This is a genomic window from uncultured Capnocytophaga sp., from assembly GCF_938029845.1.
Classification (GTDB): Bacteria; Bacteroidota; Bacteroidia; order Flavobacteriales; family Flavobacteriaceae; genus Capnocytophaga.
Window position 1 is genome coordinate 1 of record NZ_CALHGG010000041.1, and the last position, 43580, is coordinate 43580.

Consider the following 43580-nt stretch of genomic DNA (forward strand, 5'->3'; position numbering starts at 1 on the left):
GTCCTCCATTGCTAGGTATAGTTACATCTACATTAGTAGTTGTTACTGGGTTACCATTCAAACGATCATTGGTAAGGATATCTACTGTTCCTCCCTTAGCTACTGTCGTATCTGGGTCATTATTCGCAACTATTGTTGAAGTTACTTTTACCTTTACAGTTGCTGTATTAGAGCAAGCTGCAGGAGTATTTCTGTCACAAATACGATAAGTAACTGTATAGGTACCTACAGGAGTATTGGCTTTCACCTTCACCTGACCTGTTGCGGTATCTATCTTCACATAAGTATTAGGGGTTACTTCCGCAATTGTCACATTACTTATAGTAGCTCCATTACCATAGAGTTTATCATTGGTCAATATATTATAAGGAGTACCACCATTATTTTTCACTACTTGCTCGCTACTGCTTGTCTTCACAGGAGTGGCTGTATAGTCATCATCTTTGGCTACAACAAAGCGAATCTTTGCTGTCTTTTGAGTTTGATTATTAAAGCCATCCTTAGCTGTAAAGATAACTGTGATCTCTCCTGTTCCACATAGGTCTGCAGGTTTTACATAATTATTAGTAATTACAGGTGTACCACAAGTATCTGTAGCCACTGCTGTTGCAAGCCAGTTGGTAACTAATGTATCAAAATTAGTAGCTGAACAATCAAGTACTATATCATTGATAGTAAGTGTCGGTACTTGGGTGTCATCTACCGTATAGGTTACCGCTACACGAGCACTTTGACAACCATCTTTTTCTTGGCTTACATACTTAGTAGTTATAGTCTTAGTTGTTACATGTCTATCTACCTTAGGAGAAGCTGCAAGAGCAGTGCCTCCAGTAGCTGCATCATACCACTTGAGAGTATATCCTGAAGCTGGAGTTACCAAAGTAGCCATATCAAATAGTGTGCTTACCGAAGTAGGACACTCTGTACGAGCTGGAGCTACTGTCGGAGCTGATGGATTAGTAAGTGCTATAGTAACCCCTACTTTATCCGTTTCACAAGAGGCGTTGGACTTACTTACAGTATAAGTATCTGTTGTTGTAAGTTGCTGATTATCATCACTTACCAACACGCCATTTTTATATACTTTTACAATAGTAGTATTGGTATCTACTCTTGCCTTGAGAGCAGCTACATTTGCTCCTTGGCAGAACGTATAGGTTTGTCCAGCAGTTGGTCTACTTAAAACAGTTATATTATAGTTAAAAGTAAGTACATTGGCTCCACAGGTAAGTCCTTCTGCCTTGACAGAGTAAGTACCTGAATGAGCAGCTTGTAGAGAGTTGATCTCTAACTTAGGCAATGTAGTCTCTTGGGTCGTACCATTAGGCAATGTCCAAACATACTTGGTCGCTCCTATAGATCTCAATTCTATAGTAAGAGCTGCCCCTTCACAATAAGCTGTATTCAGCGGATTCTTCAATAGAAGATTTGCTTGAGAAGCATCTGCTATAGGCAACTGACGCCATACAGGTTCTGAAGCACAAGCCGAATCAGTAATTCTCACCCAACGAGAGTTCTGTCCTGGTGCGAAAGTACCTAAGTTTGTAAAGGTTACTTCCACTCCCTTGGCAGCCGTTTGGGTAGCGATAAGTGTACCATTCTTTACATCATACAGATCATATTTATAAGTACCAGAACCACCTATACCATTGATGGCTTTTACCACAATTTTACCTGTATTGTTCTCACACTTATAGCCTATATAGCCATTTCTATCAAAGTTAAGAAGTACATCATCTACACTTATATCAAAAGTACGTGCACAACCTTCTGTACCACCAGTACTTATATACTTAATTAGATCTTGTTCTTCTCTACCTCCTACACCTATTCTTGCACCATATATAAAGGTATAACTACCTTCAGAATTTTGGTTTCTAGGTAAGGAGAAATACTGGTCAGCCGAAGCAGGATTAGCTGGGTCATATACCGCTTTGATATAGGTCTTACCTCCTACGACATCGGATAAGTTGCCACTTACTGTTACATCTCTATCAGTTATACCATTAGGACGTCTGAATAGGTATACATAAATTTTTCTATTTTGATTATTTACCTTAAGCCAATCAAAATTAGCATTTCCTCTGAAAGGATATACCTTTACTTTAGTACATTCAGTTTCTGTTGCAGGAGTCAATGCTTTCTCTTGATAAGGTGGCTGCACCAAATCAAATTCTTGCTTAGCGGAATTTCTACCACTATATACATAGGTTACATTTCCACAAGTATCTTCTACTTTAATCTTATAGGTACCCTCAGGCAAAGTAAACATTTGGGTCATATCATCTTGACGAGAAGTTGCCATAATGTTAGTTGCCCGCTTATTAGGATCTGTATATTGGATAGTAACAGGCACATTGAGTCTCAATTTACCTGGTTCATCTGTATATCCAGGAGGCGCTTGCAACAAGGTAACTTTGAAACCATTCATAGAATACATAGTTCCTGACTGGTTCACCCTATGGTACACTTGTATATTTCCCTTAGGTGCTTCATTACTTCCAAAGCATCTTGTTTGAGGAATATATTCTCCTCCAGGACGTATTAAGCTATAAAAATCATCAAAACTATTAGTTTGTGTCTGTGTTTGTCCATCTCGAGAGGTGAAAATTACTTGGTAACGGCGATCTCTCTTGAAAGGTTGTCCATTACTCAATGTAGTAACATTCTTTCTCTCAGTAGCATAGGTGATTTGTCCCTCACCTACCTTTTGCCCTGTAGTTGTATCTTTTATTTCATAACTTACAGGATAACACACCATTTGGTTCTCGGCAGTTACTGACATCTCTGGCGACTGGCAAGTACCTCCAAAGACAATACCTGTATTCATAAAGCTCATTCTACCCACGAGCATCGGAGTTGCTTGGTTATTACAGCTGTTATGTCCTTTGATACGGAAATAGAACTTAGGATGTTTAGATGTGTCTCCTTTTAAGTCGTTATAGGTACGATTATGCACTCGCAAATCATAGTATATTACATTATTTATAGCAGAGGACGTACCTGCTGGCACAGTGAAAAGATCACGCCACACTATACGTGCATCATTAGGGTTACCTCCATAGTGCTCCTGTAAGTCTTTGTCAGAATAAGCCGTATATTCATATAGTCGTACTAACTCAGGCGTATTGAAATACTTATAGAATGGTGAGTTGGTATTGTTACTATAACGAATATCTAAATAATCACAACTGGCTTGTCCTCCATTTTGGATATCTCTGTATGCTTGATCATTACCAAAATCATTATTAGACCTATCAGGTGCTGGGAAATCACGCTGCATACGAGCAATCGTTGCAGGTACAGGTTGCCCATTAGCTACATTACAAGTAATAAGGCGCGCCTTATAATTACCCGCCGGCATATTATAGTCTGTAGGCTTCACAAAAAGAGTTGTTCCTTCTTTGTCACTCTCTGTGATTGTGAATTCAGTAGCTCCAGTATAGCCTGTTGGGTACTCGGTAAGCTGTACTCTGTAAGACTTACCTGTTTGAGCATTCTGTATTTGGAAACGCAACTGCCCTGTAGAGATACAATTAAGCGAATTGTTCGTAGATTGGAAGTTCAGCGTTTCATTACCTCCTGTACCTTGTTGTACAGTCACTTTCACCCTTGTACTTTCACAGGTTCCTCCAGCATTAGTTTGTGCCACATAGTAGTCTCCAACAGTAAGAATAGTATTAGCTGCCAAAGATGTCCCTCCTGTAGCTGATTGATACCAACGAATATTAGGTCCTTGTGGTTGTAAATTAGCCACAGTAGCAGTAGCACCACAAACTATTTGTGTAGTTTGTGCTACAGTAGGTGCATTAGGTTTGGTTATATCTACAATGCGAATTGGAGAAGGACATCCTCCTGTTGGCGTATAGGTATAGCTATATTGGGTAGCTGTGATCGGAGTATTATCAGCCAAAGGTGCCGAAGTAGGTGGATCTACAGTTCCCTCATATATTTTAAGTTCATCTGAAACACGAGTTGATTCAGCCGCTCTTATGGCTGCACGGATCTGACCCACAGTAGTAGGACAGGTTTCTATTTTATTGAACCCTCCAGGTTGTGGTGCAGTTCCTATGCTATAGGCAATAAGTCCTTTCGGACTGATACACTTACCTGCTTGCTCAATAGTATAATAATAGGTAAGCGCTGTATTGATAAATGCTGTATCTGGTTGCTGGTCATAACGATTACCATTCTTAAGATAAATCTTAGCTGTACTATCCCCTATAGCTGTACGCAAATCAACAACTTTAGGTGTTGTTGAACAGAAAGATACTACTTTAGTTGGTGCAGGGGTTACATTAGTTGATTTAGTTAAGGTAATAATTGCTTGAAGGCTAGGACATTTTCCAGCATTTTCCAAAGTATATTGGTACTTATCCGCCATATCCCAATCAATAGGATCTGTAGCAGTTTGTAGCACTCCATCTTTATATACTTTCTTATTGTTTCCTGTTATTTTAGCCAATAAGTCAGCCACGGTAGTGTTTTCACAAAGAGAAACACTAATAGGAGCTGCTGGAGTAACATCAGTTGAAGCAGAAAAATTTAATTGCTTAGGAGCTGATTCACATTTTCCTGTTTCTGTTACAGTATAATATAAAGGTTGATAAACAAAAAATTCATTTGGCGTATATTCACTATATCGTTCTGAATAATCATCCTTTATATATAATTTTATACCATTGGCTTCTGCATTAGGATAAGATTCCCTTATCTTAGCTTTGACTTGTTCATGAGTTACATAGGCATTTCCTCGATTATCCAAACTTGTACAAAGAGAGAGTGTTTTAGCCTCTACTTGTGTAACAGCTTTAGCAGTGAAGGTAACATTTGCTTTAGCTGTTTGACAATTATCACTCACCTGCTTAGTATAGGTAATATTACTATCACTTGTAAGCTGATAGTTATCTGGTAACACAGTGTTATTTTGATAAATAAAAATTTTAGCAAAATCATTAGGATCTATCAGCTTTTTGAGCTGAAGTACATTTAGTGCACAAATAGTCCCTAAGCTCTTTGCTGGAAGAGCTGCAGTAGAAACTTTATTTACCTGAATAGCAAGGACTTTACCATTACAAAAACCTGATTTTGTATATCGTAAATATACTGTCTTAGGAGTTCCTTCTGTAAGTGTCCCCAAGGAACTTGTCTCTGACTTTTTATTATTTTCTGCATTAGCATCCGCTAGATTCTCATACCAATCAAAGCCTACATTAGCCGATCTTACACTTGAATTATTAGCTAAGATATATTCTTTTATATCTTTATATGTAGGTGCTACTTTACAGATATTTACTGTTGTATTTGTGTAATAAGACACAACAGGAGCTACTGTAAGAGTATTCTCTACTTCTAATATCCTATCACCACAAGCATTCAGTACACTATATACAAAAGTGATTGTTCTACTAAGGAAGTCTATCGAATTAATATTTACAATTCCATCATTAGGTACACTTACAACACCTGCTTTATCTCGTATTTTGGTTATAACAGAAGGATTAGCTGCTAGATAAGTTGTAAGAGCAGCTGGTTTGTTAAACAAGCTGTTCAAATCAAAAGTTTCATTAGCAATACTACCATCCACACACTTCCTTACAGGAGTATTAGCAGGCATAGTAAATTTAGGTATAGAAACTACCTTACGCTTGAACTTATAAGATTGCAGGTTAGCCCCAGCAATACATACATTTACATCACCAGAGAACTGTCCTATAAGCCTTACTCCATAAGTATATGTAAAATCATCCTCTGTTAAAGAATCTATGACATATTCATTATTTCTTCCTAATACATGTAAAGGATTATCAGAACGATACCACTCTATTTTGACCTTAGTTCCAAGTTGAGGAATAGAAAGCTTAGCTCTTTGTCCTGTACAATAAAACTCTTGTTCTGTCTCGAGTTTAGGAGGAATAAAGTTAGACACTTTATAGTCCACAGTTCTAGCTTCTCTACAAGAATCTTCTACCTGAAATACATAGCGAGCCTCACTATCAGAACCATCTATATTGAGGAAGAAGTTTTCGTCATCGGACGCTATATTAAGAGGGGTTGTCACTCCCGCTACTACTTTCGAAACAAGCTTGTAAGTGTATGGAGGAATTCCTCCACGTGGTCGTACTGCTACTTGATATTTATTATTGTTACAACCAAAACCATATACTTTTGGTTCAAGCATTGTTCCTCTAAATTCCTTCTCAGAAATCACCTGCTTACAATCATAGCTTACTCCTTGTCTCATAAAACCAGAAGTAGCTGAAACAAAATAAGCCAAACGGAATTTTCCTCTTGTATTACCTGTTATCTCATATTGATAAGGTGCATTATTACTAGGAGTGAACAGCTCTACTCTTTCCCATTGTCCGTTCTCATCATTATAACGTTCAATCAAGAAAGAAGTATAATCTTTCATTTGAGTAGTCGTATAGATAAAGTTTAGTTTAGGTGTACACCCTTCTACCCAACTGATGTTATAGGTTTCTCCTGCCAATTCATACTCCTGACTTGCAGTTACTCCACAAGCATTGGTATGTTCTATGGTATATTTACCTTTAGGTAAATCCCTTACCATCCAATATTTATCTGTTATACGCTCACTATCCTTTATTATATAAGGTAAGGTCATCCCTGCAGGAAGCTTTGACGTATCTGCAGTGGTAGCCTTAAGCACCATTTGAGTAATAGGACTACCTGTACGTTGCTCAATTACCAATGTTGCATAATCAGTACCAGAGGCACTTACTCCCTTACAAGTCCCTGCTGGATGAGGATATATCCCAGAAGGAATAGCACTACTTGCTGGAATTATCACGGTTTTTGTTTTTACCCTATCACAGTTTTCATAAACCATTTTGAAAGTAAATTGCTGTCCTGCAGTAAGGAATTGTGGATCTACAAGATTAGAATCATTACCATCTAACCTTTTAGCATATTTATTATTCAAAGAAGGATTAGCACTGGTAATTTTATAGAAACCAGCAGCTTCAGGAATGAAGCCTGAAGGATAATTCTCTAAAACAAAGTAGACAGGGATATTAGTATCTCTAGTGGAAGCAGTAGAATATACAGTATTCCTTACAATTGCTACTGAATTACAAGAATTTCCTACCGTTATATTATTTAATGTTACATTTATTGCATCAAAAGGATCATCTACTGTAGCCTGTTTTTCTGGAATATTTTTTGTGGTACCACAAGATATGAGTTGTGAATTTATCTTCCACACACCATATTCTACAGGATAGTTTTCTCGTATATAGTTACGAGTATAGAGAAACGTTTCTACTCCATTGCGTTGAGATATTGCAAAAATAGTCTCCAACTCTCTGCGATTATTAATAACATAAGTCTTAGCATAGGTACGATTTGTTGGAGATTGAAAAGTTACATTGATTGTAAATGGATAAGGAAATGCATCCGCATCCAATATTTCTTTAAGATTATCTATCTCAAAGAACAAACGATCAAAACTCACATAACGACAACCATACTCCCAAGCTGATAAATTTTCCATTCTATTAATGGTAAAATTGTAGTTCTTAACAGTAACAGGTTTAGGCTGCTGAGCATTCCCTCCTCCTATGGCACAATAGTCTTCTACTCTTACCTTATAGTTACCTACGGGAATATTGGTAAAAATATTAGATGTTTGACGAGTAGTAGCAGTACTATAGGCTGTATCATCAGCTTTGAGCAATGTAAAATAAAGAGGATACTTACCTTTGGTTACATTTACTTGTATATTTCCATTATGTCCAGGACATACTGAAGGTACATACAAGACTGTATACTCTGTATCCTCCAGAGCTAATTTCACTTCTATGTTTTGTACTTCTATTTTTTGAGTAGGATCAGTCTTATGTTCAGCTAGAATATCATACTTCCCTGCTGCAATGGCTTGTAATCCACTGGCAGGTGAGATGTGTTTAGAGCGATCATAATTTGCATCTGTACTTTTCTTGATAAAGAAATTATAATTTGCTTCATTAGCTCCTGTGCCTATAAGCTTGAAAAAGATTCCTCCTCCTCGTAAGCACCATTCTTGCTCTACTCTTATTGATAGTGCAAGTGTAGTTTGTGGAGTAATGGTATAGTCAAATCCTGTTTCATAGGAACAAGCTCCATTCTGTACCTTAAGAGAGAACCTACGAGTTGTATTTACTACTCCTATAGGGATACGAAGAGTAATTTCCACTGGAGTACCTGTATAAGTCTTACTATAGACAGCACCCGACTGATCGGTAAGGGTATAAGTAGTACCCGCTAAAGGATAGCGAACAACAAACTCACCCACCGTTCCCTGAGTAATTTTCTCAAAAGTAGTAATACGCGTTTGCTCCAGAGCCTTCTGTATATTTGAATCACAACTCTGTGCAAGCAATCTCCCTGAGGAAAAAAACAAAACAAGAATTAATAAATTAATAAATAGTGGTTTCTTAATTTTCTTTATCATCTTTTATTTTTTAATAGGATAAATTTGGGCGCAAAGATATTATATTTTTTGATTTTCGTGATAAAAAGTTATCAACAATTAAGATATTTTTTTTTCAATCTAAATAGAGTCGCAACCAAGCTAATTTCTTCTGATGATTCTTTGATATATTAGGTATCCTAACAAAATAATACTTCCCCTTTTATTTACAAGAATTCATCTCTTAGAAATTCCTACAAATTAAATAATTATTGTGGCACTATATTTTCTCAAACTATATACCATATTATATATAGGTAAGATTTCTTAGTACATTGTTTTAGGTTATCCTATTCTCACTATAACAAAACTATCATTAATTACCATCCTAAGTTAACGTAAGTTTGATATAACAAAAGCTCCCTATGATTTTCACAGATTCCACAGATTTTCTATATCTGTGGGATTGTGCTGTTGCAATTTACTTCCATTAATCTTCTATTTTTGAATTATGTATCTAAAAATACCCTACAAACCTTTAGAAAAAAATTTGGTAGTCTAAGAAAAAAAATATACTTTTGTGTCATCAAAAAGTGATACTTTTTTATCCTCTGAAAAAATCATTAAAACTATATACCAATGGAATATCGTATTGAAAAAGACACCATGGGTGAAGTAAAGGTCCCCGCTGACAAGCTTTGGGGAGCGCAAACAGAACGTTCTCGTAACAACTTCAAAATAGGGGCGCCTGCTTCTATGCCTAAGGAAGTTATCTATGGCTTTGCCTACCTTAAGAAAGCGGCCGCTTATGCCAATTGCGAATTGGGCGTACTTTCTCAAGAAAAACGAGACTTGATAGCAAAAGTATGTGATGAGATCTTAGAAGGCAAATTGGATGACCAATTTCCTTTGGTAATTTGGCAAACAGGATCTGGGACTCAATCCAATATGAACGTGAATGAGGTCATTGCCAATCGTGCTCAACTCTTAGCAGGAAGAAAAATAGGAGAAGGAGAAAAAGTCCTACAACCTAATGATGATGTGAATAAATCACAATCATCCAATGACACTTTCCCTACAGGAATGCATATTGCAGCCTATAAAGTGGTTGTGGAAACAACTATTCCTGGTCTTGAAAAACTTAAAAATACATTACAGAAAAAATCAGAAGCTTTCAAAGATGTGGTAAAAATAGGACGTACTCACCTTATGGATGCCACTCCCCTTACCTTAGGTCAAGAATTTTCTGGTTATGTGTCTCAGTTAGAACATGGTATTAAGGCGCTAAAAAACACCCTTGCGCATCTTAGCGAATTAGCCCTAGGAGGTACTGCAGTAGGAACAGGGATCAACACGCCTAAAGGATATGATGTATTGGTTGCCAAGTATATAGCTCAATTCACGGGTCTTCCTTTTGTAACTGCTCAAAATAAGTTTGAAGCCTTGGCTGCTCATGATGCTATGGTAGAATCCCACGGAGCGCTTAAGCAAATCGCAGTATCACTTAACAAAATCGCTAATGACATACGCCTTATGGCGTCTGGTCCTCGTAGTGGTATCGGGGAAATCTTGATTCCTGCCAATGAACCAGGTAGCTCTATCATGCCTGGAAAAGTGAACCCTACTCAGTGTGAAGCTGTTACCATGGTGGCAGCCCAAGTAATGGGTAATGATGTAGCCATCAGTGTAGGGGCTACTCAAGGACACTACGAACTAAATGTATTCAAGCCTGTGATCTGTGCTAACTTCCTACAATCTGCACGCCTTATCGGAGATGCAGCTGTAAGTTTTGAAGAGCACTGCGCTTCAGGTATTGAGCCTAACTATGCTCGTATCAAAGAATTGGTCAATAATAGTCTTATGCTCGTTACCGCTCTTAACACCAAAATAGGCTACTACAAGGCGGCCGAAATCGCTAATACGGCTCATAAGAATGGCACTACCCTTCGCGAAGAAGCTATCCGCTTGGGCTATGTAACCCCTGAGGAATTCGATGCTTGGGTACGTCCTGAGGATATGGTAGGAAGTCTCAAATAAATTATTAAACAATAAATATTAAATATATTCAATAAATATGGCAAGTACAGCTGATATTAAAAAAGGATTATGTATCCGTTTCAATCATGACATTTACAAAATCATTGAATTTCTCCATGTAAAGCCTGGTAAAGGGCCTGCTTTTGTGAGAACAAAACTCAAGAGTGTTACTACAGGGAAAACCATTGACAACACTTTTTCTGCAGGACATAAGATAGACGATGTGCGTGTAGAGACTCGTTCTTTCCAATATCTCTACCCAGAGGGCGAAGAGCTTGTGTTTATGAACGTAGAGGACTTTAACCAAGTACATATCCGCCGTGATATGTTGGACTATCCAGACTTACTCAAAGAAGGGGAAGTGGTGATGATTATTTTCAATGCCGAAGATGAAACACCTCTTTCAGTGGAAATGCCTGCCAATGTGATTCTTACAGTAACTCATGTAGAGCCAGGGGTAAAAGGAAACACGGCTACCAATGCCACTAAGCCTGCTACGGTAGAGACAGGTGCTATAGTGAATGTACCACTCTTTATCAACGAAGGTGACCGTATCAAAGTAGAAACTGAGAAAGGTACCTATGTGGAACGTATGAAGGACTAATTCCTCTCCCCAACAGAAGAAAAACCTTTGAGTCTCTTAAGACTCAAAGGTTTTTTCTATTTTAAGAAAAGAGTCATTTTCTCTTCTTCTTTCTCTCGCATTTTCTGGGATTCTTCCTCAGTTTTGTCCTTATAACCACATAAGTGCAATATACCATGTGCCATTACCCTAAGCAGTTCTGTAGAGAAGTCCACCCCATAGGACTGAGCATTCTCCCGCACACGATCTATAGAGATATAGATATCACTTGAGAGCAAATTATCCTTACCATAGTCAAAAGTAATGATGTCCGTAAGGGTATCATGCTGCAAATAATCTACATTGATCTTGTGCAAGTAGGTATCATCACAAAAGATATAGTTGATATCCCCTTCCTTTTTGCGTTCAGAAGCAATGATAAGTTGCACCCAACGACGGAAATCAGCTTCTTCCTGAGGTAATTCAAAAGGAAGCTCATAAAAAAAATGTATCATAATAGTATAAAAGCGTTTTTTATCGAGCAAAAGTATAAAAAAAGTTCGAAAAGATACTAATTTATTTTTCTAAAATAGTAGCTATCTTACGTAAAATATCTTGTAAAGAAATAGTTGTTATGGATTTTTCATAGCCTTCAGGATATTTATTTCCAAAAACCGAAGTAGGTACTAAGGGATATTGGTTCCTATCCGCCACCAAGCAATTTTCCTCGCTTTGTCCATAAGGAGCAAAACCTGCATAAGGGTGTGTTACTCCCCATAGAGTAAGGGTAGGCACCCCATAATTAGCAGCCAAATGAGCATTACCACTATCCATAGCAAGCATAAGATCTAAATGGCTTATCAGTGCCAACTCATGAGCAAAAGAAAGACGGCCTACCATAGGCTCTACATTGGAATAAGTGGGCAAAGTACTAACTAACTTCTTTTCTCTTTCTCCTCCACCAAAAACGAATAATTTCGCCTTAGGATAACGCTGAGAAAGTGCCGTTATAACCTCTTTCATCTGCTCAAAAGGATATTCTTTCCCTTTATGAGAAGCAAAAGGAGCGATACCTATATTTACATCTGTACTCATCAATACCTTGAGTGGTTCACTAAGCATAGGCTTAGGTGAAAAATAATCCTTATCCCACGAAATAGGATACCCCAAGCGTTCAAATACGGCAGCATATCTCTTATAAGAAGGTAACAGAGGCGCAAAAACCTTATTTTTAGCACGGGTAAGTGCCTTTTTCTCTTGTCTGCCCTTGTCTATCTGCTTAAAAGGTACGGAAGTAAAAGAGAAAAACAACTTTAAAATATTTGTTCTCAGCACATTATGCAAATCTGCTACTTGGGTAATTCCCTCCTTTCTCAAAGCCCTAAACAAACGATAAAGTCCCCTTATCCCTTTGTGTGCTCCCTTCACATCTATTGGAAACACATGGGTATGGGGAAGATGTGCAAAGAGGGGAGCAAATAGCGGTCGAGTAAGTACTGTAATCCTTAGCTCTGGGTATTGAGCTGTAAGAGCATTGAGCACTGGCAAACTGATAGCCACATCGCCCATAGCTGAAAGTCGGATCACCAAAAGGTGTGCAGAAGCTTTATTTTTCATCAGCTGATTTTATTTCAACTAAGATAGGACAATGATCACTGTGCTTAGCCTCTGGAAGAATAGCCGCTCTCACCAAGCGAGACTCCAAAGGTTGTGCCACCAAGCAGTAGTCAATACGCCATCCTTTATTATTGTTACGGGCATTAGCTCGGTAGCTCCACCATGAATAGTTATGCGGTTCCTTATTAAAGAAGCGAAAGCTATCAATAAAACCACTCTTAAGGAAATTGTCCAGCCATTTGCGTTCCACAGGAAGGAATCCTGATACATTAGCATTGCGCACAGGATCATGAATATCAATAGCCTCATGACAAATATTATAATCCCCACAGATGATGAGGTTTGGATAGGATTGTTTGAGCTTATTGATATACTCTTGAAAATCAGCCATAAACTGCAACTTATGATCAAGTCGGTCTATATTCGTCCCCGAAGGCAGGTAAAGACTCATCACTGAAAAATCCTCATAATCAGCACGTAGGATACGTCCTTCCTTATCCATATAGTCTATGCTGGCTCCCACTTCTACATGCTTAGGTTTTGTTTTGGAGAGAATCGCCACCCCGCTGTATCCTTTCTTTTCAGCTGAGTGAAAATAATGATAAGGATAGCCTGCCGCCTCTATGGCTGTCAGGTCTATTTGGCTTTCAAGAGCCTTAATTTCTTGTAGACAAATTACATCGGGGTTTGCTGCTGTAAGCCATTCTACAAAGCCTTTGGTCATAGCCGCACGAATCCCATTTACATTGTAAGAGAATATTTTCATCATAACGAAATAAAGTGCAAAAGTAATGAAAATTTGTTGATTTGCCAATTTGTCGATTTGCCGATTTTGCCGATTTGCCGATTAGCTCATTGACTCATCAGCTCATTGACTCATTGGCTCATCAGCTCATTGGCTCATTGGCTCATCGGCTCATCAGCTAATTAGTACGTTAATTTTCTTTTTCTTTTGATATGAATTTTGTATCTTTGCCACGCATAAACAACATATACTAGATTAAAAAGCATCATTTATGGCAAAAGTCAAATACTATTACGACTCTGAAACACTCTCTTTCAAACAGATTAATAACCGAAAGAGGCGTATTAAGTATATGTTTTTCTTCTTGTTTTCTTCTTTTCTCTTTGCCTTGATTATAGTGGTAATCTTTTATAACATCAACTTCATGCAGACGCCTAAAGAGCTTTCCCTTAGGCGAGAGTTAAAGGAAAATGAAATACAATTCGCTATTCTTGACGATAAGATGAAACGAATGGAAGAGGTACTTGACCGTATTGCCGATAGGGACAACACCCTCTACCGTACTTATTTTGAAATGACTCCTATCCCCGATGCTCAGCGAAAAAGTGGATTTGGTGGGGTCAACCGATACGAATACTTAGAGAAATACAGCAACTCGGAAATGCTTATTGAGATGACCAAGCACTTGGAATCCTTGGAAAAACAGCTGGCTATACAATCCAAATCTCTAGATGATATTGTAGCCTTGGCGAAAGAAAAAGAAAAACTCTTGCAATCCCTTCCTGCTATTCAACCGGTGCAAAATAAGGATCTCAAGCGCATGGCATCGGGCTATGGCTTCCGTACTGACCCCTTTACAAAAGTAAGAAAATTCCACTATGGCATGGACTTTTCAGCCCCTACAGGCACCTCTGTCTATGCTACAGGCGACGGAGTAGTAACCCGTGCTGACAACAATTCCTCTGGCTATGGCGAACATATCCGTATAGACCATGGTTATGGCTACGAAACGCTCTATGGTCACCTAAGCCAATATAACGTCCGTCCTGGTCAAAAAGTAAAACGTGGAGATGTGATAGGTTTTGTAGGTAGCACAGGCCGATCCGAGGCTCCTCACCTACATTACGAAGTAAAGAAAAACGGTGAACACCTCAACCCTATCAATTTCTACTATGGCAGCCTCTCAGCCGAAGAATATGCTGAAATGCTTAAGAAATCTACTCAAGGCAACCAATCCTTAGACTAATGGAAGTCCCTAACAAAAAACGCTACTACTCCATAGGCGAATTGGCAGAAGCTTTCCATGTGAACACCTCCAAAATTCGCTTTTGGGAAAAGGAATTCGACTTCCTTTCCCCTTCAAAAAGCATGGCAGGTAATCGCCAATATACCCAAAAAGATATAGAAAACTTTCGCCTAGTATATCACTTGGTAGAGGAAGAGGGCTATACCCTTGAGGGGGCAAAAGCTAAACTCAAAAACAAACCTAAACAACTACTCTCTACCTTGGAGATCATAGAAAGGCTCAAAGCTATCAAAGAAGAACTTCTCTCTATCAAGAATGAATTATAACCCTTCTTTCAACTCCAAAAGGGCTACATTTTCGATATGATACGTTTGAGGGAACATATCTACAGGACGTATTTTAACCACTCGATACATAGCCTCCATCAGAGCTAAGTCTCTAGCTTGGGTAGCACTATTGCAGCTGACATAAACAATTCTTCGGGGAGCAATCCTAAGAATCTGAGCCACTACATCCTTGTGCATACCGTCGCGAGGAGGGTCAGTGATAATTACATCAGGGATACCATGTGTGGCGATAAAGTCCTCATTGAAGATATTTTTCATATCCCCTACAAAGAATTCCACATTATCTATCTGGTTATTACGTGCATTCTCCTTAGCATCGGCTATGGCCTCAGGTACAGCCTCCACTCCTATAACCTTCTTCGCCTTTTTAGCCACAAATTGGGCTATGGTACCTGTACCCGTATAGAGGTCATACACTAGCTCCTCCCCTGTCAGTGCTGCAAAATCACGTGTAACCTTGTAAAGTTCGTAAGCCTGTGAGGAATTAGTCTGAAAAAATGACTTAGCATTAATCTTGAAATGAAGCCCTTCCATTTCCTCATAGATAAAGTCACGCCCATGATAACATATTACTTCTTGGTCATAAATAGTATCATTAGGCTTATTGTTGATGATATATTGCAGAGATGTAATTTGTCGAAATTGTTCCAGCAAATAGCCTAATAATTGCTCTCTATCTTCCTTTCGCTCCTCTAAGAACTGAATAACCAACATAAGCTCGCCCAATGAGGTGATACGTATCATAATGGTACGTAACCAACCTGTATGGTTTCTAGGATTGTAAAAAGTATATCCTTGAGAAAGTGCATAGGCCTTTAGCGTATTGCGAATAGCATTGGAGGGATCTTGTTGGAGGTGACACTTATGGATATCTAACACCTTATCCCAAGCTCCTGCAATATGGAAGCCCAAGCCATTACGACTATCAATAGTCTCTTTAGATGCAATCTCATCAGGGGTAAGCCATCGGGTCTCACTGAAAGAAAATTCTATTTTATTACGATAGAAATACGGCTTTTCACATCCCAAAATAGGCAAGGTCTCTTCTGGGATAATCCCTCCCAAGCGCTTGAGGTTATTGACCACCTCCTGCTGTTTATAGAAGAGTTGGCTTTGGTAGTTCATGTGCTGCCATTGGCAACCGCCACAATAAGTAAAGTGCTCACACACGGGCGTTTCCCTCTTTGATGAATACTGATGAAACTTCACAGCAATTCCCTCATAGAAGGCCTTTTTTTTCTTAGTAACCTGTATATCTACTACATCTTCAGGAACAGCATTTTCAACAAAGATAACACGTCCATCGGGAGCATGTGCAATGCTTTTCCCCTTGGCTCCTGCATCGGTAATGGTAATATTTTCTAATAAGAGAGGTTTCTTTTCTTTTTTCATTCTTTAGAAGATAGATTTTAGGGGTTAGACAACTGCTAACCCCTATTGGTATTATCCTAAATAAGTTTTAAGGATTTTACTTCTTGAAGTGTGCTTAAGTCGGCGAATCGCTTTCTCTTTAATCTGTCGTACGCGTTCACGGGTAAGCTCAAAGGTCTCCCCGATTTCCTCAAGCGTCATAGGATAATTTTCCCCAAGCCCGAAGTAGAGACGTATCACATCAGCCTCTCGTGGGGTGAGGGTCTCAAGAGCACGCTCTATCTCTGTTTTGAGTGATTCATGCATGAGTTCCTTATCAGGATTGGGTGACTCTCCACTGCGTAACACATCATATAGGTTGGAATCCTCCCCTTCTACTAGTGGCGCATCCATGGAGATATGCCTTCCTGAGTTCTTCATGGATTCTTTCACATCATTGACCGACATATCCAATTCCTTAGCGATTTCCTCTGCTGAAGGTACACGCTCATGAGTCTGCTCCAAATAGGCATAAGTCTTATTGATCTTATTGATAGAGCCTATTTTGTTAAGTGGCAAGCGCACAATACGTGATTGCTCCGCCAAAGCCTGCAAGATAGATTGGCGAATCCACCATACTGCATAGGAGATGAACTTAAAGCCACGTGTCTCATCAAAACGCTGGGCGGCCTTAATCAACCCCATATTACCCTCATTGATAAGGTCAGGCAAAGTAAGTCCTTGGTTTTGGTATTGCTTAGCTACAGAAACTACAAAACGCAAATTGGCCTTAGTGAGGCGTTCGAGGGCTATCTTATCTCCTGCCTTAATACGTTGGGCAAGCTCCACTTCCTCATCGGCAGAAATCAGATCTACCTTACCAATCTCTTGTAAGTACTTATCCAAAGAGGCAGTTTCCCTATTGGTAACCTGCTTGGTGATTTTAAGCTGTCTCATTTATAATGATCAATTGTTAATGGTTGATTATTAATTACTTAGTTATTAATTCTTCTATTATACTATAGAAATTTCTCTTCCTTCACTCGCCTGAGAAATTCTTTTGCCTCACGACTAATGCCTTTCATTCATTCCAACATGATCTTTACCTCAATTTGCCATATGTCGCTAAGAAAATACAATTAACAAAAATCATTCCAAATTATATCTTGTTAACTGTTTTTAAATCTAAAAACCAACAATATAACCACATTTAACTCATTCACTCTTTTAATAACATAATCTTTATGTTCTTATCTAGCAAACATGGCAGATTCACTAGCAGCTATCTTTAGAAAAATGTCAGAGTGGTTTGTCTGACATTTTTTCCGATTTTATTTTGATTGCTTAAAAAAAAACGTATCTTTGTAGCTTATAAACGCAAATATTATTTTTTTATATTCATTATGCTTATTGCTCCTTCTCTATTAGCGGCAGATTTTGCCAACTTACAGAAAGACATCGAAATGGTCAATCGCAGCAAAGCGGATTGGTTTCATATTGATATTATGGATGGGCTATTTGTGCCCAACATTTCCTATGGAATGCCTGTGGTCAAGGCTATTAAAGCGCACGCCGAAAAACCCTTGGACGTACACCTGATGATTGTAGATCCTGACAGATACATAGCAGAGTTTGCCCGCTTAGGTAGCCATACCCTATCGGTGCATTACGAAGCTTGTACTCACCTGCATCGCTCCCTTCAAGCCATAAAAAACGAAGGAATGCTGGCAGGAGTTGCCCTAAATCCACACACTCCTATTAGCGTGCTGGAGGATATCATCACTGAAGTGGATTTGCTCCTTATTATGAGTGTCAATCCTGGTTTCGGAGGTCAATCCTTTATAGAAAACACCTACAAAAAGGTGTCCCAAGCTAAAGAATTGATCCTCAAAACTCATGCCAAAACCTTAATAGAGGTAGATGGTGGAGTCAATGCCGAAAACGCTCCCAAATTAGTAGCTGCAGGTGCCGATGTCCTTGTGGCAGGAAATTTTGTTTTCTCTGCCTCTGATCCTGAAAAAACGATTGCAGACTTGAAAAAAGACTGCTAATTATATACAGAACTTGTGTTTCTACACTTAAGAGATTATACTAAAACATAAAAAACTAAAATATGGAAATAGAACAAGGGTATAAGATACAAGCTGCTCCGCAATGGGCAGATACCCTAACCAACGAACAGATTATCAAGCTGTGTGAAGATTCTCCTTTCTCTACTGAACAAATAGAGGAAGGAAGGGATTTCTGCTATTTACTCAACAAATACTACTATGTAGATGACCAACAAAATGCTGACTATGCCCTGATGGCTTATACCCTTACCCAACCTGAAAACTTGGAACGTGCCTCCATGAGTGATATGGTCTTGGAGGAAAATGAGTGCTATGAGATTCATCGTATTGCAGTAATACGCGAGGGAGAATATATTGACAAGCTCCCCGATACGAATATCAAAATCCTTGACAATGAAAACAATAGTAACGGAGGTGTACTAAGTAAGTCTAAGAAAATAAACGTCTCCATCCGTGACCTTCGCCTCTACGATATCTTGATCTTGGAAGATACTCGTACAAAAGTGTTTTCTGAAAAAGAGTTTGTACGTCGTGATTTTGTAAAACATATCTACGTAACCCCAGACACTTATTGGGCTTATGGAAAATATCACTACAAATTCATCAATAACCGAGAAAAAAAGGTAGCCTATAAGCGGTTTTTCTTCAGAGATACCGAGGGGAATGCTATGGAGCAACCCATCGAATATTTGGAAAAAGGACAAGTACTTGAAATCTCTCACACCAACTATATCAATCCTGTCGATCCCAATAGAGAAATATTCCCTTTTATTGATTTTGCAACTGAAAGCACTTGGAAAGACCTCTCAAACTATATCTATCCCTTGTATGAGGATGTACTAAAACAGTCTAACCTACAACAATTTGCCCCTGACTTAGTGGAAAAGTTAGACAAACTCCCTACACTAGACGAGCAAATACAATTCGCCATTGAGTATGTGCAGAATAATATCTATTATACTTACAATGCGGACGAGATGAACGGACATAAGCCTCAAGAACCTGCTATCACTTTCCAGAACAAGCAAGGCGATTGCAAGGCTAAGTGTGTGCTGCTTAAGACAATATTAGATTACTTGGAAGTAGATTCCTCTATCGTCCTTGTCAATTATAACGCTGATTTTTATCTGAAGTATTACCTACCCTCACTCCTATCATTCAATCACGTAATCGTAAAAATACGACACAACGCAGAGGATTATTTTGTAGATGCTACTTCTCGCAACGAGTTTGGTCGCTTGGAAAAGCGTACAGTACTTAGCTTCTGCCACTATATGGAAATCAAGGAAAACGCAAGCCTGCAGGTACGTAAGGCCTCTTTCTTTGAGCTACCTTGCATTGATGAACATGTAAAAGTAGTTGTAAATGGCGATAAGGGAAAGATCACTCTCAATACTACCTATCGCTACAATCGCGCTAATAATATGCGCAACTATTTCAAGCAGACTAACAAAAAAGAACTTATAGATGGCTGGAACCGCTTCCTATTCTATAACCTTAATTATATCAATGATAGAAGTGAACAGGATATCCGTGAGATTTTCAAAGATGCTAGCATTAGAATAGAAAACGATAATAAGGAGGAAAACGAACTAACCATAGCCTATGAGGCTACCATTATAAAACCTTATTTTACCAATAAGGAAGGGCGAGAGTTTCTCATGTACTTTGATCATTCGGTTCTTAAGAAAGATCTCATTGATTTCCGTCATAAGGATAGCAGCTATTGGCATAACTATGACAGCGAACACTATATCATAGAGCTATATGCCGATAAGCCTATTGATACCAAAGAAAAATACACCATTCAGGAATTGGATATGAGTAATGATTATTTTACTTATACAAGCAAAAAAACCATTGATAAAACTTCTGGAAAAGTGGAAATTTCCTATAATCCACTCTCTAACATAGAGATTACACTAGATAAGATCCAAGAGCTTAAGGACGATTACAACCGTATCGGAGATAGTAATTTTGGCTTAGGGATAGATATACTCCCTAAGGGTATCTTAAGTAAGATAAGGTCTTGGTTTAGTTAGACTTCTTCCTAATGCAAAAACAAAAAACTACCTCTTTCGAGGTAGTTTTTATTTTTGTATACATCTTAGAAGTGATACTTCAATCCAACATTCCAAGTACGTCCAAAGCCAAAGTAGACTCTATTTCTCACATCTATACCTTTATAGGTATCTGGAGTGTCATTTTCAACGGCTTGGTTAGTAGTGGATTCAGCTATATAAGTGGTATCCAAGATATTATTCACATTAGCTAAAACAGTAATAGACTGTTTCTTTCCAAAAGGATATTTGTAAGAAATTCCTCCCTCAAAAAGGCTATATTGTGGAAGCTCAAGGCTATCAAGATTAGGATTTTTCACCATAGCTGTAACATCCATTTTTGCATAAAGGCTATTAACATAGTGCCAACTCAAATCAATATTAAGATTTTCGATAGGAGTAACATCTACTCCAAGGTTGGCTGTCATATGGGCAGACTCCCCTACCTTAATATTATCCAATTTGAGATCAAACTCTGAGGAACGTTTGCCAGAGAGGATATATTCAGAGTTATCCGCTGAAAGGAATGTACGTACATTTGTTCTTCCCTTGTAGTACCAATCCCCTGCAGAGAACATACCTACAAACTTCAGATACCTATTCATACGATAAGAAGCATCTAGCTCTATCCCTTGGTGCACTTCCCCTACTCCGTGTAGTTCTACAAAATATTGTGTATTTCCGTCCCATTGACCATCTCGGCGTATATAGCGATCTCTCCAAGATGTATGATACAAATTCACATTAGCTACAATATTATCTTGTCTGAAACCATAGCCAAGTTCTATACCAAATATCTTCTCATTGGTAAGTCCTGTATTAAGGAAGTTTTTATAATTAGGATACACTGCATCAAAGAAAGGCTGACGAGAGTAATAACCTATATTTAGAAATACATTATAGTTCTCATCTATATTATAATTAGCCCCTCCTTTCACATTATAGCCAGGGATTGATTTATAGGAAGTAGTTTCAGGCATAGCCGTCTCTGGTTTACCTCTAAGAGCAAGAGTACCTGGTTTCATAAAGAGGTCTATACGCTGGAACGACTGCATAGAACCTGACCATTGTGCAAAAGCAGAAAAATCTTTGCTTGCGTATTCTATCTGTCCAAAGGTTCCTATCCAACGTACATTTCCGTCATTCCTATAAGTGATTTGAGCATCCAAGGGGTCTATACTGCCACCAAAAGGATTAAAACTTGGCCTATCAGAGATAGTATAAGCAATATTGCGTGGTTGAGAAAAATTTCTATTAGAAGCATCTGAATAGAACTCAGATCCTAAGAGGTTGCTAGGGATTTCATAGTGGTAACCCTTGTAATAACGACCATCAAGCCCTACACTGAATGAAATATGTTCTGTGAATTTATGATTGAAGTTGGTCAAAAAGCCAAACCAATTATGAGAATTTACCAAAGCTTTACGTGCAAATCCTTCTGTTACACCATAATCCCTATTATTGTTAGGGTTGGTAACGCTTCTTCTTGCATTAGCTACATAAGGAGTTCCATGAGTAGCTACCGGCTGACCTGGAACAGAAACATCTTCTCCTTGGTTATAATTGACAATACGTTCCAAATCTATCTGACCATCACTGGTTCTAAAATTATTGGCATACAAAGGAATAGGACGTCCATCTCTATAGAAACCTCCTGTCCAAGCTGCTCCTGCATCACGAGTACCTGAACCTCGTCCAAAGGAAGCATAAACTACTGTACTCAAAGAGGAACGATCATTAATCGCCCAATCCCAGTTGAGCATCATCACTGGCTTGTGATACACATTGCGACGGAAGTTGAACGCTTTTCCTTTATAGCTTCCCCAATCGGAGTTATAACGACGGTTAGGCTCTCCATTAGATCCATATTTTAAATAATCTTGAATAGAGATGTAATTACTGCGCTGGTTGTGCCACTGGGGCGCTCCGGTGAACATGAACTGAAGTGCATGCTTATCATTAGGCGAATATCCTAAAGCCAAGAAGTAATTATAACTTTCAAACTGCGAACTATCCACATAGGTAGCTCCTGCGGTACGACTAAGTAATACTGAAGCTGAGAAACCATTCTCTTGCTTTCCTGTATTATAAGCAGCCAACCCTTTGTAGAAACCATCATTTGCTAAAGTGGCCGATGCAACACCTCCCTCTGGCATATCTGCTGCACGAGTTACTATATTTATAGTACCTCCTACTGAAGCTATCGCAAGCTTAGAAGCACCTAATCCTCTCTGTACCTGCATGGCAGAAGTAACATCGGACACCCCAGCCCAGTTACTCCAATATACCCTACCATTTTCCATATCATTGATAGGCATACCATTGATCATCACAGCTATGTTCTCATTGCCAAAGCCACGAATGTTAATTTTGGAATCGCCATAGCCTCCACCTGACTTTGTTGCATATACTGAAGGCGTTTTCTTGAGCAACTCAGGAAACTCTTGGTTTCCTAATTTGTTAACAATCTCAGCGGCATGTATAGTAGAAACCGCCACAGGAGTCTTACGCTCCTTGGCTACATCCAAAAGCGTATTTCCCGTAATTGTTATCCCTGTAAGCTCTTCCGCATCTGCAGACAAGCTAATCTGGAGTACCACTTTGTCTTTGGTAATGGTAAAAGGTACCTCCTTAGTCTTAAAACCTATAAAAGAGACCTCCAATATACCCTTCTTTTGGGTTGTCTTAAGAGTAAACTTTCCTTTATCATCGGTAGAAGCTCCATGAGTAGTACCTTTTATAAGCACATTAGCCCCTAACAAAGGCTCCTTGAATTCCTCATCTATTACTGTACCTGTAATAGTCTGCGCTGAGAGAGTCATCATCATAAAAAAGACTAACAAACTCAGCCAATACTTGACTTTCTTCATTTTCTAATTAGTATTATATTGTTGCTTTCAATGTGGCAAATTTAGTGATTTTTCACCACTATACATATAATAATTTGTTAATCTTAAGAGGTGTTTATCAACATTAATTGTTGAAAACTTTCAACAACTGTTCATAAATTTCTTAATTCATAAGACCAACTTACAGAATATTGTTACAAATTCCATAAATAACTACCTCCTACCGATTTCACTAAGAAGATCAATAAGGAATAACACACCTTAAAATAAACTCAACATTATGATTTAGAGCCTATGATCTCAATAATGAAACATCAAAATTCTAACCTTCTAAGACGCAATAGAACTCATAATTTTTTCAAGTCTTGAATTACAGACAACAATCTACAGGATTTTTTCCTTTAAAAAAACATATATTCAGAAACAATATTATTGATATAAATTTACAGGAACCTTCCTTTCGAAAGTGAACACATAAATATATTATATATAACAAATTGATTTACAATAATTCACAAACAAAAACACTTCCTAAAAACAACCTATAAAATTTAAGTTTCCCTTATAAACAATCCCCTCAATCTCATTAGAATTTTTTTTTAAAAAAAATTTGGTTGTTAGAATTTTATATTATATCTTTGCACCCTGAAAGTAAAAAGAAATTATTTTAAGTCTCATAAGAAATAAATTAAGTGAATATGAAAACAAATGTGTTAGGCTATCCGCGTATCGGTGAGAAGCGCGAACTGAAAAAAGCCAACGAAGCCTTCTGGGAGGGAAACCTTAGTGAAGAAGAGTTGCTCGCTGTAGCGGAAAGAATCCGTGTACATAACTGGACTTTACAAAAAGAAGCGGGTATTGACCTTATCCCTTCTAATGATTTTTCGTTGTATGACCAAGTATTGGATTTCTCCTTTACTATCAATGCAATTCCTGAACGTTTTGCCCCTACACAGAACCTCTCTGAGCTAAAGCAATACTTTGCTATCGCTCGTGGTTACCAAAAAGATGGCATAGATGTTACTGCCTCTGAAATGACCAAATGGTTCGATACCAACTACCACTATATCGTCCCTGAATTTACTAAAAATCAAGCCTTTTCTATTAAGGTAAATAAACCTCTACAAGAATACAACTTAGCTAAAAAACACGGCTTCGAAACCAAGCCTGTACTCCTTGGAATTATCACTTACTTACTCTTAGGTAAAGAAAAAGAAGCTGGCTTCCACCGCTTGGAACTAGCTGACCGATTACTCCCTGTATATATTGAGATCGTACAAAGCCTTGTAGATGCAGGTGCCAAGACTATCCAGATAGATGAACCTTATTTGGTACTTGACCTGCCCAAGGGAGCTGCCGAAGCTTACAAAAAAGTATATAGTGCTCTTAAGACCAAATTCCCTCACACAGAATTTATCCTTACCACTTACTTCGGTGCCTTGGAAAACAATACAGAATTAGCTGTATCTCTTCCTTTCGATGTACTACACATTGATCTAGTACGTGCCGCAGCTCAACTTGATAGCGTACTAAAAGCGCTTCCTAAGGATAAAAAACTTTCTTTGGGTATCGTAGATGGACGTAACATTTGGAAAAACAACTTTGAACACTCTCTTGCCCTCATTGAGAAGGTAAAAGAAGTGATTAGCAGCGATCGCATATACATTGCCTCTTCTTCTTCCTTGTTGCACTCTCCTTGTAACTTGGAGCTTGAAAACAACGAGAAAGTACTTACCCCTGAGATCAAACAATGGCTTGCTTTTGCTAAACAAAAAGTAAAAGAAATCGCTACCCTTAAGGCGCTTGCTTTAGGTCATGATCTTAGCCCAGAGGTAAAGGCTATCTTCGAGGAAAACAAGAAGGCTGCCCAAAACCGCAAGACTTCTACTCTTATCCACAATCCTGAAGTAAAAGCCCGTGTAAAGGCTATCACTGAACAAGATAGCAAACGTAAGAGTGCTTTCGCTACTCGCCAAAAGCTACAAGAAGAAGCGCTACACTTACCGCTATTCCCTACCACTACCATTGGTTCTTTCCCTCAAACTCCTGAGGTTCGTTCTTGGAGAGCTTCCTTTAACAAAGGCACCCTATCTCAAGCAGAATATGACAAAAAATTGGAGAAAGAAATTGAAGAATCTATCCATTGGCAAGAACAAACAGGTATTGATGTACTCGTACATGGAGAGTTCGAACGTAATGACATGGTGGAATACTTCGGAGAGCTACTCAGTGGCTATACCTTCTCCAAATTTGGTTGGGTACAGAGCTACGGTTCTCGCTGCGTGAAACCTCCAATCATCTACGGAGATGTATCTCGCCCTAAACCTATGACTGTTCGTTGGAGCAAATATGCTCAGTCCCTTACCAAGCTTCCTGTAAAAGGTATGCTTACAGGGCCTGTAACTATCCTACAATGGTCTTTCGTTCGTGATGACCAACCTCGTTCTGAAACAGCTACTCAGATAGCTCTTGCTATTCGTGATGAAGTTGTGGATCTTGAAAAAGCAGGTATCAAAGTTATCCAAATTGACGAACCTGCTATCCGTGAGGGCTTACCGCTACGTAAAGCTGATTGGCAAGCTTATTTTAATTGGGCTATCAAGGCTTTCCGTATCTCCGCCTCTGGTGTGGAAGACCAAACCCAAATACATACACACATGTGTTACTCTGAGTTCAATGATATGATCGAGGCTATCGCAGATATGGATGCCGATGTAATCACCATAGAGTGCTCTCGCTCACAAATGGAACTCTTGGATGTATTTGCTGACTTCAAATATCCTAATGAAATAGGTCCTGGTGTATATGACATCCACTCCCCTCGTGTACCTTCTGAGGAAGAAATGTACCACCTTATGAAGAAAGCCATCGCAGTAGTACCTTTCCGTAACCTTTGGGTAAACCCTGACTGTGGTCTTAAAACACGCCACTGGGAGGAAACCAAATTGGCACTATCCGCTATGGTGGAAACAGCTAAAAAACTCCGTGAGGAATACAAAAAATAGTGACTAACGACTAGTGACAAATGAATAGTGAATAGCTAATAACAACTAATCCTAATAAGTCACATTCTTTAATAAATAAAGGAGGCTACCCTTTTCGGATAGCCTCCTCTCTTTTATTCATCACCTGTCACTTTTCATTAATCACTTTTCACTCTTCACTGTCTTTGTGATTACATCTTTGTCAAGATCCCAGCCACGGGCAGAGGAATATTCTCTAGCATAGTAGATGATTTGTAAGTGGAGTTTATTCCATTTACGCTTAGGAAAGGCCTTTTTTGCATCTTTCTCACTTTGAACAACCGAAGAACCATCGGAGAGTCCCCAGCGAAAAAGCATGCGATGTATATGTGTATCCACTGGAAAAGCAGGCACACCAAAGGCCGTACTCATCACTACACTGGCTGTCTTATGTCCTACCGATGGAAGTGCTTCCAAGGCTTCAAAGGATTGGGGCACCTGTCCCTCATACTTCTCTATAAGGGTATGAGACAGATGATAGATACCATGCGCCTTCATAGGAGAAAGTCCCACAGGCTTTATAATCTCTCGTATCTCCTCCTCGGTAAGCTTGATCATATCATAGGGATTATCTGCCTTGGCAAAGAGCAAAGGAGTAATCTGATTCACCCTCGCATCTGTACATTGGGCAGAGAGGATTACAGCAATAAGCAATGTATAGGGATCCTTGTGATGCAGTGGCACAGGAGGGTCAGGGTAAAGTTCCTCCAACTTCTCCAAAATAAAGCGTACTTTCTCTCTCTTAGTCATCTTAACAATCGGCCACACTTACATTTACAGCAAGTCCTGCTTCAGAAGTTTCTTTGTACTTGGTATTCATATCTAGAGCGGTCTGCCACATCGTCTGAATCACCTTATCCAAAGGTACTTTCGCATTCTTAGGATCGGTCTCAAGGGCTAGTTCTGCAGCATTGATAGCTTTCACTGCTCCCATGGCATTGCGTTCTATACAAGGAATTTGCACTAAGCCGCCTATTGGGTCACAGGTAAGCCCCAAGTGGTGCTCCATAGCAATCTCGGCAGCTATCATCACTTGTTCAGGGGTTCCTCCCCAAAGTTCGCATAAGCCTGCCGCAGCCATAGCGGAAGACACCCCTATTTCAGCCTGACAGCCTCCCATAGCAGCTGAGATAGTGGCTCCTTTCTTAAAGAGGCTGCCTATGACTCCTGCTGTGAGTAAGAACTGTTCTATCTCCTTGTCCCCCCCTTGGTGGTTATCTATGGCTAAGTAATAGAGCAATACGGCAGGAATCACTCCAGAACTACCATTGGTAGGAGCTGTTACCACACGACCTAAAGAGGCGTTCACTTCATTGACGGCCAAAGAAAAACAAGTTACCCACTTAAGAATCTCGCGGAACTCCACCTTCTTATTCCTAATAGCTGCAAGCCAAGCATCAAGCCCTTCATACTGAGGTGTTTCTCCCAAGAGCTTTTTATGAATATCATAAGCCCTACGCCTTACATTGAGCCCTCCAGGGAGAATTCCTTCGGTATGACAACCTATATAGGCACATTCTTCCATGGTGTGCCATACCCTTAGTAACTCTGAATGTATCTTAGCCTCGTCACGGAGAACTTTCTCGTCTTCAAAAATAATCTCGGATATCTTCTTCCCTTCTCGCTGGCAGTGAGCTAAAAGTTCCTTAGCTGATTCAAATTCATAAGGAAAATGAGTAGTTGTTACTGTGGTCTGCTCCTTATCATCTTCTGTTTTTTCCTTGACAATAAAGCCTCCCCCAATAGAATAAAAGGTAGAAACATAGGTCTCCATTCCCTCTCCCTCAGCTGTAAAAGTGATACCATTGGCATGGAAAGGCAAGAATTTTTTATTAAAAACTACCTGATTTTCAGGATCAAAATCTATGAAAAAAGAACCTGCAAGGTGCAATTTTTTATCTTTGTTGATAGCCTCAATAATTGTTGAGATACTATCTATCGGGATATACTCTGGATCGGTACCACTTAGCCCTAACATAGCGGCCAAGTCTGTAGCGTGTCCTTTTCCTGTAAGAGAAAGTGAGCCATAGAGGTCTACACACACCTTTTGTACTTTTTCTAAAACCTGTCTTTCTCTAAGTTCTTTTAGGAAGGCCTCTGCTGCACGCCATGGTCCCAAGGTGTGCGAGCTGGAAGGACCTACTCCTATCTTAAGCATTTCAAAAACACTTACGTAGTCCATAAAATAATTTTAATCGGGCAAAATTACGAATTTATAATCAATCTCTAAAGATTAATCTTTACTTTTTTGTCCCTCAAAAATAGTTATTTGTTATTTATTTTTTCAAGTTGTTTTCTTATCTCTTGTACGATACTAGTTCGGTCTATACCCAAACCTTCTTGTTGTGCCGCTAGCTCACCCTCAGCATTGAATACACTGATAATGTTGGAATGAGAGAAATCTACAGGGGAAATTTGCTTATAATTCACCGCTAGTACAGCTGCAAACTCGCGGGTTTTTTCCTCATCGGAACGTAGGAATACCCATTGGTCATCATCCATATTGCTTTCTTGAGCAAATTTCTTAAGGTGTTCAGGAGTATCCACCTTAGGGTCTATACTTACCAAGATATACTTCACCTTTTCCTTATGAGGCATATCGGAAGCATCTACCGTTTTGCGTATATCACGCATATCTGCGATAAGAATAGGACAAGCCGCCTTACAGGAGGTGTATATCATCACCACTACCAATACATTCCCTTTGAAGTCTTTCCATTGCACATCATTGCCATTTTGGGTTGTCCATGTCTCTGGCAGATTATAGATAGATATATCTGAAATTTCAGTGGGTTTAGCATTCTCCTGCTGCTGACCTTCAGCAGTAGTAGCCATTGCTGGCTGATTAAGCTCCTCTGCTTTTGTTGAGGACTCTGTTGTGTTGTTCTTGCAGCTTTGGAGCAATAATACCCCTAAAGCCATGATAAAAAACCTTTTCATAATTGCATTATTAGTTGTTAGTTTCTAGTTTTTAATTTTTAGTGGTTAGTAGTTAGTTTTTAGTGATTAGTGGTTAGTGGTTAGAACTGTCTACTGTCTACTGACCTCTGACCTCTGACCACTGTCTACTGACTACTGTCCTCTGACTACTGACCACTGCCCTCTGACTACTTATTCTTCGCGCATCTAAACCCTAAGTTTTTAGTGGTATAGCTTGCTTTAAGACTTCCACGAAGAGAATAGCGCATAAAAGCTCCATAGTTAGTAAGGTCAGAAGCATTTAGCGCACTACCTCCACAGAAAAGTCCGTCGTCTCCAAAATTGTCCTTACGGGCTTCTCCTGAGAAGAATACACTATTAAAATCACTTACCCATTCCCATACAAGCCCATACATATCATACACCCCCCAATAGTTCTTTTTGGTACTACCTATTTTGTTCTCATAGGTACGAGGAGTCTGTAGCCAGTTAGTAATATAGTCTGAATAGCTTTTCTTTTCTCGTGCATTGATGGAGGTCTCATCGGCTTGGGCTACATATTCCCATTCATCGGTGGTAGGGAGGCGCTTACCCTGACACTCACAATATTTCTTAGCCGCAAACCAAGATACATTGGTAACTGGTGCCTCTGAGTCCAAAGGAGAAAAATCTAAATCCCCTTTCCATGCCGAAAGGTAACTCTTCTGTGCATAGATACCCTTGATCTTAGAGCGCTGCCACTGAGGGTTTTTCTCCAAAAAATCTCTATACTGGGCATTGGTCACAGGATATACATCTAAGTAAAAAGAATTGACTTTCACAGGCTTGGTCTCCTTTTGTTTTTCCTTAACCCCGTACATAGGAATATAAGTTCCTCCTTTGATCTCCACCATAGGTGTTGGCGACTGTGCCATAGCTTGTAGAAAGAAAAGAAAAGAGGATACAAAGAATAGTTTTTTCATAATTATAAGATTAAAAATAAGGGCGCAAAAATGCGCCCCTATTATAGATTATTTTTTAATTTTCTGAACCATCTCAGGAGTAACTACCTTCTTGCTATTATCCCAAGTATTATATACATAGGTAAGCACATCGGCTACTTCTTGTACAGAAAGTGGCTGAGGAGTCATCACACTGTTGTATTTCTTACCATTTACAGTAACTTCTCCTTGTTTTCCATGTAGCACAATATCAATAGCTCTATCCACATCAGCATTGAGGAAGTCGGACTTAGCCAATGGAGGGAAAGCTCCTTCCATTCCTTGACCTTGTGCTTGGTGACAAGCCACACAAGTCTTGGTATATACCACCTTACCGTCAGCAATTTGTTGCTCTTTAGTTTTATTAACGATTGCATCATCCTTAGGAGTGGTAGAAATCTTTAGATCAGATACATAAGGAGTAGGTTCGTTCTTAGCATATATCTTGCGATTTTCTTCTCCTTTGGCTACCAAAAGTCCCAAAGCACCCTTGTTGAATGCACGGAAGATAGAGTGGTCTACTAGTACATAAGAGCCTGGTACATCTACCTTAAACTCTACGATAGCGGCACCCCCTGCTGGGATAAGGGTGGTTTGTACGTTTTCATTCATAAGGCTACCCCCTTCTACATGTACACGATCAAAGATTTCTCCAATTACGTGGAAAGAAGACACCATGTTTGGTCCTCCATTTCCTACAAACAGACGTACCGTTTCCCCTGGGTTAGCTGTAAGAGCTCCATCTTGAGTAAGAGAACCTACCTTACCGTTGAATACGATATAGTCTGGAGTTTCTTTCAAGGCTTTTTCTTGATTAAAGGCCTGAGTACCTCCTGCTCCATAAGCCCCATCGGTATAGAAGTCCCCTTGCATCACGTAGTATTCCTTATCCACTGGAGGAAGACCACCTTCGGGTTCTACCAAGATAAGTCCATACATACCATTAGAAATATGCAATGGCACAGGTGCTTGCGCACAGTGATATACATAAAGTCCTGGGTTAAGGCACTTAAAACTAAAAGTACGTTGTTGTCCTGGCGCTACTAAGCTGGCTTCAGCTCCTCCTCCTGGACCTGTTACGGCATGTAGATCTATATTGTGAGGGAGCTTGTTGTCCTGATGGTTCTTAAGGGTAAATTCTACCTCATCTCCCACACGAGTACGGATAAAGCTACCTGGCACAGTACCTCCGAAAGTCCAGAATAGGTACTTGGTACCATCCATAATTTCACCTTCTTGCTCTATGATTTCCAAATCTACCTTGAGTTTCTTAGCAGGACGGGTACCCACTGGCTTAGGTACATATGGCGGAGAGGTAAGCTCGGCCATCTCTTGTTCTCCTTCTGCTACAATATCAGTAGTAGGTATAGAAGTTGTTTTTTGTTCGGGTTCACTGCCTCCACAAGCTCCCAAAAGGGAAGTGAACGCAACAAGGGTCATTAGTTTTGTTGTATACTTCTTCATTTATTAGTATTTTTTTATGTCCACAAAGGTATAAATTTATCTCTAAAAATACAAATAATTTTCAAAAAAAAATTATAGTAATACAGTAATTATAGCGAAAAGAATACTATCACATTGAACATGAAAATCTCTCTATTCCATAATCCTTTTTTTCCTAATATTTGTGTATATCAACCACATAAATATCTTAAAAATAAAAAAGAGGAAAATAATATTTTCCTCTTTTCAACTAATTAAAATATAAGAGACTGAAATCTTTTCTTATGTATTTATGGTATTTGATAGTAACTATTTCTACAAGAATAAGCACTAAGTTATTTTTAGCAATTTATCATTTTCCTTATTTATTCCTCAAAACATCTCTTCCTGAAAAACAATTTTAAGAGCTTATTTTAACCAAATACATTTCATACCGAAATATAACTTTTATTCATTGCAAAAATAGCATTATTTTTATAATTACAAAACAAAAATTTTATATTTAACATATTTTATTTTCAAAACAAGAATATATAGCTATTATTAACTATGTTTTAAGAAAAATAGTCTATATAACTATTGAAATGTAAAATCTAATCTATATCCTTATCCTTATCCCTTAAAAATCACGTTAATTAATCATTAATCAACAACTATTCATTATTTAATTCGTAACTTTGCAGTTTAAAAAGAAAATAATTTTAAGAAGAAAATAATGAATACTACAAAATTCTCTATTTCTATTGAAAAAGTAGCTCAGAGCAGACTAGAAGGTATTGATTTCTCCAAATTATCCTTCGGGCAGATTTTCTCCGACCATATGTTCATCTGTGATTATAAGGATGGTAAGTGGCAAGACCCTCGTATTGTACCTTATGGACCTTTCTCGGTAGAACCTTCCTTGAGTGTTTTTCACTATGGACAGGCTGTGTTTGAAGGCATGAAAGCTTACAAAGATGACAATGGTGAGGTATTCCTCTTCCGCCCTACTGAGAACTATGCACGTATCAATAAGTCTTGCAAGCGTATGGCAATGCCTGAGTTTCCTGAAGACCTCTTTGATGAGGCATTGAAAACCTTGGTGGATTTAGACCGCGGTTGGGTACAACCTGGTTTTGGGAATGCACTCTACCTACGTCCTTTTATGATTGCTACTTCTCATGGGGTACAAGCCAATCCTTCTAACGAGTACCGCTTTATGATTATTACCTCACCTGTGCAAAGTTATTACAAAGGACAGGAAGTGAAAGTAAAAATCGCTGACCATTACAGCCGTGCAGCCAATGGAGGTGTAGGATTTGCTAAGGCAGCTGGTAACTATGCTGGACAATTCTATCCTACTGCTTTGGCAAAAGAAGAAGGTTTCCAACAAATCATTTGGACAGATGATGCTACTCACCAGAAATTAGAAGAATGCGGCACCATGAATGTGGTTATCCGTATAGGAGATACCCTTATCTCTCCCCCACCTACCGAACGTATTTTGGACGGAATTACCCGCAAGAGTGTCATCACAGTAGCAGATAAGTTGGGTATTACCTTTGAATCCCGTTCTATCACCGTTACTGAACTATTGCAAGCAGTAGAAAAAGGTACGTTAAAAGAAATTTTTGGTTGTGGTACAGCTGCTGTAATTAGTCCAGTGGCTGCTTTCAGCTACGAAGGCAAAGAGTATCGCCTCCCAGAGGTCAAGGATAGTTATGCTGCACGCATCAAGGAATATTTGCTTAATATACAATATAATAAATCTGAAGATCCTTTCGGATGGCGTGTAAGAGTTTAATAAAAAGGCGAGCCAAATGGCTCGCCTTTCTTTATTTATTAGTAATCTCCCAATGTTTCAGGGTTTTGTGCCAAGGCCTTAGCCAATTGCTCATCATTAGGAGCTTTTCCATGCCAAGCATGAGTACCCATCATGAAATCTACTCCATTACCCATTTCAGAGCATAGAAGTACACATACGGGTTTTCCCTTGCCTGTAAGGGCTTTAGCTGCCTTAAGTCCTTCCAAGATAGCGGTAATATCATTACCTTTTTCTATAGTTACCACTTGCCAACCGAAAGCCTCAAATTTTGCTTTAAGATCTCCCAATGGGAGCACTTGGTCTGTAGGTCCGTCTATCTGTTTCTTATTGTAATCCACTGTGGCGATAAGGTTATCTACGCCTTTACCTGCAGCAAACATAGCCGCTTCCCATATCTGTCCCTCTTGTAGCTCTCCGTCTCCATGTAGGGTATAAACAAGGTGTGAGTCTCCGTTAAGCTTCTTTGCCAATGCGGTTCCTATGGCTACCGAAAGACCTTGCCCTAAGGAACCCGAGGCTACTCGCACTCCCTCCAAGCCTTCACATGGAGTAGGGTGTCCTTGCAAGCGGGTACCTATCTTTCGAAAAGTAGCCAACTCACTTACAGGGAAGAAACCACGACGTGCTAGCACGCTATAAAATACAGGGGAGATATGACCATTGGAAAGGAAAAATACATCTTCATCCTTTCCGTCCATGGTAAAAGGTAATTTGATATCCATTACCTTATTATATAGGCATACCAAAAACTCAGCACAGCCCAAAGAACCTCCTGGGTGACCTGAATTTACCTTGTGTACCATTCGCAAAATATCCCTACGCACTTGAGTGGTAAGGTCAGTAAGTTGTTGAATCTCTGACATTATACAATTATTTTATGTGTGATTATTTATTAGTTTCTTTTCTTTAGTTCGAAGTTATTTCCCAAATATACTTCTCTGACCATAGGGTCATAAGCTAGTTCTTCAGGCAGACCTGCCTTGAGGATACCTCCCTCATACATAAGGTAGGTACGATCGGTAGCAGGAAGAGTTACCTCCACGCGGTGATCGGTGATAAGTATACCTATATTCTTGTTTTTCAGCTGAAAAACAATATTCTGTATATCCTCTACCGCAATAGGGTCTACCCCAGCAAAAGGTTCATCCAAAAGAATAAAATCAGGACTAGTGGCAAGTGCTCGAGCGATTTCGGTACGTCTGCGTTCACCTCCTGAGAGTAGGTCTCCTCTGTTCTTACGGATATGTCCTAAGTTGAACTCATCTATCAGGGACTCCATCTTATAGAGTTGTTCCTTTTTGCTTAGTTTTGTGAGTTGTAGAACAGATAGGATATTATCCTCTATACTCATCTTCCTAAATACACTAGGCTCTTGTGCTAAGTAGCCTATACCATTCTGAGCACGCTTGTACATAGGATATCGGGTGATCTCCTTATCATTGAGGTAGATATGCCCAGCATTGGGCTTGATAAAGCCTACAATCATATAGAAGGAGGTTGTCTTGCCCGCTCCATTGGGACCCAAAAGACCTATAATCTCTCCTTGTTTGACTTCCAAGGAAATGCCTTTGACTACTTTACGTCCTTTGTATTCTTTTACTATATTTTCAGCTCTTAGTGTCTTCATAACTTTTATTTATAAGTGTTTGGAACAGTGTTTTCTTTTCTTCAGATACACGTCCATTCTTTATTAGGTTTCTCTGTACACTCATCCAGCGATACAGTACTATAGCTTCCGCATGTTTATCCGAGGAAAGCGGTAGGCGCTTATAAGTATGGATAAAGTCGGCCATAGCTTCATAATTCTCCTGCCATGTGCGTTTCTTAACGGGTTGCTCCACTACCAGAGCATATTCTTCGGGGTAATTAGCCCCCTTGAGACCTATAAGTGAATTTTGGAAAAACTCAAAAGTATCGGAAGCCTCTGCCTTTAGGTTCGTTAGCACACTCTTGGAGTTCGTATTAGGTCTGTACTGCAACAGATAAGCCGTGATTTGCGAAAGGGACTGAGGGCGTTTTTGTTGTTGTAGGAATTCTTTGACAATATCTCGAATAGTACCTCCCTTGAAGTTCTCAACGGTTGACTCCCATTTCTTAAGTCCAAAGTTGCTACTTCTCCCTATGGGGACAAATCCGTATTCTCGCTTGAGGGAAGAACGAATCCCTGCATGAGTGAAGTTCGTATGAGGGTAGAGAGCTCTTACCTTATTCGCTATTTCCTCTACATAAGAAGAAACTCCCAAGGCTTCTAAAGCTTCATAAGCATATTCATTGATCTGCTTATAGGTATTGCGAGGAATTATGATATGGTCACCCTCCACCTGCAAGCCAAATTCTTCCTTGAGCAAAAGAGCTACTACCACTGCCACACGTTCCCATTGGATAGAATCGTCTAGGAGATAAGCTGATACTTTTTCTCTTAGTGAAAGGGTATATTTCTTAGCAGTCTTAGTCTCCAGTACAGAGGAAAAATCAGAGACAAAGCCTTCCCAATCAAAACAAGGATATATTTCCTTGGAAACCAGATAGATTCGCTTCCAGTTATGTCTGTTCTTTTTCTTAGAAAAATGGGGATAAAGCACATCGGAAAGGTTACCCACTATCTCAAATTTTTCCAAATAGATACAAAGAATAAAATAGATAAAACTCTCTGTGAAATTGGTCTGGCTCTTTTGGTTAATCCATTCTACCTGTTCAGCAGTGAGGGTGATAACATCGCCCGAGGTGTCTATTTTCCCCTGAGTAAGTAACTCATCGTTGAAGGCACGAATAATAGGGAGTTTCTTAGAGAATTCGCAAATCACCTGATTGCGAATCTGGCGTACACGCTCATGGGTAATTTGCATCTGCTTACCTATCTCTCTAAGCTTTAATCCTATAGTATGTTGGTAGAATTTGAATGCCTTGGAGAAAAGTTTGATCTTACTCTCATCAAACAAGGCAGGAGTAGTGAGCAGATAGTCCACCACCTTGAAAAACCCCAATCTGGTTACCTCCGTGGGAATATTCTCTATGGGATAGATATCTTGATTGACACACATCTCCTTGAATACCATGATCTTATCAGGATCTTCTACCTTACTGATCTCTATAATAAAGTATTTTATCTTATCAAAATAAATATTTAGGTCTAAGGTATTTCTTCGTCCTATACCCCTTATATTGACAGCATTTTCTTTTGATTGAATGTAGAATTTATAAAAAGCCTGTAAGGATACCCCTTGTGTGAAATACATATCCAGTGTATTCTTCAATCTTGGTGGTAGACTGGTGGTAATCATCTGGATATAACTATCAATAATCTCCTTTTGTAGGGGGGTAAGTGTTTCAAAGGAGGACAAGAGTTGCCGATTGAGAACATCTTCCTGTTGTAATCTGTCAAAAAAGTCAGAAGAAGAAATACGCTTAAGCTCCTCCATAGAACGCTTGCCACAGTTTTTAATTCCATCAAAGTGCTTATATTCGTTGTAATAATTACGAATATCTTCTGAGGAATGCCACTGCTGTTCCATACAAATATTGTAGGTTCGTAAGCTTATTTTATTGTTTTTTAACAACTCTCTTATTTGCATCATCTTTATTTATCCTATCCAAATCTATCCACCATCAAATTAGCTCATTAACTCATCAGTTCATCACCAAATTGACTCATCGGCTCATCATCAAATTAGCTCATCGGCAAATTGGCAAATTGACACATCACCAAATTGGCTAATTAAAAATCAAAACGATAAGGCATATGATTAAACTCCTCTTCCAAGAATAACCAGTCCTGAACACTACTTACAATTGTGTATACCATAGCCTCGGTGAGTACCTTTCCTTGGTAAAGAGCCTCTATGGTTTCTATGGAAGCATTGTCATTGAGGTATTCCGTTTCCTCTCCAAAGAAAATAGTAGCCCAATCTTTGTAAAATTCAGGGTCAGTAGATAGGTGCTTGAGGGTGAATATCTCATCCTCTATCTCAAACTGAGTGATGAGTTGCCATGGCTTGTCCTCCTGCGCACAGATGACAAAAGGTATGTCCTGTTCATGGTAATTTTTCTTGTAGAAAGCTTGAAATTCTTTAGGGATTTGCTTTTCAAAATTCTCAGATCCTGAAGAAAAATTTTCACAAACGCTGGGGACAATGATACACCCCTTTTCAGTGAAAAACAAACGAAGTGAAGGTCCATCCTCTTCTTCAAAATCAAAGCCTATACTCGCCTCATTTCCCTCATATTCCTCTTGGTGACTAGGCATATAGCGGTGATAAGTCTCAAACTCTTGCCCACAGATAAGTAAATCCAGCACCGCTTGTGCCTTACAAATCTTTTTCAATGTTAGCCAATGGGGTAATTGGCTCAAATCAGGAGTAAAATTCATTCTTGATATATCAATTTAATTTAATTCTTTTTGTTTGCGTTGCACATATTTGGCGACAAAGATACTTATCTCATACAATATAAGTATAGGAATTGAAACAATCACTTGGCTAGCCACATCGGGAGGAGTGATAATAGCTGCCAAAATCAAGGTTACAATAATAGCATGCTTGCGATATCTACGCATAAAATCAGGAGTTACTATTCCCAATTTAGCCAGAAAATAAATCACTACGGGAAGTTCAAAGATAAGCCCACAGGAGATAACCGAAGAGCGCAACATATCTATATAAGAGCTTATATCTATTTCATTCTTAATCATTTGCTCTCCTCCTACCACCGAGTAGGTGGCAAAGAAATGAATAGACAAAGGGGCTATGATATAATATCCAAAAAGTACTCCTACAAAGAATAGCGTGGAGGTAATCCCAATAAAGCCTTTAGCCATTCTTCGCTCTTGCTGATAGAGACCTGGAGAGATAAAGCGCCACATCTCATACATCAGATAAGGAAAACCTATGACAATACCTGTCCAAAAAGAAATCCATAAGGTAGCTGAGAACTGCCCTGTCATAGTACGGTTCTGTATTACCAAAGGTAGCTTTTGGTTACAGAAATCAGTCTCCGAACCAAAAAAACGCCCTATCTCACAAAAAAACTTATAGGTAGGAAAATCTCCTTCTGTATGAGGGAGAATAATATACTTGAATATATAACTTTTGAAGAAAAAAGCTAATAATGCAACACCTACAACCACCATGATAGCCCTAATAACATGCCATCTGAGTACCTCCAAGTGCGCAAGGAAAGACATCTCCTCTTGTGGTTGTTCCATTACAATTCTATTTTTTCAGTGTCGTTATAACTTACTTTCTGTTTTATAGTACCTGCTTCAAGACGAATTACTGCAGGATTGGCACGTACCATGGTTTTAAGAGGGGTTATATCCATCGCATAGAAGTCAAAATTGAGTCCATAACTACCCAATAGCTTCCTTGCTTCCTCTGGAGAGGGGGTAAGCCCTACCACCTTGTAACCTGCCTTGAGTGCCTTGTCTGTCAGTTGCTTAATGGCAGTAAAACCTGCTAAATCAGCTTTTTTAAGATTATAGGAGGTAATCAGTAACAACTTAGGTTCCGATAGGAGCTGAGCAGTTACATCTTCCCCTTGGTTTTGTATCACAAAGTCATGAATAGGAGGCTCATAGCCTTTGGATACCAATTCTGTCTCTACTGAGATATATTTGCCCCCTTCTACCTCTGGATAGGCACCTTGGGTAGTGATAATCTCTTCTCTATCCCCTATCTTAAATTTCCAATGATAATCATATATCGCCTTAGGAGCATCTTCAGGAATTTCCATACCCTTTTGGATATTGACCCCTACCTTATAAGGACGAAAATCTATAACAGGCAAGTGCTTTTGGGTATAATAGACCAAACCTATACACCCCACTATGGTAAGAGAGAGCACAGCTATTGATACCTTATTACTATACAAGGGCTTTATACAATCCCGTCCCCACCAAAGGATAATTGCTAAAAATAACAATATCATGTCCTTGGTAAAAGAACCCCAAGGAGTAAATTTCAGCGCATCCCCGAAACAGCCGCAGTCTGTTACCTTATTGAAGTAGGCTGAGTAAAAGGTAAGGAAGCCAAAGAAAATGGTAAGTCCTAAAAGTGAGAGAAGTGTAAATTTTCTCAAAAAGCCCAATAAGAGTAATACCCCTAAAATAAGCTCAAAAGCCACCACAAAAACGGCTATAGGATAAGCAAAAGGGATAAAAAATGGCATATTAAGTACCTGAGGTTCAAAATATTCCTCAAGCTTGAAAGAAAAACCTATGGGATCCACTAATTTTACGAATCCACTAATGATAAAAACGACTCCTACTATGAGGCGTACGATAGAAATACTAATTTTTTTCATTGTTTTTTTCATTATGTTCCTCAAAAAGAATCAAGGCGAAAACGGCATAATTGACCATATCCTGATAATTTGCCTTCACGCCTTCACTAATGAGGGTCTTCCCTTTGTTATCTTCTATTTGTTTGATTCTAAGTATTTTCTGAAAAATAAGATCGGCAAGGGAGCTAATACGCATGCTACGCCACGCCTCCCCATAATCATGATTCTTTCGCAACATAAGCTCTTGCGTTTCTGCTACCATCTCCTCATAGAGGGCAAGGGCTTGTCTTAGATCTAAATCAGGCTCATTGGCCACTGATAACTTGATTTGTATCAGTGCCATAATAGAGTAATTCACTACAGCAACAAACTCTGTAGCTTCGTCCTCTTCCACCTTTCTCTCATCCGCCTCCTGAAGGGTACGAATGCGTTGCACCTTTATAAACAACTGATCGGTAAGTGATGGCAAGCGAAGCGTGCGCCATGCACTCCCATAATCCTTCATCTTATCTGCAAATATAGCCTGACAATGGGCTATTACCTTATTGTACTGTAAAACAGTTTTATCCATGTTCCGTAATAGAAATTTGACATAAATGGAACGATCCATTTCGCGGAGCAAATGTATAAAAAATATTTTTATGATCAAAATTATTTCTCGTTTAATTAGCAAAAAACAATGAACCAAAAAGCCGCTACATCCATGCTCCAAATCAGCTCTTTTATTTATTGATTTATCGATTCATTAACAAATTGGCAAATCAGCAAATTGACAAATTGGCAAATTGACAAATTATACTTACTTTTGTACCCAAAAAAATATGCAATTATTCTATCATAATTCCCTCACTCCACAGAGCGAAATTGTCCTCTTTGACAAGGAAGAAAGTACCCACATATACAAAGTGTTACGAAAAAAAGTAGGAGACTTACTCCATATCACCGATGGCAAAGGATACCTCTACCAAGGACAAATACAAGAGGTCAGTGACAAGAGATGCATAGTCCGCCTCTGCTGCTGTGAGCTTACCCCCGCCCCACCCTATCACCTACATATGGTAGTGGCTCCTACCAAGATGAACGAACGTTATGAATGGTTCTTGGAAAAGGCTATGGAGATAGGGGTACAGGAGTTAACTCCCATTATCTGTGAACATTCCGAGAGAAAAGTAATCAAAACCGAACGACTTGAAAAGATTCTCCTCTCTGCCATGAAGCAATCCCTACAATACCACCTACCACACCTAAACCCTCCCATAACCCTTCTGGAATGGCTAGATAAGGCAGAAGGTGAAGCCAAGTACATTGCTCATTGCCAAGAAGGAACACGCTTATCGCTCTTTGAACAGCTTAGTAACCTGCCCGATCAGGTGAAAAACATTACCATATTAATAGGGCCAGAGGGCGATTTCTCCCCAAAAGAGATAGAAAAAGCCTTGACCACGGGCTTCACTCCTGTGCTATTATCACCTCATCGACTACGTACTGAAACAGCAGCAGTGGTAGCCACTTGTAGCGTTGCTGATGCATTTGGTGCAAAAAAAATAGGTTTTCTTTAAACTCTTATTCTACTTACTATCAACACCTTATAAAAGCTATTCTATTCTATTTCGCACTTTATTGCCTTTTTTTTTGGCAAATTGACAAAAAAATTGTAACTTTGGGGTGAAAATTAATCACAATAGTATTTCATTCTATGTTAGAAAACGAAAAAAAATCGTCCCAAGAAGTTTCCGCTGAAACACTTGCACAAGAAGTACAGGAAAAAGCGCCTCTTGGAAACAATCCTGCTGATTTTTTAAGTGAAATACAGCAGGAGAATGCTCGTAGCGCCGAAGATACGGAAGAGAAAAAAAGGCATGAAATCCCCATGTTAAATTATGATAATTTAGACTTGGAAGCCCTCCAACATGAATTAAAGAAACTTATTGACCACGAGAAAATTACCGCTATCAAATCCCATGTGGAGGCTATCAAAAAGGCCTTTGACAACCACTATGCTCAGCTTGTGGAAGATAAGCGCGCCCAATTCCTAAGTCAAGAAGGAGCCGAAGATAAAGATTTTTCGTTCTCCTTACCTATTCGTGATACTTTTTATAAGACTTATCAGCAATACAAACAGCTCAAAGCACAACACCAAAAACAGCTTGAAGGTGAGCTTAAGAGCAATTTGGAACGCAAACAAGAAATCATAGCCGAGATAAAGAACCTTATTTCCTTGGGTAAGGACGATGTAGCATGGGATACCAATACTCTATTGCGCAAATTCCTTGACCTAAAAAAGAAATGGTATGAGATAGGAGCTGTCCCAAGAGAATACTATAATGACATCTGGAACAACTTCAACCATCATACAGACAATTTCTTTGACTACTTGAGCCTTACTCGCAATTACCAAGAAAATGATTTCAAACAAAACTTGGAGAAGAAGAATAAGCTCATAGAAAAAGCTCAAGCACTACTGGCTGAAACCGATGTACAAAAGGCTTTCCGTGAACTCCAGCTTCTCCACAAGATTTGGAAAGAGGACACTGGCCCAGTGGAAAAGGAATATCGCGAAAAGCTATGGGAACAATTCAGTGCCATTACCAAAGAAATCCATGACAAAAGACAGGCTTTCCTCAAACGCTTAGAGGCTTCTTTCGTGGATAACAAACACAAAAAACTTGGTATCATAAGCCAGATTGAGGATATTACCAAACAACATTTTACCTCCCATAACGAATACCAAAAAGCTATAGCTAAGGTAAATGAACTACGTGAGGAGTTCCAAAAAATAGGTCGTGTACCTCAGGAAGATTCCGAACCTATATGGCAACGCTTCATTGAAGCTATCCGTGCTTTCAGTAAGCAAAAGAACCAATTCTATAAGGAAAACAAAAAGACTCAGAATGAAAATATAGCTAAGCGACAAGAACTCATCGCTATTGCTAATGCTCATAAGGACAGTACCGATTGGGAAGTGGTAACCCCTCTTATCCAAAAGATACAAGAGGACTGGAAGCAAATCGGGGCAATCCCTCGTAAGCTCTCCAATGCTATGTGGGAAGAGTTCCGTGAGGCTTGTAACCATTATTTTGACCGCCTACACAAGGAAAGAAAGCACCAACACAAACAGGAGAATGCTGATATTGAACAGAAAAAAGCGCTCCTCGACCAGCTCAAAGCCTTTGTACTTACTGGCAACCAAGAGGAAGATGTAAAAGTACTTGAGGATTTCCAAGAAAAATGGAACTCCCTTGGTAAGCTCCCCGAAAGATTACGTGTAATAGATACGCGCTTTAACAAAATAATGAGTGCTATCTATAAGAAATTAAACTTCGATAAGAAACAAATTGAACTTATCAAGTACAATAACAAATTGGAGCACATGCCCAATGATGACAATGCTTTGGCGAAAGAAGAAATCTTTGTACGCAAAAAGATTGATGATATTCGCAAGGATATCCTCCAGCTGGAAAACAACCTACAATTCTTTACTAATGTAGACAAGAAGCATCCTCTTATGCGAGAAGCCCTCAAGAGTATCCATGAGCAACATGAAGCCTTGGCATTATGGGAAGACAAGCTAAAAGAACTTCACCTACGAGAAAAAAAGGAAGAGGAGGAAGTCTTAGCGCCTGAAGCGCCCGAATCCGTATAGCATCATAACTTTTAGAGAGTGTCATACTATTTATTTGAAGCTGTTCCCTAGTCAAGGAACAGCTTCCTTTTTAGTGAAAATCAAGCGATTAGTTAGAAGTATTTTTTTTCAAGAAAAAAATAGAGAAATATTTGGTATATATGAAAAAAAGTTGTATCTTTGCGCCCGCAAATAAGAACTATTATTTGTAATAG

General features: G+C 39.1%; 28 protein-coding genes and 1 pseudogene. 10 read left to right on the forward strand and 19 right to left on the reverse strand.

Annotated features, from left to right (window positions below; all coding sequences use genetic code 11):
• Positions 1-8455: pseudogene (locus tag Q0625_RS03075) on the reverse strand (hypothetical protein); the annotation flags it as partial.
• Between the two features lie 597 nt (positions 8456-9052).
• On the opposite strand from Q0625_RS03075, the gene fumC reads away from it, so the two are divergent.
• A complete protein-coding gene (gene fumC / locus Q0625_RS03080) occupies positions 9053-10450 on the forward strand; it encodes a class II fumarate hydratase (RefSeq protein ID WP_298823429.1) in 1398 nt (465 codons plus the stop codon).
• A 37-nt stretch (positions 10451-10487) separates the two neighbouring features.
• Positions 10488-11054, forward strand: coding sequence for an elongation factor P (efp, locus tag Q0625_RS03085; protein WP_009642588.1), 567 nt, complete (start codon positions 10488-10490; stop codon positions 11052-11054).
• 56 nt (positions 11055-11110) lie between these two features.
• On the opposite strand, the gene ybeY is transcribed toward efp, so the two are convergent.
• The 3 genes from ybeY to Q0625_RS03100 form a co-directional block, all read right to left on the reverse strand.
• Entirely contained in the window at positions 11111-11527 is a 417-nt protein-coding gene (ybeY, locus tag Q0625_RS03090) for an rRNA maturation RNase YbeY (protein ID WP_298823430.1), read from the reverse strand.
• A gap of 61 nt (positions 11528-11588) precedes the next feature.
• On the reverse strand, positions 11589-12629 hold the full coding sequence (locus tag Q0625_RS03095) for a glycosyltransferase family 9 protein (RefSeq protein WP_298823431.1): 1041 nt from the start codon (positions 12627-12629) through the stop codon (positions 11589-11591).
• Positions 12619-13395 (reverse strand): exodeoxyribonuclease III, encoded by a 777-nt coding sequence (locus tag Q0625_RS03100; RefSeq protein WP_298823453.1) that lies wholly within the window; start codon positions 13393-13395, stop codon positions 12619-12621. The genes Q0625_RS03095 and Q0625_RS03100 overlap by 11 nt, the downstream gene beginning before the upstream one ends.
• Before the next feature lie 250 nt (positions 13396-13645).
• On the opposite strand from Q0625_RS03100, the gene Q0625_RS03105 reads away from it, so the two are divergent.
• Together Q0625_RS03105 and Q0625_RS03110 are read left to right on the forward strand one after the other, a co-directional pair.
• The gene (locus Q0625_RS03105; RefSeq protein ID WP_298823432.1) at positions 13646-14620 is read left to right on the forward strand and encodes a M23 family metallopeptidase; all 975 of its coding nucleotides are present in this window, start codon (positions 13646-13648) and stop codon (positions 14618-14620) included.
• Positions 14620-14946, forward strand: coding sequence for a MerR family transcriptional regulator (locus tag Q0625_RS03110; RefSeq protein ID WP_298823433.1), 327 nt, complete (start codon positions 14620-14622; stop codon positions 14944-14946). Before Q0625_RS03105 ends, Q0625_RS03110 begins: the two co-directional genes overlap by 1 nt.
• Here Q0625_RS03110 and rlmD read toward each other — a convergent pair.
• Positions 14941-16359: a 23S rRNA (uracil(1939)-C(5))-methyltransferase RlmD gene (gene rlmD, locus Q0625_RS03115; RefSeq protein WP_298823434.1), complete on the reverse strand. Its 1419-nt coding sequence runs from the start codon at positions 16357-16359 to the stop codon at positions 14941-14943. The two genes, Q0625_RS03110 and rlmD, sit on opposite strands and share 6 nt — an antisense overlap.
• A 51-nt stretch (positions 16360-16410) precedes the next feature.
• Positions 16411-17274 (reverse strand): sigma-70 family RNA polymerase sigma factor, encoded by an 864-nt coding sequence (locus tag Q0625_RS03120; protein WP_009642063.1) that lies wholly within the window; start codon positions 17272-17274, stop codon positions 16411-16413.
• A 446-nt stretch (positions 17275-17720) separates the two neighbouring features.
• Between Q0625_RS03120 and rpe the strand changes: the two genes are divergently transcribed.
• Together rpe and Q0625_RS03130 are read left to right on the forward strand one after the other, a co-directional pair.
• Positions 17721-18368 carry a ribulose-phosphate 3-epimerase gene (rpe, locus tag Q0625_RS03125; protein ID WP_298823454.1) on the forward strand — a complete coding sequence of 216 codons (648 nt, stop codon included), beginning with the start codon at positions 17721-17723 and terminating at the stop codon, positions 18366-18368.
• Between the two features lie 62 nt (positions 18369-18430).
• A complete protein-coding gene (locus Q0625_RS03130; protein WP_298823435.1) occupies positions 18431-20431 on the forward strand; it encodes a hypothetical protein in 2001 nt (666 codons plus the stop codon).
• A 65-nt stretch (positions 20432-20496) separates the two neighbouring features.
• On the opposite strand, the gene Q0625_RS03135 is transcribed toward Q0625_RS03130, so the two are convergent.
• The gene (locus tag Q0625_RS03135; RefSeq protein WP_298823436.1) at positions 20497-23319 is read right to left on the reverse strand and encodes a carboxypeptidase-like regulatory domain-containing protein; all 2823 of its coding nucleotides are present in this window, start codon (positions 23317-23319) and stop codon (positions 20497-20499) included.
• 677 nt (positions 23320-23996) lie between these two features.
• On the opposite strand from Q0625_RS03135, the gene metE reads away from it, so the two are divergent.
• Positions 23997-26303, forward strand: a complete 2307-nt coding sequence (gene metE, locus Q0625_RS03140) for a 5-methyltetrahydropteroyltriglutamate--homocysteine S-methyltransferase (RefSeq protein ID WP_298823437.1) — start codon at positions 23997-23999, stop codon at positions 26301-26303.
• A 141-nt stretch (positions 26304-26444) separates the two neighbouring features.
• On the opposite strand, the gene nth is transcribed toward metE, so the two are convergent.
• From nth to nirK, 5 genes are all read right to left on the reverse strand, one after another.
• Positions 26445-27071 carry an endonuclease III gene (nth, locus tag Q0625_RS03145; RefSeq protein WP_298823438.1) on the reverse strand — a complete coding sequence of 209 codons (627 nt, stop codon included), beginning with the start codon at positions 27069-27071 and terminating at the stop codon, positions 26445-26447.
• 1 nt (position 27072) lies between these two features.
• Positions 27073-28503 carry an L-serine ammonia-lyase gene (locus Q0625_RS03150; RefSeq protein ID WP_298823439.1) on the reverse strand — a complete coding sequence of 477 codons (1431 nt, stop codon included), beginning with the start codon at positions 28501-28503 and terminating at the stop codon, positions 27073-27075.
• 83 nt (positions 28504-28586) lie between these two features.
• Positions 28587-29261, reverse strand: coding sequence for an SCO family protein (locus Q0625_RS03155; RefSeq protein WP_298823440.1), 675 nt, complete (start codon positions 29259-29261; stop codon positions 28587-28589).
• 167 nt (positions 29262-29428) lie between these two features.
• Positions 29429-30202: a formylglycine-generating enzyme family protein gene (locus Q0625_RS03160; protein ID WP_298823441.1), complete on the reverse strand. Its 774-nt coding sequence runs from the start codon at positions 30200-30202 to the stop codon at positions 29429-29431.
• A gap of 48 nt (positions 30203-30250) precedes the next feature.
• The gene (gene nirK, locus Q0625_RS03165; RefSeq protein ID WP_298823442.1) at positions 30251-31684 is read right to left on the reverse strand and encodes a copper-containing nitrite reductase; all 1434 of its coding nucleotides are present in this window, start codon (positions 31682-31684) and stop codon (positions 30251-30253) included.
• A 694-nt stretch (positions 31685-32378) separates the two neighbouring features.
• Here nirK and Q0625_RS03170 point away from each other — a divergent pair.
• Positions 32379-33446, forward strand: coding sequence for a branched-chain amino acid aminotransferase (locus Q0625_RS03170; RefSeq protein ID WP_298823443.1), 1068 nt, complete (start codon positions 32379-32381; stop codon positions 33444-33446).
• Positions 33447-33484: 38 nt separating this feature from the next.
• Here Q0625_RS03170 and Q0625_RS03175 read toward each other — a convergent pair whose 3' ends face one another.
• The 7 genes from Q0625_RS03175 to Q0625_RS03205 form a co-directional block, all read right to left on the reverse strand.
• Positions 33485-34330, reverse strand: a complete 846-nt coding sequence (locus Q0625_RS03175) for a transketolase (protein ID WP_298823444.1) — start codon at positions 34328-34330, stop codon at positions 33485-33487.
• Between the two features lie 29 nt (positions 34331-34359).
• The gene (lptB, locus tag Q0625_RS03180; RefSeq protein ID WP_298823445.1) at positions 34360-35094 is read right to left on the reverse strand and encodes an LPS export ABC transporter ATP-binding protein; all 735 of its coding nucleotides are present in this window, start codon (positions 35092-35094) and stop codon (positions 34360-34362) included.
• A complete protein-coding gene (locus Q0625_RS03185) occupies positions 35075-36979 on the reverse strand; it encodes a helicase associated domain-containing protein (RefSeq protein WP_298823446.1) in 1905 nt (634 codons plus the stop codon). The genes lptB and Q0625_RS03185 overlap by 20 nt, the downstream gene beginning before the upstream one ends.
• Before the next feature lie 203 nt (positions 36980-37182).
• The gene (locus Q0625_RS03190) at positions 37183-37833 is read right to left on the reverse strand and encodes a hypothetical protein (RefSeq protein ID WP_298823447.1); all 651 of its coding nucleotides are present in this window, start codon (positions 37831-37833) and stop codon (positions 37183-37185) included.
• A gap of 15 nt (positions 37834-37848) precedes the next feature.
• Positions 37849-38667: a twin-arginine translocase subunit TatC gene (tatC, locus tag Q0625_RS03195; protein WP_298823448.1), complete on the reverse strand. Its 819-nt coding sequence runs from the start codon at positions 38665-38667 to the stop codon at positions 37849-37851.
• Positions 38667-39764 (reverse strand): BT_3928 family protein, encoded by a 1098-nt coding sequence (locus tag Q0625_RS03200; protein ID WP_298823449.1) that lies wholly within the window; start codon positions 39762-39764, stop codon positions 38667-38669. Before Q0625_RS03200 ends, tatC begins: the two co-directional genes overlap by 1 nt.
• Positions 39751-40314 carry a DUF1599 domain-containing protein gene (locus tag Q0625_RS03205; RefSeq protein ID WP_298823450.1) on the reverse strand — a complete coding sequence of 188 codons (564 nt, stop codon included), beginning with the start codon at positions 40312-40314 and terminating at the stop codon, positions 39751-39753. The genes Q0625_RS03200 and Q0625_RS03205 overlap by 14 nt, the downstream gene beginning before the upstream one ends.
• A gap of 250 nt (positions 40315-40564) precedes the next feature.
• Between Q0625_RS03205 and Q0625_RS03210 the strand changes: the two genes are divergently transcribed.
• On the forward strand, positions 40565-41302 hold the full coding sequence (locus Q0625_RS03210) for a 16S rRNA (uracil(1498)-N(3))-methyltransferase (RefSeq protein ID WP_298823451.1): 738 nt from the start codon (positions 40565-40567) through the stop codon (positions 41300-41302).
• A 137-nt stretch (positions 41303-41439) separates the two neighbouring features.
• A complete protein-coding gene (locus tag Q0625_RS03215) occupies positions 41440-43386 on the forward strand; it encodes a DUF349 domain-containing protein (RefSeq protein ID WP_298823452.1) in 1947 nt (648 codons plus the stop codon).
• Positions 43387-43580 lie beyond the last annotated feature (194 nt).

What these genes read in the sequence shown, in the direction of transcription:
- Q0625_RS03205 (WP_298823450.1), bottom strand. Translation starts at nt 40,314, where the DNA reads ATGGATAAAACTGTTTTACAGTACAATAAGGTAATAGCCCATTGTCAG.
- Q0625_RS03120 (WP_009642063.1), bottom strand. Translation starts at nt 17,274, where the DNA reads ATGAGACAGCTTAAAATCACCAAGCAGGTTACCAATAGGGAAACTGCC.
- Q0625_RS03185 (WP_298823446.1), bottom strand. Translation starts at nt 36,979, where the DNA reads ATGGAACAGCAGTGGCATTCCTCAGAAGATATTCGTAATTATTACAAC.
- Q0625_RS03150 (WP_298823439.1), bottom strand. Translation starts at nt 28,503, where the DNA reads ATGGACTACGTAAGTGTTTTTGAAATGCTTAAGATAGGAGTAGGTCCT.
- rlmD (WP_298823434.1), bottom strand. Translation starts at nt 16,359, where the DNA reads ATGAAAAAAGAAAAGAAACCTCTCTTATTAGAAAATATTACCATTACC.
- Q0625_RS03175 (WP_298823444.1), bottom strand. Translation starts at nt 34,330, where the DNA reads ATGTCAGAGATTCAACAACTTACTGACCTTACCACTCAAGTGCGTAGG.
- Q0625_RS03105 (WP_298823432.1), top strand. Translation starts at nt 13,646, where the DNA reads ATGGCAAAAGTCAAATACTATTACGACTCTGAAACACTCTCTTTCAAA.
- ybeY (WP_298823430.1), bottom strand. Translation starts at nt 11,527, where the DNA reads ATGATACATTTTTTTTATGAGCTTCCTTTTGAATTACCTCAGGAAGAA.
- nirK (WP_298823442.1), bottom strand. Translation starts at nt 31,684, where the DNA reads ATGAAGAAGTATACAACAAAACTAATGACCCTTGTTGCGTTCACTTCC.
- Q0625_RS03160 (WP_298823441.1), bottom strand. Translation starts at nt 30,202, where the DNA reads ATGAAAAAACTATTCTTTGTATCCTCTTTTCTTTTCTTTCTACAAGCT.
- metE (WP_298823437.1), top strand. Translation starts at nt 23,997, where the DNA reads ATGAAAACAAATGTGTTAGGCTATCCGCGTATCGGTGAGAAGCGCGAA.
- lptB (WP_298823445.1), bottom strand. Translation starts at nt 35,094, where the DNA reads ATGAAGACACTAAGAGCTGAAAATATAGTAAAAGAATACAAAGGACGT.
- Q0625_RS03110 (WP_298823433.1), top strand. Translation starts at nt 14,620, where the DNA reads ATGGAAGTCCCTAACAAAAAACGCTACTACTCCATAGGCGAATTGGCA.
- Q0625_RS03095 (WP_298823431.1), bottom strand. Translation starts at nt 12,629, where the DNA reads ATGAAAAATAAAGCTTCTGCACACCTTTTGGTGATCCGACTTTCAGCT.
- Q0625_RS03170 (WP_298823443.1), top strand. Translation starts at nt 32,379, where the DNA reads ATGAATACTACAAAATTCTCTATTTCTATTGAAAAAGTAGCTCAGAGC.
- rpe (WP_298823454.1), top strand. Translation starts at nt 17,721, where the DNA reads ATGCTTATTGCTCCTTCTCTATTAGCGGCAGATTTTGCCAACTTACAG.
- Q0625_RS03135 (WP_298823436.1), bottom strand. Translation starts at nt 23,319, where the DNA reads ATGAAGAAAGTCAAGTATTGGCTGAGTTTGTTAGTCTTTTTTATGATG.
- Q0625_RS03200 (WP_298823449.1), bottom strand. Translation starts at nt 39,764, where the DNA reads ATGAAAAAAATTAGTATTTCTATCGTACGCCTCATAGTAGGAGTCGTT.
- tatC (WP_298823448.1), bottom strand. Translation starts at nt 38,667, where the DNA reads ATGGAACAACCACAAGAGGAGATGTCTTTCCTTGCGCACTTGGAGGTA.
- Q0625_RS03130 (WP_298823435.1), top strand. Translation starts at nt 18,431, where the DNA reads ATGGAAATAGAACAAGGGTATAAGATACAAGCTGCTCCGCAATGGGCA.
- nth (WP_298823438.1), bottom strand. Translation starts at nt 27,071, where the DNA reads ATGACTAAGAGAGAGAAAGTACGCTTTATTTTGGAGAAGTTGGAGGAA.
- efp (WP_009642588.1), top strand. Translation starts at nt 10,488, where the DNA reads ATGGCAAGTACAGCTGATATTAAAAAAGGATTATGTATCCGTTTCAAT.
- Q0625_RS03210 (WP_298823451.1), top strand. Translation starts at nt 40,565, where the DNA reads ATGCAATTATTCTATCATAATTCCCTCACTCCACAGAGCGAAATTGTC.
- Q0625_RS03215 (WP_298823452.1), top strand. Translation starts at nt 41,440, where the DNA reads ATGTTAGAAAACGAAAAAAAATCGTCCCAAGAAGTTTCCGCTGAAACA.
- Q0625_RS03100 (WP_298823453.1), bottom strand. Translation starts at nt 13,395, where the DNA reads ATGAAAATATTCTCTTACAATGTAAATGGGATTCGTGCGGCTATGACC.
- Q0625_RS03155 (WP_298823440.1), bottom strand. Translation starts at nt 29,261, where the DNA reads ATGAAAAGGTTTTTTATCATGGCTTTAGGGGTATTATTGCTCCAAAGC.
- Q0625_RS03190 (WP_298823447.1), bottom strand. Translation starts at nt 37,833, where the DNA reads ATGAATTTTACTCCTGATTTGAGCCAATTACCCCATTGGCTAACATTG.
- fumC (WP_298823429.1), top strand. Translation starts at nt 9,053, where the DNA reads ATGGAATATCGTATTGAAAAAGACACCATGGGTGAAGTAAAGGTCCCC.